A 57,671-nucleotide genomic window follows, 5' to 3' on the forward strand; every position below is an offset into this window, starting at 1 on the left:
GCCATGGCCCAAAGCAGGAAGGAGTTCAAAGCAAGGATCAGGAATGGTTATACCACCGCATCTGGCTGGAAGATCAAAAAAGGCGATACTATTCAAATTGGGAAAGGCTCCCGGGAGAACGGGTCCTTTGCGTTTATTTACAGCGCGCCGCAGGATAGCGCTATGTTATACCTCAGGTATGGGGAGTACGCATCGCCGCAACTGCTCAGATACCGGGACCGGCCATTTGGCACCGTACGTTTGCCGGCAAAACGCGCCGGCAGAATGGCCAGGGTAAAAGGGCTGATCTTTACCGGCGGCAAAAAGGACGAGTACAAGGTAATTGCCGTAGCGGGCATGAAGACCATGACCCCTTACTGGATAGAGATAGACAGTGCGTTATCAGTGGGCGAGATCATACCGCCCAAGGGTTTGGGATTATAAATGGAATCAGGCCGGCTCAGACTTTAACGGGAAGGTAACGGTGAATGTACTACCAGCCCCTTCCTCGCTTCTTACGGTAATAGTACCGTTCATGGCTTCCGTCAGGTTCTTTACGATAGCCAGCCCCAGGCCTATGCCACCCAGCTGTGACTTAAACCCGCTGGAGAGCTGGCGGTATTCCTGGAAAATAAGGGGCAGCTCCCCGGAGGAGATGCCGATACCCTGGTCTGTGACCTCTATGCCAAAATGACTGGCATCCACAAAACAGGCAACAGACACCACTGTACCTGCCGGGCTGTATTTTAAGGCGTTCATGAGCAGGTTGTAGATGATCTGCGTTAAGTATACCTTATCCGCAAAAACAACCGGCGGGAACTCCCGGGGCACCTGTTTTACGACGGAGATCTCTTTGTCCAGAAAAAGGGCGGACATGGATAACAGCACATTATCCAGCCACTTCCTGAAATCGAAATGGGTTTCCATAAGTTGGTATTTTTGCTGGTTTTCCTGCCGTACCACCTCCCGTACCCGCTCAAAGATCTCATTCAGGTTATTAGCGGCAGAAAATATCATTTGTAAAAGCTCCTGTACAAATTCCTTGTCCCCGCTTTCTATCTCCCGTTTCAGGAACGTAGCTGCTGTTACCACCCCATTCACCGGCACCCCTATCTCGTGCATGGCGGTATGAAAAATAGATTTGAGCAACTCGTAGGAAGGCTGTTCCGGCAATTCTTTCTCAGACGTACGCATGGGATAATTTTTTGATGGATGCTAACGCTCCGGCATAACCGGAAACAAGGCAATTTCATTTGCCGGGAACGAAAAGGCAATAAGGCGTTGGTACTATTTTTATACGTACAAGGCAGTAGTCTCCTTTACCAGTAAGGGTTTGCACCCCACGCCAGCGGCGCGTGGGCTATGTTAAGTTTTTTATGCAATGGATGGCAGAGGCGGGGAAGGGATCAGGCCTGCAGCTTATTGATAAGCTGTACCTTGTTAGATACATTAGTTTTTTCAAATATGTTTTGGGCGTGTTTCTTGACGGTCCGCTCCGCAATAAAGAGGTTATCGCCTATCTCTTTATAGGAATGTCCCTCACAGATCAACCTGGCAATGTCTACCTCCCGGGTGGTGAGGTTATACTGGCTGCAGTTCTGTTCAAAACCGCCGGAAGCCGCCTGTTTAAGATCCAGGTTCTCCACTTTCTGCAGGGCTTTGATGGTATTGTTCAACAGGCTTTTTTTCTGGCGGAGGGCATTATCCAGCACAGAATTGATCTTCTGGATCAGCTCCTCCATCCGGAAGGGCTTGGGTATATAATCCAGGGCCCCCAGTTTCAGGCCCTCCAGTTTATCCTTACTGGTAAATTTGGCAGAGAGAAAGATAAAGGGGATATGGTTATAGTCCGGGCTTTCTGAGATGATCCGGGCAAATTTGAACCCATCTACCTTATCCATCATCACATCTGAGATGATGAGGTCCGGGGGTACGGGATAACCTTTTACCTTTTTAAGGGCCTCGTTGCCGTTAAAGGCCACACATACATTGTACCGCTCCTGCAGCTTTTTTAACAGGTAGCTGATCATGGCCTGGTTATCCTCTACCAGCAGGATGGTTTGGCGGCGGGGATCGTAGGCGGTATCCCGGATGTTAAAGTCCGATACCTCCAGGCCGGAGGAATCGCTGATCTTATAGTCCGACACCACGGCCTCATTCCTGGCCAGCAAATGACGGGGCAGCGTTACGACCATCCGGGTGCCTTTTTTCTGCTGGGGGTTGCTCTCTATGAAGATCTGGCCGCCCAGGCCGTCCACGATCTTTTTTACCATTGGCAGGCCCAGGCCCATGCCCTGCGCGCTTTTCTTTTGTATGTTGATCTGGTAGTAGGGCTCAAAGATCTTTTTCTGCAGGCCGGGCTCAATACCAATGCCGTTATCCTGCACCATGAGCCGCAGCCGGTTACCGGCTGTCTCCAGGGATACGTTGATCTCCCCTCCTTCTTCCGTGTATTTAATAGCGTTCTCAACCAGGTTTACCACTATCCGGCTAATGGCGTCCGGGTCGGCTTTCATCAGCACATCATCCTCCACATCTTCTTTAAGGGTGAGCTTTTTTTTGCGGGAATAGTTGCGGAACAGGATCAGGTTATCTGTAAGCACCTGGCTAACGTTCATGACCTGGGCATAGTTATATACAGGCAGGCCCTTGTCATACCGCTCCAGGTCAAACAGGTTGCTGATATCATTATTCAGCTTGGACAGGTTCCGTTTAACGATCAGCAGGTCCTCGTTATACCCGTGCTTCTGGATGTATTCCTCCAGGTAATTATTCATAAGGGTGATGGGCGTTTTGGTCTCATGTACCAGGTTCACAAAGGCATTGGTCCTTTGCTCGTTGGATTTTTTAAGCTCCGCCGTTTGTTTGTTAACCTCTTTTTCCAGGTTAAGGGCGTATTGCTGCAATTGCTGGTATTCTGCCTTTGATTTCTGCACCGTTTGGCGCATAAGGGTAAAGTTCAGCAACAGGTATACCACATTATTGAATACCCCTACCACCCAATTGGGCTGCCCCAGGAATACGCCTACCACCGGCGAAGTACACCAGAATACCAGGGAGGCAAAGATCCACCATCTTTCACGTGTACGGGCCTTGTTCGTCTCCGTGCGCTGTGAGATGGCGATCATCCGACCCAGGTCTATAAGCGCATATACGGCGTAAGCGCCGGTACAGATATAGGCATATAACAGGGTATGATCCAGATTGCCAGTGATGGGGAAATAAATAGTATAAAAGACAATAAAGGGCACCACCAGGAACAGGAAACCATATTTACGGTGAAATTCCAGGCGGGGAAGACCGGTGGTCATTACACTGTAGAACGGCATGTATGCAGTAACAAGATAGCCAAAGCCCTGGTTGATGATGATCTGCAAGGTATAAGGCAGGGGGATGTTCTTATCCGGCATCTCCACCAGGTTCTCCGCCATATTATACAGGATCAGCGCGCCTACCAGGATAATATGCCACAACCTTTCCTTTTCATGGCGGCGGGCCAGGAAGGATACTAACTGGTTCCAGAAGATGACTATTTCCAGCAGGATAATACAAAAGATCACCAGGTTAAGCTGGATATGGAACAACAACATACGGTGTTTTTATAGGGGCGCTATGGCTAAGTTACGATAGTTTGGGCTTACGGCTGTTTTTCGCAGTGGAACTGCTGCGGGATGGCCTGCATCTCCTTCCATATAGGATGCCCGCTTTCCTGCGGGGATACCTGGAAGAAAATAGCGGTACGGCCTGCTGCCGCGCAGTATTTGATATCTGCTACACAATGTAATGTCATTGGGCGCTGCGCCATATAATCCAGCATATCGATGCGGCCGGCATATCGCGTGCCGCCCGCTGCGCCCGGTTGAGGGGCCAGACTAACCCGCACGGGCGTTAGTTTTTCTTTTGGGATGTTACGCCGTTCTATGTTCCGGCCTATCAGGCCTTCGTAATACGCGGTCAGGTATTTTTGCAGCGCGGCGGCATCCGGAGCGGTTTTTCCTTCTACCCACCACAGGTATACATAAGTCCAGTAATCCGCTTTTCCCAACTCGCCCCATCCGGGTGCAAAGCGGACATGTTCTACGCCTTTTAAGGATATTGCCGGCGCAAAATCCGGCGGCAGGGCAAATACTTCGGAGGTCCAATTGGGAGGGGTTGGCAGGTAGTAGGGCGGGTTCCAGGTACGTGGATCCAGGATCTCCAGTTGCTGCTTGAGCCATTGTATACATTCCGGTTCATCTACAATAGACATGGCGGTGGGAGTACGGCGGCCGTCATTACGTTTACCGGGGCGCGTAGCCGCTACAAATTCCACTTTGTCATTACCGGCCAGCAACAGGCGGTTCACCAATTCCGTGGCATCCGGGATATCGGTATCATACAGGCTATTACGTTTTTCTGTTAGCTGCCAGTTAATATCCGTATCATAATACAAGCGCAGGGCGGTATGCCGCAGGTATAACTCATTGCCGGCGGTATCTGCCAGGTTAAACGGCGTGAGCGCCTGGTACAGGGACAGGTTATTCTTTAGATCACCAATGCCCTGCCGCAACGCGTTGGAAATGAACCGGGCATCTCCGGTCATTCCGGGATCATAGCTTTTGCTGATCTGTCTTTCACACCATTGCCACATGTTTATTAGATCCAGTGAACCATCTACCGTGAATATGGCTCTCGGCCGCACTGGAAATTTTTCCGGGTGTTGATAACATAATTCTGTATACCGTAACAGCGTGCTGCCGGCATAACTATAGGCCCCTATTGCGATCTTACTGGTATCAACCTTAAAACGGTTTGTTACATGCTGCAAAATGCTGCTGATACGTTGGGTAGTAGCAGTATCCAGGTATAGTGCTCCTTTTACGGAGGCTACTATGGTCAATATTTCATTGGTGCAGGTTACCTGCGGCAGCCGGGTTTCCGGTAATATACTTTCCGGCGGGCCAAAGCTGCAGAATAGTACCAGCACGCCCCTTATCACCGGGGATTCAGGTGGAATGGCTAAGTAATAGTTGGTAGCGTCTTTTGTATCAAAAACGATCTTTTGGCTGTTCTGGGCAACAGTGCTGGGGGCCAGCAATATCAACAGGGATAATAACGGGATCAGGCGCTTCATGGAATTTTAACGGGTTATTATAATGGCAATGTAGGAAAAATACCGGGCGCAAGCTAGCAATAATTTGGCTTATATTGCCTTCAGACACGGGAAAGGCTATGTTATTATTTACAGTGGAAGGCACTTTTAATGTACCCGGTCAGGGGCTGCTCATTGCCCCCGATCTTACTACCGGCAATGAGCCTGTAGGGAAGCGGGTATTGCTCATCCGGCCGGATGGCACTTCCCTGGAAGCGCCCGTGGCAAAAATTGTTGCTGTCTGGGGAGGGCCCAACAGCAGGAGCTCCCGCCACATCATGTTAGAAAGCAGTGTTAACAGGGCCGATATCCCCATCGGCACGGAAGTATGGTTACTCTACGAGTAACTACCTTTCTGGCGCGACAATTGTGATCCAAATACAGCGAAATCTACAGATTATGACCGATACGCGTTGGTATGCATTTTCCTGTATAATTACTGTTTTGCTGCTGGCGGCCTGTACTGCCTCTAAAAAAGGCCTGTTTACAAAGAAAACAGCCCATGAAGCTTATGCCGCCCGTATTACAGACGCCGGCCTGCAACAGACAGCGCTGGGTAATGCCTGGTTTACGGCTGCGCAAAAAGCGCTGGCCCGCCCGCTCACCGTTACGCTGCCTTATAAAGAGACCGGTTATTTTGCCGCAGAAAAACCGGATGCCGCCGGCTTTATGTTCAGCGCGCGCCGCGGCGAGCGGATAGACATTGCCGTAAGCGCCCAACCCGGCGGCCGGTTCCTGTTATTTGCAGACCTCTGGCAGCTGAATACGGGTACCGGCGATCCTACCCTGCTGGGCGCTGCCGATACCACTACCTGGCAACTACGGCACGAGGTGGAAAAAGACGGCCGCTTTGTACTGCGCCTGCAACCGGAGCTGCTGCGCGGCGGCAACTATACGGTTACCATCACCACGGCCCCTACCCTCGCTTTTCCCGTACCTTCCAAAACACGCTCCCGTATTGGCAGTTTCTGGGGCGATGCCCGCGACCAGGGCGGCCGCAAACATGAAGGTATTGATATCTTTGGCACATTCCGTACGCCGGTAGTGGCAGCGGCCAATGGTTATATAAGCCGCGTAGGCCTCAATAACCTGGGCGGTAAAGTGATCTTTATGCAGCCGGAGGGTAAAGACTATACGCTGTATTACGCCCATCTGGATTCTCAGCTGGTACGCTCCGGCCAGCAGGTAATGACGGGCGATACCCTGGGGCTGATGGGTAATACCGGCAATGCAAAAAATACGCCTACGCATTTGCATTTTGGTATTTATACCACGGGTGGGGCCATGGATCCCATGCCTTTTGTAAATGTAAACCGGACCGCACCGGCGGTGATCAGCGCCGATACCGCGCTCCTGCACAATAATGTGCGAAATAAAATGGCCGTATCGTTGCGGTCATCTCCTGCCGCTAATGGTACTCTTATTACCAAACTACCGGCTAACCAGGTAATGCAGGTACTGGCCGCTACAGATAAATGGTATAAAGTGCTGTTACCGGATAACCGCGAAGGGTTTGTAGAAAGCGTTACGCTTTCCGCGGAGCCCTACCGCAGCATCACCATAAAAAATGCCAGCGCCCTGTTAGCCATACCGGACAGCATCACCGCGGTACAGACCACTATTCCGGCAGGCGCCAGTATCCGCATACTGGGCGCTTATAATGATTATGATTTTGTGCGCTTCGAAGCCTTCAATGGCTGGATTAAACGTTAGGAACCATGCAAGCGAAACACCCACTCAGTAAAAAATCGCCCAAACCCAGTAAGCTACCCTTGTTCGTTTCCATAGGACTGCTGGTTGCCCTGGCTATCTGTTATTGGCAGATACCGGGTTTCCGGCATGCTTTACAGGATGCCTGGCGTATGCTGACGAATGATAATGAAAAGGAGTTCCGCCAATGGATCTCGCAATTTGGCTTTGCCGGCCCGGTGATCCTGGTACTGGTAATGGTGGTACAGATGTTCCTGTTTGTGATCCCCAATGTGCTGGTGATGATGATCGCTATCAATGGCTACGGGCCTTTCTGGGGATCTGTGATCTCTTTTGTGGGCGTATTTGCCTCCTCTTCCACCGGTTATATGATCGGCCGTTATCTGAGCCCCTCTACGGTGAGCCGTTTTGTGAGTGAAAAGAACCAGCATAAGATCAGCTCCTTTATTAAAGACTATGGCGTGGCTGCCATTGCCATTACGCGATTATCTTCCCTCTCTAATGATTCCCTGGGTTTTGTTACCGGGCTGTTAAAGATGGATTATAAAAAGTATATACTCGCCACCATGGGCGGTATTACGCCACTCATCGTATTGCTGGCTATTTATGGTAAGAATGGTAAAATAGAAAAAGCATTGATATGGGTAGCGGCTATTTCGCTGGCGGGGCTGATCGCTTATATCATCATTGATAAAAGAAGAAAACATAAAAAAAAGCCCCTTGCCGAAGTTGGTTAATATCCTTACCATCAACGAATCCGCATCAATAAAAAATGGCTTCGGACAGTGTTGTAATACTTATTACAAACCATTCGAAGCCAGCTGAAAAGAAGATCTATATAATTATCAGGGTTGCGCGTACCAATTGCGCAGGCGTACTTCAATACCTTTATTTCCTTCGTCTACTTGTTTTTTGAACGCGGTAATATCGCTTAGGCCGCCCTGGCCACGGTAGTGGTAAGGGTATACCACTTTGGGCTTAAAGGCCAGTACTGCATTGGCCGCCTCATTTACATCCATGGTGTAAGGCAGGTTCATACATACAAAGGCTACATCAATATCTTTTAGCGAACGCATTTCCGGTATGCCCTGGGTATCGCCGGAGAGATAGATATGTTTACCGCCTACTGTTAATACGTAGCCGTTGCCCCTGCCTTTAGGGTGACGGGACTCCGGGCCCTGTGGCAGGTTATACATGGGAATGGCGTTGATAGTGATGCCTGCCTGCGTGGTATTATCGCCGTTTTTCAGCACCACTGCTTTGGCTTTATCCGCTGCGCTCATCTTATCCACTACTGCCTGCGGCGCCACTATGATGGTGCGGGCCGTTTTTACGGCTGCCAGGGTAGCGGTATCAAAATGATCGCCGTGTATGTCTGTAATGAGGATCAGGTCCGGAGCGGCCAGTCCTTTAAAAAGCGGGGCGCCGCCGGAAGGGTCGGCATAGATGGTAACGCCCTGCATGGTCAGCACCAGGCTGGCATGCTGTACGGGCTGTATAGATAACGGGCCTTTGGCGGTTTCCAGCACATCCGCCTCCGGGCGTTGTGCAACGGCATTAACAGCCGCTAAGGCAAGGCATAGAACCAGGATACTGCATTTCATACTACGGTTAGTTATGTTCGCCTAAAATTACGCAAGTTTCTGCGTACCGGCGATAAGTTTCGTATAAGCGCGCACGTAACAAACGGCTCAGGCCGTTGGGGCTGCTAGCGGGCGGGACTAACACCACCCCAATCTTCCGGCGCTACGTCTGCAATGGATTGCGAAAACGTCCAATGGTGGCCTTCCAGGTCTGCTACGGAATATTGCCGCTCACCATAGGGAAAATCTGCCGGCGCCGCCAGGATGTTAGCGCCCTGTTGTTTTACATGTTCATAATGGCCGTTTAGATCCAGCACGCGGACCATGATGGCATGCCGGTCTTTTTCTCCCCCGGCTTCCTGTCCGCTCAGGGCAATGCCCCCGCCGCCAAAAGCCAGCTGCGCCCGGTGGTTGCCTACGCGCCAGCGCTCTGTAAAGCCAAAAGTGTTGCAAAGCCAGTCGATAGCGGCTTCCACATCTTTATATGCCAGCACGGGAATGATGGTGCAATCTGGCATGGAACGGTTCGTAAACTGGTTCATACAGCATGGTTTAAGGGAAGAAAAATTACGCAAATTTTCCCCTGTTTACCTACCGTTAAACACATATGCCAGGGGCTGACCAGCATCATGATAATTTCCAGCGTATTTATTACAATATTTGTTAAATTCGGTGAGGGAATGCCCAAAGCGTTATGAACACCACAAGCGACAGGATCTGTAACTGCGCACGTTATTGAACAAGAGTCACATCAAACCGGGAATGACATCCGCACCACATTGCTGCAGAACGGACAATGCACTACTACATCCATCATTTTGCACCCACTTAGTCTACATTTCATCAACCAAATAACACACTGTATGCAAAAAACTTTGTCCACTATTCTCCTTTCCGCCATTCTTTTATTGTGTATTAAAACCGGCGTACGCGCGCAGGGCTGTGTAGCCATACGTGGCAGCGGCCCCTCCTGTATGTTATTACAGGGCGATGATGAGCACGCGGATAAATGGCTTTTTAACATGGGCGCCCGTTATTTTAAATCGTACAAACATTTTAAGGGCAGACAGGAGCAGAAGGAACGGGTAGAACTAGGCACAGAGGTGATCAATCACCAAACGGCCATAGACCTGGCCTTAACCCGTATACTGAACGAGCGCTGGAGCGTAATGATAGATGTGCCGCTGCTGGCCAATGCCCGCTCCTCCCTGTATGAGCATGGGCTGGTAAATGGGGTGAACAAGTTTAACCAGCGCTACAGTATGCACTCCTATGGGCTGGGCGATATCCGCGTGGCGGTGTACCGCTGGCTGCTGGACCCTAAAAAACATACCCGGGGCAATATACAGGCCGGTTTAGGTATTAAGTTCGCCACGGGCGATTATGATTACCAGGATTACTGGCATAATGTAGGCCCCAACGGGGCCAAAGAGCTAAGGACCGTTGACCAGTCCATACAGCTGGGCGATGGCGGCACCGGCCTTACGGCGGAACTGAACGCCTACTATCACCTGGGCAACAAACTAGGCGTATATGCCAACGGTTATTACCTGCTGAACCCACGGGAGCAGAACGGGGTAAGGACCTACCGTGAGACCCTGACGCCTGCCCTGGCCAATGAGGCCATTTGCAGCGTGCCGGATCAGTATATGTTCCGGGCCGGCGCAGGCTTTACCTCCCGGAATTTCACCACCTCCGCCGGCGTACGGCTGGAGGGTATACCGGTAAATGACCTGGTAGGCGGCAGCGGCGATTTCCGCAGACCCGGTTATGTATGGTCTGTAGAGCCGGCAGTCTCTTATGCCATCAAAAAAACAAGGTTATTTGTCGCTGTACCAGTGGCCTTTGTACGCAACAGAACGCAGAGCGTAACAGATAAGGAAAGAAGCACGCCTACCAATAAGGTGAACGGGGATGCGGCTTTTGCTGATTATGTAGTGAATGCCGGGTTTTCCGTGAAGTTTTAATCTAATGGGGATGGCCTCCATGATCTATGTGGAGGCCATGCCTTATGCCACTACTGCTTCGTTGTTATATTTGTTCCTGTAGTCTATGGGTGACAGGCCGGTGATCTTTTTAAATACGGTGCGGAAAGATTTGGTATCCGCATAACCCACCTCGTACATCACTTCATTTACGTTCTTCCTGCTGATCTCCAGCAGCTTTTTGGCGGCCTCTATTCGTACGCGCTGTATGTATTCTGCAGGCGTGTTATTGGTAGCTTTTTTAAAGCGCCGGTCAAAATGCCGGCGGCCAATAGCGAATTTATCCGCCAGCTCATCCACCGATAATTTTTCTGTGAGGTTACTCTCAATGAATTCCTGCGCTTTGCGGATGGGCTCATCCTCGTGTTTCTTTTGCCCGTTAAACATAATAAAGGGCGACTGGCTTTTGCGGTCTATCTCCAGGGCGAAGTATTTGGCTATTTTAATGGCTATTTCACGGCTGGTATATTTTTCTACGATATAGAGCAGCAGGTTCCAGTAAGAGGTAGCGCCGCCGCTGGAATAAAGGCCACGTTCCTCCGTGATGATACGCCCATCCACCAGGGTCACCTCCGGGAACATATCCCGGAACTCGTCTGCCAGCACCCAATGGCTGGAGCACTCCTTACCGTTCAGTAGACCGGTGGCCGCCAGCAGGAAGGCGCCAATGCAAAGGCTGGCTATCTCTGCGCCCTGTTGGTGTTTGGCAATGAGCCAGGGTATATACGCCTTATTGATCTCTACCGCATGCCGGGGATCGCGGCCGCCCAGGGCAGGTATAATGATCAGGTCTGTATGTTCCACCTCCCCGATCAGCGCATCCGCATGCACAGAAAAGGAGCCGTTGATCAGCTTAACTTCCGGGGTCAGGCCTACCAGCTGTACGTTAAACAAAGCCGGCTGGCCGGTAGCCTCCAGGAAATTATTCACGGTATCAAACAGATAACGCGGGTCACCGATGGCCACAAGCACGGCTTCATTGGGAATAATGATGGAAACATGTTTCATCCTGGTAAAAGTTTAAGTGTTCATTTTAGATGGACCCTGCCGCAAAAGATCACGTGGAAACAAGCGGCGCCAGGCAAAGCCCATTGAGCGATCTACACTGAGGGCCGTAAATTACGAAAAAAGTCGAAACCGGCCCGCCTGTATGTCCGGTTTGCCCTCCCTCTCTCCTGCCCGTATGGGGTACCTTTGTCTCATGCGGAAGGTAATTGTATCTATGAACATCACCCTCAATGGTTTTATGGCCAGCGCAGATGGCGCGCTGGACTGGCATTTTCCTTTCTGGGACGGGGAGATGTCTGCGTGCATATCGCAGCAGCTGGATACAGCGGATACCATCCTGCTGGGACGGCGTAGCTACCAGGTTATGGCGGACTACTGGCCCTGTGCCGCGCGCGATCCCCTGGCCAATCCCACCGACGCTTCCATTGCGCGCCGGATGAACAGCTACCGCAAGATCGTTTTCTCCAATACCCTGGAACAGGCAAGCTGGCAGAATACCCGGATCATGGGCGGGGATATAGGCAATAAAATACTGGCACTAAAACAGCAACCCGGCGCGGATATGATCATTTTTGGCAGCGGCAGCATTGTACAATCGTTCATGCGCCAGGGGCTAATAGACGAGTATATGTTATGGGTGCACCCGGTGATCCTGCAGGAAGGCATGCCTTTGTTTAAAGATATACGCTACAATACCAATCTACAGCTGCTGCAATCCAAAGCCTTTAGCACAGGCGTGGTAATACTTTACTACAAAACGAGGTTACGGGTAGTAAAAAGCAGCGTATAAATGTAGACTGAACCATTCATTGCGTTTTCCCTATTGTCGCAACTTCCGCAAATTTCCCCTTTTTATCGCCGCTCCGGTATATTTCCTTCTGTTACCCGACCGTTTCATAAAATCCACACCAGCGGTTTGTGCAGCAATGGCCACACAGAGGGGTTTACCGGCATGCATGCTTTTTGCACATACCTATTGACAACCAAATTACGGGTAACGGCTAATACAATGTTTATGAAGCAAAAAAAGACCACGCCCATACAGGAAAACCTCTACAAAAAGTGGTTCCTTGTAGCGCCTGGAGTATGGGGCATTAAAGACATAATGGTCAATGTATATCTCATCCACGCCAACGCCGGCAATCACTGGGTATTGGTGGATACCGGGCTTCCCACTGCCGCGGCTAAAATACGGCAGGTGTCTGCCCACCTTTTCTGGCCACAGACCTCCCCCTCCGCCATCATTCTTACGCACGGGCATTTTGATCATACCGGCTCGTTAAAAAAGCTGGCTGAGGAATGGGACGTGCCGGTTTATGCGCATTACCTGGAAGCGCCGTATCTCACGGGCCGCTCATCTTATCCTCCTCCGGACCCTACTGCGGGCGGCGGATTGATGACATTACTTTCCTGGTTATTTCCAAAACATCCAAAAGATCTGAATGGGCGTCTTTTATTATTGCCGGAAGATGGCAGTATTCCGGGATTACCTGACTGGCGGTATATACATACGCCGGGGCACGCACCGGGGCATATCAGTCTTTACCGTGAACGGGATGGCGTACTGCTGACGGGGGATGCAGTAGTAACTACACAGCAGGAGTCCTTATGGTCCGTTATCACACAGGCGAAGAAGCTGTGCGGTCCTCCAAGATATTTTACGTGCAATTGGCATGAGGCGCAAAGAACCGTTCAGAAACTTGCAGACCTGGAGCCATCTGTAATTGCCAGCGGCCATGGAAAGCCAATGAAGGGCAATACAATGAAAGCCGCCCTGCACCGTCTGGCTGCAAACTTCGATACGGCAGCCAGACCATCGTCTGGCAGATATGTAAAAGAAGCGGCTGTAGCTGGTGTAAACGGCGTTGAATACCTGCCTGCACCCAATACCTCCCAAAGATGGCTGAAAGTAGGAGCAGCACTGGCCTTGATAGGCATTAGCGGATTGCTATACCGGTATACGAAGAAGAAATAAATGCTACATATGGAACCGGAGAACATCCTTTGACAACACAGCTGTGGCAAATGAACAAAACAATTAATGAAGGACAGTCTGTTTAACGTTTTCATTAAATCCTTAAACAGAATTCTCAATATTCCATTCCTAAAAGGTTTAATAATTCTTTTAACGGATAAGCATTACGTGGTAGTTTTATATGGGCGGCGAGCGGCACAGGCCCTGTGTAGTAGATCTTTTTGCCGGCAAATGTGCGCGCACATGTAGTTACAAAATGCTGGAAGCCTTTATCATCCAGCGAATTGGTAATACCTGTTACAATATAGTCAGGGTTTGTAATGCTGGTAACACGCTCCAGGTTATCCTGCGGAACAGCTTGTCCAAGGTAAATGGTTTTATAACCTCTTGCGCGAAAGGCGTAATTGTAAAACAACAAAGCCAGTTCATGCAGTTCCGGTTCTGGAAGGAATAACAGCACGGTGGGCGCATCCCTGGCAGGTACTACCTGTAACATCTCTGTAGCCAGGATCAACTTTTGCCGTACAATATTGGAAATAAAATGTTCCTGTGCGGGATTGATCGTTGCTGTTTGCCACATTACTCCTATGCGCTCAAAGAAAGGGAAGATCACATGGGCTACCGCCTTCTCAAAACCCATATTGATCACTACTGTCAGAAAGGTTTTATTGAACTGCGCCTCATTCAGTTCTATCATACTTAACAACAAACTTTCCTGGAAACCATCCTCCACTGGTTTTACCATCGTAAGCTCTGATAAACGGTTGATGATCTCATTGGGCGTCATCTCACTAACGGCAGAAATGCGGTAACCGTTCTTTAGCAGCAGGCTGATGTTGAGGATGTGGCGCAATTCTTCACCGGAGTAATAGCGGATGTTGGTGCCAGTCCTTTCAGGGCGAAGCACGCCATAACGTTTTTCCCACGTACGGATGGTATGGGCCTTGATGCCGGATAGCTTTTCAAGGTCCTTGATGGAATATTTGCCTACAGGATGAATAGTCATACGTTCTTTAAGCAGGTTTTTCTGCGTGTTTATCGGGCATGTATACGCAGGTGAAGTATATTTCAAAAATAATTTTATTTATTGAAACAACTGGCCTCAACAATCTGTTTATAGTATTACAGGGACTTCCAGCGTATAGTCCTGAACTTGTGCAGGTTATCTTTCTTTTTTCAGCTTTGTTCAATTTTTTTATTTAAACATTAAACACTATTTTTGAATCAGTTAATTCCATGTCCATGAAAAATTACTAAGAGCGAGCCCTTGGAATAACGACACCATATTACCATCAAAGCAATACGCAACCTACGAGAGATAAGCATACACTTTTAATTAAATGACCATAGTAAACCATGTAGTATGAAAGTATAAGTACTAGCAGCATTATTAGTACATACCATTTGCGGCCCGTGGTTCAGGGTATATGCAGCAGCTATTTTTCATAAGATCATTATATCCGGCGCTAATAAGCCGGGCAAAGATATTTATGCCTTCCTAAACGGGCGGTAGACATTGTGTATCCTATGAATACCTGTTGTTTAATGGGCATACTCCACAGTTCGATGGGCAGGGACAAGAGCATAGATTAAACGGGGAGGTCATCGGGCCACCCTTGTTCCCTGCTACTTTTAAAAGGGTTGATGCAACCCAACGAAACATCCCCATACACTTTGGTGCATGGGGATGTTCATTTAAGTGTATCCTGTTAATAGTTGCCTACCTGTACATTGTGTATCTACAAGATGTTTTCTGTTATATATTTTGCGGTCATTTCTCCGGCGGGCATACCTGCATCAGCATCACTGCGCTGCTGGCTTCATAAGACTGAATATTCCCTGTTGGGCAGGGTACCTTATAATTCCGGTAGGTAAGACCGCGCGTTGCATCGCGGTTGCCCCAGGCAGTATTAATATTCCTGCGGATCCAGGGCAGGTATTGCGGCTGGTTGGCATCTTGCACCAGCATCAGCATATACTGACCAAAGATAGCCTTTAATACGCCCTGCTCATTCCAGTCGCCCTCTGCTGGCAGGATGCCGTTGGCGTCACTCATGCTCTGCTGCGTGTAGTCTGCCGCCAGCTTTGCCTGCTCCAGGTAAGCGGGCTCATTTGTTTCCTTGTATAATAACACCGCTGCGCCAATAAAAGTACCCTGGTTATATGTGTAGTCAGACCAGCCTTTGTTGCCTTTGATATTGTTGTCTGCTACCCGGCCCTTAGCAGGATCAAAGAGATTATTCAACGACCAGCTGTATACATCCTTTGCTTTTTGCAGATAGGTCTTATCCCCGGTGATCTTATACAGCAGCATAGCGGCTATTACCGTGGGAAAATTGATGCAGGAATTTTTACCGCTGTGGTTAAAGTCCCAGAACATACCGCCCGCTACAGGATCGTAAGACTCGTCCCATACCCTTTTGAAACCAGCTTTTGAAAGATCCAGATACTGTGTTTCATTCGTGAGCTGGTAAGCCCTGGCCAGTGAAATGATCCACCACATCATATCATCATAAATGAACCATACCACTTTGTTGTTCCAGTTATACTGGTCATAGCGGCGATAGCCACCGTTAAAGATATCTTTGATCAACTGCAGCTGTGCAGGATCTTTGGTGCACTTGTAAGCGTTCATGGCCATATCCCAGTAAATGGCCTGTGTCCAGATGGCGCCAATGGATCTCTTTTCCGTTGTGGCGTAGTACAGCTGGTCTGCCGGGCTGTAGAAATACGTATTAAACGTATTGAAAGCGGCCGTGGCATCCTTATCTGTAAACGATACAACGGGTAATGGCGCGGGACCAGCCGGCCCGCCACGGCCGTTACTTTTGCCGCAGGCGGTGTATAATACCAGGTTCAGGGCCATCAAAAAGGATAGTCTGTTCATCTGCTGTTATTTATTCATGTTAGATACAATACTGCTTACCATCCCGGGTTCTGCACCAGTTCCTTATCGTTATTGATATCATCCGATGGGATAGGGAAAAGATAATGTCTTTTATTGAACACGCGGGTTTCAAAAGCCACTACTTTTAAAAAGTCCGGCAGGTCTGCGCTTATGTTTAAACCATACATAGGGCCATTCTCCGTTTGCTCTGCTATTTTCCAGCGGCGCACATCAAAAAAGCGGTTGTTTTCAAAGGCCAGCTCTACCCGGCGCTCCTTGCGGATGGCCTCCCGCATAGCGGCCTGTCCGGCGGGCACGGGCAATGTAGCGGAGCCGTATAAGGGAATGCCAGCCCGTTCGCGGATCAGGTTCAGGTATTTTAATACGTCTGCACTGCCTGGCGCGGCTTCGTTCAGACACTCCGCATAACTCAGGTAGACCTCTGCCAGACGCACCAATATCAGCGAGCGGTTGTTTATATCCCATGCGCCCAGACCCATAGCCTTACGCGCTACATAACCGGTAGGTGTATAATCGCCGCCGCCCGTTTGTTTGCCGGAATTGCCGGTGTTATATAAACGGGTGGTGATCTCACCGTAAGAGGTATTGAGCCAGGTACTGCCATCATAGGTAATGTTTACATAAAACCGCGGCTCCCGGTGCGTCCATTGGTTGTAAATGTTCTTGGTATGGGTATCATAGGGCGCCTGGAAATCCGAGAAGCCGCTGCTTACATAACCAGACTGCGGATCGTCTATGCTTCTGCCATTCTCCATAAAAAAGGCGTTCACCATATTCTGTGTAGCCCCCAGGCCGCCACTGCCGCGTACATCCCGCGAGCTGGCCCCGTTATGGTAAGGCGTTAACTCGTACTGGCGCGAGCCCAGCGAGTTACCGGGACGGGCCAGGATCACTTCCTTATTCCAGTCTGTGAGTATCACATCACGGCAGGAAAGATAAGGGTCAAACTCGCCGGCGGCGTTGTTCTTTTTAAACAGGTCATAAGTACCGGGTACAAACTGATCGATGAAGGCCTTATAAGCGTCTGCTGCTGTTTTCCATTTATTGGCGTCGTAGGTTTGATTGATCAGCTGTTTACCATCCAGGTTCTTCAATGCTGCCAGGTCTGCATTGCCGTTAAACAGGGGGCTGGCGCCATACATCAGGGCATTGGCACGGAAAGCCAGCGCAATCCCTTTGGTAATACGGCCATAATCCTGGTCATTGGCGGGTATTACGGGCAGGTTTTGCGCGGCCGTTGCCAGCTCGTCTGCAATATAGGACACGCATTCATCTATGGAATTACGCGGTATCTGCAGGCTGGTGTCCACAGGGGCCGGACGTTCCCCCATCACTACCACGGGGCCGTAGATACGCATCAGGTAAAAATAATACATGGCGCGTAAGGCCCTGGCCTCTGCTTTGTATTGCGTGATGAGGTTAGGTGTAAGGTCTGTGATCTGGTCCGCATTCTCTATAAATACGCCGGCAGCGCGGATGCCTTTGTAAAAATTGGTCCAGTAATCCCGTACAAATCCGGAGTTGGCGTCCCAGTTGCCAATGTTCACATCGTTGGATTGCACAAAGCCCCATACATAATCCGCCTCGTCACAACCACCGGTCCACAAACCACGGTTCTCATTATCGCCGGGGTTGCGTTGCCCAAATTCATCGGGTATGCGGGCGTATACATTGTTCAGGAATTTCTGCGCCGTGTTCCAGGTGCGGAAGGTTTCTTCTATGGTCAGACGGTCATCCGGTACCTGATCCAGGTATTTTTTACAGGAGGCCAATAGCACCAGGGCCAGGCATGCGTATATCAGTTGACGAAAAAAGTTCTTCATACGTAATTAAAATTTTAAGTTCACACCCATAGATATTGTGCGTACGTTGGGATAAGAAGACCCGTTATTGGTATTCAGCTCCGGATCCCAGAGCTTAAACTTGCTGAACGTAAGCAGGTTAATGCCTTGCAGGTAAATGGAGGAATTGCGGATACCCAGCCTGCGCAGGAAATTAGCCGGTAGGTTATAGGCGATCTGCGCAGATTTAAGGCGCATAAAACTTACATCCTTTACCCACCAGGAGCTGGCTTGTGTATTGTTCTTATTTTCTGCTTCGCCATATGCCAAACGTGGGTAGAAGGCATTGGGATTGGGATTCTCTGGCGTCCAGCGGTCTACGGCTATTGCATAGGCATTCGTGAGGCCACCGCCGCCGTTAAAGGGAATGATGGCAGAACCAGACAGCAACCGGTCCGCATCTGACAGTCCCTGGAATAGCACCCCTATGTTAAAGCCTTTATATCCTATATTAAACCCAAAGCCGTATACAATGGCGGGTACATCTCCACGGCCAATCTTTGTCACATCGTAAGCATTGATGAGGCCATCACCGTTCAGGTCTTTATACTTGATATCACCGGGTTTTACCATGGAGCGGTCGCCGGGCACAGCGCTTTTGGCTATTTCGTCATCACTCTGGAACAGGCCTTCTGCTACATATCCATAACGGGCCAGTATGTTGTTACCGCGGTGATCCATCCATGGAAACGCCTGCGGCGGACGGTCGTCTTCTATCAGCTTGTCTTTGTTATAGGTGATATTGCCCCGCAGGGAAATGTCCACCTGCCCTATTTTAGCAAAGTACTCCAGCGACGCGTCAATGCCTTTGTTGTCCACTATACCCAGGTTGCCATACTGCTGGTTCTGCAAACCCATAAAGTTCACGTTGGAGGCCCGCTGCAGGAAGATGCCTTTGCGGTGTTCCTTAAACAGGTCTACAATAATGGATAAGCGGTCGTTGAGCGTGTGCAGCTCCACGCCCAGGTCCTGTTTGTTGGAGACGGACCAGCGTACATCCGTAGCGTAACGGTTGATGCTGATACCGCCTTTATTCCCCGGCTGTTTACCAAAAGAATATCCCAGGTCGTTATCATTGAGCTTGGTGATGTACAGGAACCTTTCATTGGTACTGCCTAAACCGGTATTACCATTGGAGTAACGGAATTTGAGGAAGCTGATCACCGGTTTTATGCCCTCGAAGAATTTTTCGTTGGATACCAGCCAGCCTATGCCCACCGCAGGGAAAAAGCCAAAGCGGTTACCGGGCGCAAACAGTTCAGAACCGTTATAACCAAAATTAAATTCCGCGAAATAGCGGTCGTCAAAAGAATAGGCGGCTTTACCGGCATAACCCAGGTAACGCTCCGGTATGGAGTTGATGAAATCACCGGCCAGCGTATTTGTTTTATCGCTGGAGTAGAACAGCCCTAAGCCGGTTACACGGTGTTTGCCAAAAGCCCGGTCATAGTTGATGGCCGCTTCCGTATAGAACTGACGGGTGGTCTGCCGCTGATCATCTGCTTTATCAAAACTCAGGTACTCATCCCCCGTAAATGTTTTTACCAGGTTAAGACTGCCATCCGGCTTATAGGGGTTAGTCTGATCCGGGAACCAGGTATCTTCCCGTTTGGAGCGGATAATATAGTTCTGGTTATAGGTATCAAAGGCAAACATTGCGGTAGCGCTGAGGCCCTGCGCAATAAAATCCAGCGCCTGTGTAGCCCGGAGGTTGGAATACAGCTGGTTCTTAAACTCATTGCGGTAGCCACGCCGGGTAAGGTCCGCATAAGGATTGCGGAAGCCGCCGTTGGCAGACTGTCCCGGCACCAGCCCGCCGGGGTACATGATGGGATAAGCCACGGGGGCGGCATCCATAGCGCTCTGGAAAATATCGCCACTGTTGATACCGGGATAGTTGCCGTTGGAGAAATAACCCTGTAAACCTACATCCAGGCGGGTGGTTTTGGTAAGCCGCAGGTTCAGGTTACTGGTAAAGTTATAGCGATTGTATTTTAAGGAGGAGTTGTACCGTGCCAGCTCATCTGTTTTCAGGAAACCTGTCTCGTTAAAATAACCCAGGGAGACATAGTACTGCGCATTCTCCACGCCGCCGCTGGCATTGAGGTTAGCGCTGCGGGTATGGCCAAATTTATTGAATACGGCATCCATCCAGTTCACATCCGGATACAGTAAGGGATCTGCGCCGGATCTTGTTTTATCTATATACTCCTGCGAGTATTTTGCATTCTGGTTACGGGTGGTAAGCGCTTCGTTGGCGAGGTCCATATAGGTGATGCCATCCAGCATCTCCGGACGTTTAGTAAAGGTGTTCACGCCTTCGTTGTAGTCGAAGTAGATCTGCGGTTTACCTATCTTACCGGTCTTTGTTTTGAGCAGTATAACGCCATTAGCGCCACGCACACCGTATACGGCGGTACCGGCAGCATCCTTTAGGATGGTAAAGGATTCAATGTCTTCCGGCGAAATGTTGTTGATAGAACGTTCCACGCCATCTACCAGGATCAGCGGCGTGGCTTTGTTGCCGTCTCCAAAGGTGGAGATACCGCGGATCCAGATATCGGCGCCGCTTTTGCCCGGCTCGCCGGAGCGCTGCACGCCTACAACGCCCGCTATACGGCCGGCCAGCATGGTAGAGATGTCTGCCGCCGGCTGCTTGAATTCCGTTGCTTTAATAGTGGATTGCGCACCTACCAGGCTTACCTTACGCTGGGTGCCAAAACCAACCACCGCTACCTCGTTCAGGGCACGGCTGCCAATCTTTAACTGTACATTAATGCTGGTTTGATTGCCAACTGTTACCTCTGCGGTTTCGTAGCCAATAAAACTAAATGCCAGCACTGCCTGCGGCGATTGTACGATCAGCTTAAAGCGGCCGTTATTGTCTGTGGAGGTCATGGTACTAACGCCTCTTACCGCTACGCTTACGCCGGGCATGGGCTGCCCTTTCTCATCCGTTACGATACCTGCTACTACGATATCCGCGCGTTTCCCGGCAGTCAGGGCGCCAGGCGTTGTTACCGGCGCACGGCTGATGACCACAATGTTGTTGACTTCCTTAAATACCAGGAATTTGTCTTTGAGCAATTCCTGCAGTACCCTGTCCAGTCTTTCTTTGGAAAAACGCCGCTCTGCAATGGGATAAGCGAGCAGCAGCTGTTTGTCATACGCAAAAGTGACTTTGGTTAATTCCTGCAGTTGTTTGATAGCGGATTCCAGGGAACCGCTTTTTAAGGTGATGGTGACCGTGGTGGCTGTCAGCACCTGCCCGGGCCCCGCATATGCAGGAAAAAAGGACATGGTTAACAGCAGAACAAAGGCCAGCGTTCCTTTCCGGAGCTTTGTGTGCATTGTTTTCATACGTGAATTTGTCTTTTAGTGGTCGTATGAAACCTTGACGGTTTCATACATGCCTTACGTGAAGGGAGGATATTTAAATTTTGGTTTTATGTACGTGGATCATTCGTATAACAGCACCTGGTTGCCGTTGCGTTTTATCTTTAGCTGGTGGATGGCAGCCAGTACTTCTATAGCGGCAGCAGGCGGCATATCCAGCTGCAGTTCTGTGGTATACCTGTTTTTTGTGACGGGCGCCTGCGTGGTGATGATCTTTATGCCGAAGTTCTTTTCCACCAGCACGCTCATCTCCTCAAAGGATACATCGTTCAGCAGCAACTTACCCTGGGTCCAGGCTATCTGGTCTGTGGCCAGGGTTTGTATGCTGGTATGGCCGTCCTGTTTATCGTACACCAGTTCCCTGCCTTTTTCGAGCAGGCTGGCGCCTGTTTTACCGGCCACGCTTACTTTACCTGCCACAACCGCCACGCTTAGCTTATGGATGCCGGTATAGGCGCTTATATTAAAAGCGGTGCCTAAAACAGTAGTGGTGAGGGGACCGCTTTCCACAACAAACGGGCGGCGGGTATCGGGCGCCACTTCAAAGAACACTTCCCCGTCTACCAGTTGCAGCCTTCTTTCCCGGTCCCAGTCCTTTGAGAGCAGCAGGGTGGAGCCGGCGTTGAGCGTAAGCGAAGTACCATCCTGCAGGCGAATGGTGCGGCGCTCCCCGTTAGCGGTATGATAGGCGGTATATTCTCTGGCTTGCGGGCCCCGGAGCAGGAAATAGGCCATACCGGCCCCCAGCAGCATCAATACGGCCGCGGCGGCCCTTACCCATGGCCGGCGATAGAAAACCCTGGTTACCCTGATCTCCGGTTGGATCATGCGCCAGATCTCTGCGTGCAGCTGGCGCTCTTCCTGTGCCGGCAACTCCGCGGGCACAGCGGCGTCAAAGGACGCGTACCAATCGTCTATAGCCCTGGTCTCCTGTGCAGCAACCTGTCCTAAGAGGTAGCGTTTCAATAGCTGTTTGATCTTGCCTGTTTCCAAATGGTATGCGTTTTTATTTTCCTTATATCAAAAACCATTGTTTGGTACCAGCCGGTACCCGGATTTTTTTAAAAAAAGTTTTGCGGAGGGAAAATGCCGGTCTGCAACAGCCAGGGACAAAGAGGACAACCACCCGGCCGGCGCCAGTGGAAAAGATGGGTTAGGGTAAATTTGCGGGCTACCTGTTGTGCATACAGTACAGGCAGAATAATACAAGGGCCCAGGCTCCCGGCGTTTGGGACTGCAGGGAGGCGCGGAGCCGTTTCAACGCTTCTGTCAACTGGTTCTTCACCGTTTGTTCGGAAAGCTGCAGTTGCTGCGCTATCTCAGTAATAGAATAATCTTCTTCGCGGCTCATCCGGAAGATCTGCTGCATACGGGCGGGCAATTTGCTGACCGCTGTCTCTATCCGTTGTTGCAGTTCCTTGGTTTCCAGCTCGTTTGAATATACTTTGTCAAGGATATCGAAAAAGGAAGGATCCCTGATCTCTGCACTGTTAAAGGCATAATGGCTGATGACCCGGTATTTGATGGCGGCAAACAGGTATCCTCCTATATCTGCGCCAGCTTTCAGCTCAATATGCTGTCTCCTGCGCCAGAAGGTGATCATCACCTCCTGCACCATATCCTTGGCATCATCCTTATCTACGCGTTGGCAGGCCTTTATATAAAGCGCTTTCCAGTATTTATCATATAATACCTTAAAAGCGGCCGTATCATCCCCTTTTACGGCCCGCAGCAACTCGTCATCACTCATCAGGTTTTCTTGCATAATGATCGGGATCAAACGTACCTGACAAAAATAATATTCTGCGTTTATTGCAGGGCATAAAAAAAGCGGCCGTTGACAGGCGGCCCTTTTATGTGGGTAAAATAATTAATACGAATAACTGATATATACCCGGATATTTTAGGGGAACATTATCTTTGCCTCCTGTTAATACATCTATATGAAAAAAAGGCTACTCTCCTGTTCCCTGCTATTAGTGTTATTTTCCGGCTTGTTTACGGGTTGTGAAACTGCGCAGCAGATCATGAACAACCTGCCGGCCGCTACCAGCGGCGGCCTTAGCTCCGCACAAATTGTGGCGGGCTTAAAAGAAGCGCTCACCATCGGTACCCAGAACAGCACCAACCGGCTGTCTGCCGTTAATGGCTTCTTTGCCAATGCTGCCCTGAAAATACTGATGCCGCCTGAGGCGCAGAAAGTAGAATCCACCCTGCGCAGCGTAGGTTTAGGCAGCGTGGTGGATAAAGCTATCCAATCCATGAACCGTGGCGCAGAGGAAGCCGCTAAATCCGCAGCGCCTATTTTTGTGAATGCCATCAAATCCATGAGCATTACAGACGCCGTAGGCATTTTAAAAGGCGGTGATTTTGCCGCTACCAATTATTTTAAACAAAAAACTACCAGTGCGCTGACCACGGCTTTCCGTCCGGCAATCGAGAGCGCGCTGAAGAAAGTGGATGCTACCAAGTACTGGGCAGATGTGTTCACTGTATACAACAAGTTCTCTAAAACGCCTGTGAATACAGACCTTACCGGTTATGTGACCGATAAAGCGGTAGCAGGTATTTTCCAGGAGGTATCACTGGAAGAGCAGAAGATCCGTAAGGACCCGGCCGCCCGTGTAACCGACCTGTTGAAGACCGTGTTTGGCAACAAACAAGGGACTACAGTTGGACAATAAGTAAAAAAATTAAAAGGGAAAAGGCTGTCTCAAATGTTATGAGACAGCCTTTTCTTTCACAGCTCAGCGTAAAAGCGTTGTTGACGCTTCAGGTTATTCTGGTTAATGCGTTTAACGCCTGCATGGCTTTGTCTGTCGCGGCTTCCGGCACAAAGATGTGATCGTGGTAAAAGGCTGCTACTATGTTGCAGCTGATGCCTTCATCCGCCAGGGCTTTTGATACAGCGGCGGTTAACCCTACTGCTTCCAGGGAGGAGTGCACCGTTAAGGTGATCCAGGCCGCTATAAAGGAATAGGCCAACCCCTGGGCGTCTGCCAGGCTTTTGCGCACGATCACCGTCATGCCTTCTTTTTCCCGGAAAAGGCAGATCAGATCCCTGGTCTCCAGCTCCGTATCGTGACCAATGGTACAGAACACGTACTCACCCTTGTTCAGTACAGGCTGCATAGTGCGGAGCAAGGTGGCCAGGTTGGTTTCTCCTGTCATAACGGTACATTTTAATGAATACGATCGTTTCACTAAAATTACCGAAAAGTATTACCATTTACCACCGTGGTGGCCATGGCCGTTATCGTCTTTCTTATCCGCCACCAGTTTCCATATCTGACCGGTATTGCCGGAAGGGCCAGCCATACTGGATACTGCCAGGTACAATTCACCATCCCAATCCTGTCCAAAACCTTTCAGATAATGCTGCAGGTTATCAGGGTAGCTCTTTAATGTGAGCTCTTCAAAATCCCAGAGGCCGCTTCCACCACCCGGTGTGGCCATAAACAATTCTGCATCTGCCATATTTTCTGAGCGGGCAAAGGAACCAAAGATATATTTTCCGCCTAGCCAGGGGATATCATGACCGCGGTATACGTTACCGCCTATGATGGTAACTGCCCTTCCGCCCTTGGGATTTTCTGCATTGTTCAGTTCAATTACCGGGTCTATAAGCATATTGCCAAATGTATCTTTTACGGGGCATCCGGCCAGTTCCATTTCATTATCGGCTGCATTAAAGCAATGCGTGCCTTCTTTTACATTCCATCCATAGTTGCCTCCTTTTTTAACTACATCAATTTCTTCATACAGTACTTGTCCTGCATCGCCCAGGTATAACCAGTGTGCGCCGCCCATATCAAAGGAGAAGCGATAGGGATTGCGGAATCCGTATGCATATATTTCATCTTTACCCTGCTTGCCTACAAATGGGTTGTCGCCCGGAATGGCATAGGGGTTTCCGTGGTTCACATCAATACGCAATACATTGCCAAACAGGTTGGAATCTATATCCTGTCCGTTACCACCGGCATTTGTCTTATACCAATCCATCACATGGCCCGGCGCAACATCGTCTGCGCCTCCGCCATCACCTATGGAAATGTACAGGTAGCCGTCCCAGCCAAATGCAAGGGTGCCGCCGTTATGGTTAGACTGCGGATCATCGAGCTGCAGTATCACTTTCTCTGTGCTCATATCGGCCTTGTTGGGATTACTTGCATCCACTTTAAATTCTGCGATACGGCTCAGGTTGTTCCATGCACCACCTCCCTGTGGGCCACCAGCGCGCGGGGGGAGCGTGTAGTAAATGTAAAACTTACCGTTATGCCGGTAGTCAGGATGAAAGGCCAGACCCAATAGTCCGCGTTCATCATAATTACCATCCAATGCAACCATCTTGCCGCTTACATCGAGGAAAGGCGTTGACAACTTATTGCCATTGTCATCTACGATCCAAATCTTTCCTACCTGGTCAATGATAAATAAGCGTTTGCTGTTGTCTGGCGCTGTGACCACTCCAAGCGGGGATACAAGGTTATCGGCAATAAGTTTTGCATCTACCGTTTTAGAGGGCCTGTCATCATGTTTTTTACAGGCAGGTAAAACAATCAAAACAGCCAAGAATATTGTCATTAAAGGGCCGGCAAAACTGCGTAGCAGCCCGCAGTTGGCATTAGTGGAATTGATCTTCATAAAGAATTGATTTTAGATTGTTAAAAAATCATCAATTGATTAAGATCATAATAGGTAGTGAGGAAATTACATGTGATCTTCTTACCGCAGTACAGCTCGTTGATTATGCTCCTGGTTTCTTAGCTGGTCAAGAAAAGATATGGTGTCAGCATACAACTATAATACGCCAAAAAGTGCGCGATGGTTGCGCAAATCCGATAAAATATTTTTTCATAGTACAGGCTGGTACGCAATACCACCCTGAGATTGGCGCGATCACCACCCCTTTGGTGGCGGCAATGGCCGTAAATTTGTAACAGTTAATTCATCACCAAAAACATTATACTATGTTAGGTCAAGCAAAAGCATTCAGCAGTTTTTCCACGAATGATATCCAACAGACCAAGGCGTTCTACGAAAAGCTGGGACTGAATGTAAAAGTAGAAGACATGATGGGCGAGATGCTGATCATGCAACTGAATGGTGGGGGCACCGTACTCATCTACCCTAAGCCAAATCATGAACCGGCCAGTTTCACTGTCCTGAATTTCCCCGTACAGGATGTGGAAAAAGCAGTGGACGAGCTCACGGCTAAAGGGATCAAGTTTGAACAGTATAAAGATCTTAACACGGATGAGAAGGGTATCTCTCACCAGGATGACTTTGCAGTGGCATGGTTTAAGGATCCCGCCGGCAATATCCTGTCTGTTGTAAAAGACAAATAATTTATGCCTGTATATCCTGATGAAAAAAATAACCCGGTTATGATACAGCCGGGTTATTTTTTGAATTAATGCCTGTTTATCAGGTATCCAAAAAGCCCATGTCTTTCACCATCCGGTCCCGCTGTAAAGAATAATTGTTTGGGATCAGCCATCGGCACATTGTTCTCCAGCGCCCACAAACCGGGTATGCTGATCGTACGCCAACCGCTTTTTAATGGTCCCAGGAAAATACCCTGGAGGCTATACATGTTAATATGACCATCTCCAAAATTGCCGATGAGGATCACATCTTTTACCGGACAGAAGCCAGGCGCCGCTACTGCCATCCCCCAGGGAGAGTTTAATGCCCCCCTGGTGGCAAAACGTTTTACAAAAGCGCCATTGGGCCTATAGACATCTACATATCCATTACCCATACCTGGTTCATCATCTTCTTTTTCCGGTAATTGCTGTTTAGCGTAGGTTACATATAGGTATCCGCCTATATTCCTGATATTAAAAGGCGCATAACCGGCGGGGATACCCGGATCGTGGAAGGGTTTACCCGTCACGTATTTAAAATCCTTATCAAACACATCGATCTTAGCTCCTCTGAAATCGGTGGCATAGAGGTAATTCTTTCCGCCATCCTGCGCCAGCGCCAGGCCTTTGTACACCGCATGCCAGGGCGATCTGTCTGCTACAAGGGTAGCCGTGTTACCACCGCCCCAGGCAGCCAGGGTACCTTCTTCCGTGGCAAAAATAAAGCGGCTGGGCGTGGCCGTTTTGTCCTGCCAGATAGCAAAATCCGTGGTATTATTAAATACCTGGCCGGTGGGCGATCCGCCGGTGGAATCTGTGGGGGTAGGGATCTTTACCGGCGGCCTTACATCGGCCCCGTTCCTGTCATAGATGGTGCTTACGCCGGTTTCTGCAGCGGAGATCCATAACGGACCAGAGGGCGCCACGGCAATACCCCAGGCATTCACCAGGTTGGAGTCTAGCCTGGCAGCGCCAAAACCAGCTACATCCGCCACCAGGTTCACCTGTTCGTAATCATTGGGAAGAAAATGTTGTTCGATCTTTTTGCAGCCCGTACCTAATAACAGGCACAGCCCCATCACACCGGCTTTTAACAGCGGTGGATCGTTGAATAACGTTGGCTTCATTTTTCCGGGTTTTAAAGGGTACTACAATAACAATAGCTGTTGTTTCATATTCCGGTGGAAATCATGATCATGGGTGATCCAATTGGAGTTAAATCCTTAATAAACAAGTTGCATTCACGATAGCAGATCCGGGGCATGAGATCAGGAATTCCAATAAAAGCTGGCAATCAAGTAAAGTAAGTACGGCGCGGATGATAAAAGCGTTGCCAATGGTTACACTTTTATTTAAACCATATCGGCCCCGGCAATAGATCAACAGGGTTGCCCTTATGCAGCCTCAGGGGGAAATATGGCAGCTTCCCCCCTTTTGTACTGTGCGATGGGGGTGCAGTATTGTTCCTTTGCTGTGCTATCTAAAGCCTCTGCATATGAAACATTTACTGATCGTTACCGCGCTATTGTTTTCCGCGCTCACCAGCTGCACCAAGGATAACAGCCCTGTTGAAAAGGCCTACCGTTACAACGGTGTTATGAAAATAGACGAACGGAACAGGACCTACCTGCTTAACCTGCCGCCTGCTTACTATGATAATGACACTACCCATTTCCCACTGGTTGTGGGCATACATGGCACTGGCGGCAGCGCCGCGCAGTTTGAACGCGATTATCATTTTACAGACAAAGCCAATGCGTCAGGCTTTATTGCTTTATACCCTGATGGCATACCCAGTCATGGGCCGCTGGGCGTACGCACCTGGAATGCCGGCGCCTGCTGCGGCCCGGCGCTGGATGAGCAGGTGGATGATGTAACCTTTATCCGCACGCTGATCGATAAGATCCAGACTGATTTTAAGGTAGACCCCAAAAGGATCTATATCGCCGGCATGTCCAATGGCGCTATGTTAACCTACCGGCTGGCCTGTGAGCTGTCTGATAAGATCGCGGCAGTGGCAGCCGTGAGCGGCCCGCTGTTGACAGTGCAGCCTTGCCAGCCGGTGAGGCCCGTGCCTATCCTGCATATCCATTCTGCCCTGGACGCTAAAGTGCCTTACCTGGGCGGCGTGGGTATGGGTGGTTACTACTTTCCACCGGCAGATTCCGGGCTGCAGGTATGGGCCGGTTACAATGCCTGTACCACAAAACAGCTACTAACAGATAACGGGAAGTACAAGCTTACCCAATGGTCCGGCTGTAAGAATGAGGTGTTAATGCAGCTGTATGTTACGGCAGACGGCGGCCACTCCTGGCCGGGTGGAGATAAGCCACGCGAGAAGGCGGACCCGCCGTCCACAGCCATTAATGCCAATGATGTGATATGGGACTTCTTCCGCCAGTATACGTTACCATAGCCTCTTTCCCCTTGCTGTATAACAAAGCCCCAAACAGGCCATGAGTTGGCTCATTAAAGAAAAGGCCGCATTGATGCGGCCTTTCAATGAGAAGAAGTGTATGAGTGTTATACTAGAATATATTGAACTTCACCCCTACTTGTCCGGTAGTACCGGTGTACAGGGATGAATAGGTATACTGCGGCTGATACATAAACGAGCGCTGCGCCTGGTTCAGCAGGTTATTGGCATTCGCGAACAATACCACTTTCTTGGTCAGGAAGAAGTTCACGTTAGCATCCATATAAAATACCTTATCGTAGTAAATATCTCCTTTGTGATCCGGTAAGCTACCAGTCACTGTAGAGAAAGAAGAAGTATAGTTAAAGGATACGCGCGCGCTGAAGCGGTGTACTTCGTAAGCCAGTGACAGGTTCACGATATCATCCGCAGTGCCGGGCAGTTCCGGTTCTCCTTTTTTGGTAAAGATCCAGTTATGCGTATAGTTGGCATAGAGGCTCAGGTGGTTGAACGGCTGGGGCAGGAAAGACAGGTCATGCTGGAAAGCGATCTCCATACCAACCAGGTCTGCTGCGCCTGCGTTCACAGGCTTGGTCCTTGCCATTATATCGTCATTCTTCTTTAAAGGATCGTAGTAACGTTTGTAGTCGGCAATGGTAGCGGCATCTGCGGTGCCGGATGCAGCCAGCTCCTCTGGGCTAAGCACATATTGCTCTACTTGTGAGAAACGCACATCATCCTTACGGGTAACGGTATAATCCGTGATGTGTTTGTAATATATGCCGCCGGAGATCAGACCTGTACCACCGGTATAGTATTCGCCCAACAGGTCCAGGTTGTTGGAAAGCGTAGGCTTCAGATCCGGGTTACCTTCTGATACTGTTTTATCCTTGATGCTTACGTTCATCTTAGGCGCAATGCTTACATACGGCGGACGGGAGATAGTGCGCGTATAGGCAAAGCGGCCTACGATCTTTTTAGTAGGGTTCCATTTGATGTGGAAAGCGGGCATAAAGTCCAGGAAATGAGAATTGGAAACTGTCTTCTCTGCGATGGCATCCAGCCTCTTATTGTAGTTAAACCCTTCATAGTGCAGGGTGCTGTACTCTGCGCGCAAACCGCCTATCAAGGACCATTTATCGCCCAGGTTCTGGGTGCTCATGATATAACCAGCGGTAATCCCTTCTTTACCGGAGTAGTTGCCGGCCAGCGCATCGCGCTTATCATCCAGTTTCAGGAACTGGTCTGTGCTGCCGTTATAGTTCATATTGTTGTGCGATACCCATTCCGTAGTAACAGTGTTCCCTACTTCATATTGGGAATGCGGGAACAGGTCCTTGCTCACGTTCTCCATGTGCGTACCAAAGCTTTGCCAGAAGCGCTGCCAGTCAATATAGTCCGTTGGATCTACCGCTTCGCCGTTGGCTACTTTCTGGTCATACTCCGCTTTACGTAAAGGATCAAATCCAGGATACCAGGATACCTGGTTCAGGATTGTGCTTTCTTTGGTCATGCCACGGTACTTACCGCCAAACTTAATGGTATTGCCATATTTACCTTCTGTGATAGGGATGCTCACATCTACCTGGCCCAGGTACTGGCGGGTATAGGAACGTTTGTCTGCGCCGCTGTAACCATCCATATACCAGGTATCCACGGTATCGCTATTGCTGGTGGGCCGGCCTTTCAGGTTTTCCAGTACATTGTCTATACCGGTACCGCCAATGGCTTTAATAAACCGGGGATCCGTATAATCCATCTGCGCCAGCTTCTCGTTCTCGCTCTCCAGCTCCAGGCTGCGGGAGTTGGGGTTATCGCCTCTGTTCTTCATGTAGGAGCCTTTCCACTCTATTTTTACTTTACCCAGGATGTGCTGGCCTTCCAGGCCAAAGTTGATGATCTTCTGCGCTATCTCTGCCCCGTTTCTTTTATTCACGCCGCCATTGATGTGGCGCTCCAGCTCCGGGTTATAGATGGGGTGCATATGGTCATTGGTACGGTCTACATAATATTCGCCGGTGTTATCGTCGATCATATCGCCGTTATCGTCTTCCACATCGTCACCTTTAGGCGTACCTCTTTCATAACCGGGCGCGCGTTTCCAATTGGTGGGATAGTCTGCGCCGATATCGTCCACTTTAAGGGTGTATTCCTGCCTCCAGTCGCGGTAGTTGTTATAGATACCGGTAAAGGTGATGATATGTTTTTCGTTGAACTTATAGTCTACACCCAGGGTGTAGCTCTGGCGGATCCTTTCCATCAGGATCTGCTCCATGTTCAGATACTTGGGCATAAAGTAGGTATTGCCATCCACCCATTTGGTATCGCCCCAGTCGCTGCCGTGCATGTTGGAGCCCAGGTACTGGCGGTAGTAGGAAGCGGAAGCCATTACGCCCAGTTTCTTGTCCTTACCAAAACGGTCGCCATACACGATGTTGCCGTTGTAGGCTGGTTTCTGGATCATGAAGGAGTAACCGGTACCGGCCGTAACAGATAGCAGGCGGGTATAAGGCGCTTTACGGGTAATGAGGTTCACCACGCCGCCAATGGCGTCGCCATCCATATCCGGCGTGATGGCTTTGGTCACCTCCACGGTCTGCACCATGTCAGAAGGAATGGCGTTGATGCCCACAGAGCGGTTATCGCCCGTGCCGGACATGTTAGTACCGTTGATGTTGATGGTGCTTTTAGAGGGGTCTGTACCGCGTACGCTGATGAGGGAAGCCTCGCCCTGGTCTACCTGCACGTAGATACCGGGCACCCTTTTTAATGCGTCGCCGATGTTGGGGTCCGGGAAGCGGCCTATCTGGTCTGCGGAGATCACGTTCACGATCCGGTTGGAGTTCTTCTGCTGATTCATAGCTTTCAGGGTGGCGCTATTGGTACCACCTATGACGATGGTTTGCAGATCATGGCCCTGACCCGCCTGCAGGATGATATCCAGTTTTACGGGCTTGCCGTCCTTTACCACAACAGTAGTGTCAAAAGGTTTAAAACCGATATAGGACACGGATACCTGGTGTGTGCCATAAGGAACGTTCAACAGCTGGTAGCTACCAATAGGGTCTGATACCGTATTCCTGGACAGCGCCTTGATCACGATGCTGGCGCCGGGCAGGTTTAGTTTGTTCTGGTCGATGACCCTTCCTGAGATCAGCCCTTGCGAAAAGACTGACAGGGGAACTGCTGCAAATAGGCAAAGCAGTAGTGCAGATGTAAAGATTCTTTTCATGGTTCGCATATGGGTTGATTGAATTTTTTGACAATACGGCATAGGTGTCCCCTTGCAGCCAGCCCCTGTTAATTTTTTGGACCGGCCGTTAGTTCTTTTTAAGCTGCATAGCGGTAAGGCCTACACGCTATGCAGCTGTTCTTATTAAGTTGATAGGGATGATGTTACTTACTTGCTCACTGTTACTTCGAATGTATCCTTCAGGCAGCTATATGGGTCTGTTACCTCATATACTGTTTTACCTGCTTTGGCGGTTACCTGAATGCTCCTGTCTGTTGCACTGCTCTTGTTCCATTTATAGTTGCCTTCAAAGGAAGCGGTGAGCGTTACGGTCTCCCCTTTCTTTGCTCTGATGACATTATGTTTGTTTACGTCCTTCATCATTACAAAATGATCCCTGATCTGGCCATCTGCACAGATCCATTTCAGTTCCAGGCGGTTGCCGTTCACTTCCAGCATGGAAGCGCCCCCTATCTCAAAGTTGGAATAGTAGAAGGCGTCATGCGGGTAAGTAGGCTGGCTGCGGCCGGAGGCGCCTGCGGAGCCGGTTACCACGTATACGGTACCCTGGTTGTTTTCGTCTTTGATATAAGGGCAGGAATTAGCGCTGCCATCATATAAGGCGGTAGAGTGGTTCAATACGTGTTTTGCAGAGTCGAAGGTATTTTCCATACCATAGTGCCCCTTCATCAGGCGGGAGCGCTCGTACAGGTGGCTATGACCGCAAAGGATCAGGTCTACGCCGTAACGCTCCAGGATCTGGATAAAGTTTTCGCGGATCTTTACCAGGTCGCCTTCATGGTCAGAGTTATGGGAGCCCATGGTATAGGGAGGATGGTGCCAGTAGGCGATCACCCAACCACGTTTCTGGTTCTTAAAAGCTTCCAGGTCTTTCTTGATCCATTGTACCTGCGCGCCTGCTGTATCGTACATGCGGGTGGCCTGGTCTTCCTTACCGTAAGAGTCCAGTGACAGGAAGTGGATGTTACCTATATCAAAGGAATAAAACGCCTGTGTATGGGAAGGCACGCCGCCAGCTTCTCCTTCCGTAGGCATGGAGAAGTTCTTGTAATAGGCAATATCGTGCGTGGTTTGCGCGGTAGCTTTAAACTGATAGAGGTCGTTATAGTCGTGGTTACCGGGTGAAGGATACAAGGGATATTTCTTCAGCAGGTTATCCTTGTAGATGTTGAAGAATTTCTCCTGAAATTCCGGATCCTGGCCATAGGTGTAGGCATTATCCCCCAACAGTATCCATGCATCCATGGGTTTATCCGCCACATATTTTTCCACCTGGTCCCTTACATCGCGCTGGCGGGTAGAGTTGTTACCGCAGTCGCCAAACACGCCAATACGGTAAGCGCCTTCCGTACCGGGTTCCGGCAGGGTAACGAAGAAGTTGTCCGGGCCGCTCTGCAGGGTATCCGCAAAGCCGCCGCCTATGGAGTAATAATATTTGGTATGGGGAGAAAGGCCGGTCAGTTTTACCATGTGCTCAAAGGTACGGATGGGCTCTTCCGCCTTTTTGTCCAGGTTCTCTACTGTTGTACCGTAGGTAACTACGCTACGGGTAATGGTGTTCGTTCTCCAGCGGATGATAATGCTGTTGCTGGTAGCTACCTGCAGATAAGGGCCGCGGATCAGGGAAGCATTTACGGTGGGTTTGCTTCGTTCCTGCGCCGTTACATCCACAGTTGCCAGCATTGTGATACAGATCCATGCCAGTAATGATAGTCTCTTCATTTCAGATGATCGTTGTTTTAATTTTTATATGGTTCGTAATGTTTGAGCATGTTATCGGGCAGCTTATCTTCCAGGCCATGCAGGAAGCTCACGATATCCGCCACTTCACCTGTTGTAAGCTGTAAGGGCGCGGCGGCCAGTGTTTGCTGCGGTACAGGTAGTCCCAGTCCCCGGCCGCCGCCTTTGTTATAGAACTCCACCACGTTTTCCAGGCTGCGGAATGCCCCGTTATGCATATAGGGGCCCGTGGCGGAAACATTGCGTACGGTGGGCGTTTTAAAAGCCTGCTCGTAATACTCAATAGGGAATATGTTAAAGCGCCCGTTGTCTGTGTCTGCCACCGGTTTATTCAGATCATCTGTACCGGGGGTACCTAATACTTCCAATTCTGTTATGGTATATAGTGGCGGTATCAGGCCATTGAACAGGGGCGCAAAGTGGCAGGTACCGCATTGCGCTTTGCCCATAAAAAGGTTAAAGCCCCTTTGTTGCGCGCTGCTCAATGCCAGCGTATCCCCGTTAATATAATCATCAAAAGGCGCGCTGCGCGGATTTAAGGTGCGCACAAATGCGGCTATGGCAGCGGCTATATGGTTGGCCGTGATCAGACTGTCTGGCCCCGGCGTGAATGCTTTACCGAATAAACGGCGGTACTGCTCATTCCCCTGCAGCTGCTGTATGCTGTTGTGGTAGTTCCCATTCATTTCCATGGGATTGCTCACCACCTGCTGCACCTGCTCTTCGAGGCTCCTGGCCCTGCCGTCCCAAAACTGCGCGTACTGGTAAGCGGCGTACAGGAGCGACGGCGCATTCCGTTTTACATGCGAGTGACCGTCAAAGGCCATACTCATGGGCAGTGCATCTGTAAAATGTTTTTCCGGCTGATGGCAAGTGGCGCAGCTGATTTTATTATTACCGGATAATGCCGTTTCATAAAAAAGGACACGGCCCAGCGCAATAAGGTCCTGGTTCAGGGCAGCACTGTCCGCCGGGAATACTTCCAGGTTGATAGCATCTTTGCTGAACAGGTGATCCGCTTTATAATTCAATACTCCCTGTGTAGTGTTCTGCTCCAGCTGCATTTCCCGTATCAGCGCGCCCAGGTTCCGTTGCAGCGGTAATGCATAGCGGGAGAAAAAATGTAACCTGTCAAACGAATCAAAATCCCGGGCCTGCTGTAAAAACTGCAGGCTGCCATCCATATAAAAAGCCACACTGTCCGCATGCCGTGCATGTAATTGTAAAAAAGGCGCCAGCAACACCTTTATACCGTTCAATGCGGTGTAGGACTCCTTCACACCGGATTTGAGCAAGGGCGCGTCAAAGCCGGTAATCCCCAGGGTATACACCCGTATCAGTCCCAGCCGCATGCTTTCCATGAGCTGTTTATCATCTGCCGTAAAACCAAACAATAATGATTGCAGGTCCTGTGCGGAGGAGTTGATAGCCGCAGCCTGCTCCAGCAATTCTTTCCGCTGCGCCTCCACATCCTGTTCAAATAACAGGCTTTCTATCACCTGCAGGCCAATAGGCGTCATAAACTCCATATATGGCTCTTCTATCTCATACTTAGGCGGACCATTATATATTAATGCCGAACTTTTAAAGAAGTATTCCAGGAAAAACTCAATTTTTTTGTATTGCAGGCGGGCCTGTGTTAATGCCTCCCTTGCCTGCGCAATGGTGGCCGGTTCATTGTTCCGGATGGCCGCTACCGCTGCCTGTAGTTGATCTGTGGCTGCACCAAAATCCCTGGCCCCTGCTTTATAATATGCTATGGCCGGCGTTACCCCCACTGCAGACCGGGACGGGTAACCGGTGCTACCTACCACCATGAGGCAGGCGCTTACCACGATGACAACCGTTACGATCCTTTTTATATGCAATCTTTTTCCAGTGGTATACATAATAGTATAGTGGCTGTATTTTTTCGCTGGCGATACAAAAATGCATCGCGTACCTCAGCTTTAACAATTAAGGGCGTTACCAAATGTAAACAACCTGTTCAAAAGCGTATACAAACCGGTAACATTATCCATCTAACTAATTGATTGTCAAATAAAATAACCTTGCCAGAATGGCCGTTAACAAACTATTACGGCAATGTTATCCCTACATGAACAACTATAATGAATGGATGAATGCAGAGAGGCTTTCCCCCTGCTGCAGGTTCAGTTTTTTCTTAAGGCGGTATCGCACCACCCGCAGGCTATCCTGGGAGATACCCAGCAGGGAGGCAATATCATTCGGGCTCAGGTTCATCTTCAGCAATGCCACCATGCGCATATCATTAGGCGTTAATGTGTCTGAATATTTTTTAATATTATCAAAGAAAGCCTGGTGCACCTGCTCAAAGGTATTACGGAACTCTTCCCAGTGCTGGTCCTGGTCAAAATTGCGGCTGATCTGCAGCTGCAGCTGTTTCAACTGTTTCTTCTGATCCCGGCGCTCATCCTTCAGCATTTCATTGAGCTTATCGTGCAGCTCTTCCAGGAGCTGGTTCTTCTGGATCACGTGCAGTGTATAGGAGCTTAGCTCCTTAGAGCGTACATCCAATGCCTGTTTCAGGTTGAGCTCCTGTAACCGCTTATTTTCCAATTCCGCCTCCATAAGGGCCGTTTGGGTCTGATAGATGCGCCGCTCCTGCTCATTAATGCGCTGGGCATTCCGGATCTTAAGGCGCTGCCGGCTGATAATGACCATACCCAGGGCAAAAAGCAACAGGCTTACCACTACAATACCCACCGTGATGATACGGGCTGTGTTGCGGTTATGCCTTATCTCATCATTCTTTTTTTCAATATCATACATGGTCTGTAACAGTGCCATTTGTTGCACATTCTCACGGCTGTAGATGCGGGAGGCGATCTTGTTGCGCAACATCACATAATGATAGGCGCTGTCATTTTCCCCCAGCAGGTTATGCATCTTGGCAATATCCAGGTAAGCGTCGCAAACCTGGGGCTGTTCTCCGGCGGCCAATGCGATGGTCAATGCCTTATGCGTTTGAACCAGCCCTTCGCGGTAATGTTTGGTCTTGCGCAGCAGGTCGCCCAGGTTATTATATATCTCGATACATGCCACAGAATCGTGCAGCTGCAGGTTCAGGGCCAGGGATCTGTCAAAATAGTAACGGGCGGAGTCTACCTGGTCCAGGTCCTCGAACACGCTGCCAATGTTTTCGTAGATCTTGGCCATCCCCTCCCGGTTGGCCGCCTGCTCGTATAAGGCCAGGGCCTGGTGCTGAAAAAAGAAGGAGCTATCGCGCATCTTCTGTTTTTCATAGAGGTAACCGATCTTGCCATTGGTAACGGCCATACCGGATCTATCGCCCAGGGCCGTATAGATGGCCAGGGCTTCATTGAGCTGTTGCCGCGCCAGCCAGGGCTGGCGGATATAGAAGTAAATAAGGCCAATATCGTTCAGGTTTTCTGCCAGCAAGGCCTTATGCCCGCCGGCGCGGGCCAACTGCGCCGCCTGCAGGTAGTAATCCAATCCCTGCGGGTAATGGCCCATATGGTAACAGATGCGGCCCATTTGCCGCAAAGAGAGGGCAGCAGTAGCCCCGTCCCCGTTTTTGATTGCCCTGTTCAGCTGGTCCTTTAATGCAATAAAAGAGGAATCCGGCACCTGGGGCAACCGCAACTCCTTCAACTCCCGCCGGAGCAGCATTAAACTCTCGCCTTCCTGCGCATACAGGCTGATTGATGCCCACTGTAACAGTATACTGATCAGCAAAAGTTTAGTAAATGACATAACAAGGTATAATAGCGCAAAGAAAACGTGTTTAATGTTATGCTATTATTAAGTCTTTTTTGGGGGAAATTGGGTAGGTTGGATATAACAGTGAAATTGATGCGTTACATTTTAATGAAAAACAGTATAGATGCTGTAATTAAGTTTTACTGACGTCTTTTTAGGTCTGGGATAAATCACATTTACCATCTCACTTCAAAAGAAGGATAGTCATTTCCTCCCCAGATCCATTCAAACACCACAGTAAAAAGAAGCCCCAGCACATATGCAAGTATATCACTCCAGGAGAAGCTGGTACCGATAACAATATTTGCCACGCGTGAATGTGACAAGCCTAGCAGCTTTACCACGTTAAAATATTGCAAGGTTTCCACCGTACAGGCGAACAATAGCACTCCCAATACTATAGCCAGTGTACGCGCCCGCATAAAGCTGCACACAAAACAATAGACCAATATCACTACGAGAAAATCCCCTACATAGGGCCGGATAAATCTGTCATGCAGGAACAGGGCAATAAGTACTTCTATAATAAATAAAATAAGGGTAAGGACAGCGTAACGCCAGTTAAAGCGGAATTTCATTTTCATAGCAACAAAATAATAATATCAGAGATTTTCCTGGCCCCATTTCATGATAGCCATGGTGACGGCAGAAAGGGAGCGGCCTTTTTCCGTAAGCGCATACTCTACACGGGGCGGTACTTCCGGGTATACGGCGCGGATTAGGATGCCGTCTTCCTCCAGCTCCCGCAACTGGCGGGTAAGCATATGTTTACTGATCCCCGGCAGGCATGCAGACAGTTTGCCAAAGCGATTTACCCCTTCTGATACCAGGTACAGGATCAACGGCTTCCATTTCCCGCCAATGATGCCCAGGGTACGGGCCACGGGGCAAACAGCCGGATCATATGTATCTGGCGTGATGTGGATATCTTTTTTCTTCATAAGCAAAAAAACTGGGCGGCTATTACGCTCATAATCAATAATAGTCATAAAAATGGTACTTACTCCTTTGCAACTGACTACTTGATTGATAGCTTCCATAAAGATAACCTTTGCAAAAAAAGATGGATCATTTAAAATCGTTGCGGCTGTTAAGCTTTTCCTCCATTGGTATGATGGCATTAACCTCCCTGCACCATGCCTATGGCGCGGTGGTATATCATACGCCCTGGCGCCTGCATGTGTTATTCGTAAGCGTACCGGTGATCGTGCTGCTGGCTATATTGGATATTACGATGCGGCGCCATGGGGTGGGGCGCTGGCAGCTAAGGACATATCTGTTGCTGCTAATACTTTTCCCGTTGTTGTCCATTGGGGTGTACGAGGGCGCGTATAATCATGCGGCGAAAGACTTGCTTTATCTACTGCATTTGCCTGCGGCTACATTTGACAAACTGTTTCCATCCTCTATGTATGAAAAACCCAATGATGTCTTTTTTGAGCTAACAGGCGTGCTACAGGCAATAATATTGTGGCCATTGGTAAAAAGCCTGGTGCGGCTGCTGCGTGAACTGCGTAGTTTGGCAGCGCTATGATTTATACCGCGCCACCGGCAGCACCACAATAAACTCTGACCCTATCCCTTCAATGCTATGCGCGGTGATAAGCCCATTATGTTTCTCTACGATCTTACGGGCAATGGCCAGGCCAATGCCTGTACCGGCATACATGTCCCTGGAGTTTAAGCGGCCAAAAAGCGAGAAGATATTGGCCATATATTTTTCATCGAAGCCTATGCCGTTGTCTTTTATAGAGATCCTGCAAAACGGGCCATCAAACTGCTCATGGGCGTCTATACTGCGGGCATTGATGCGGCGGGAGCTGACAACAATATGGGGCTGTACATGGTCTCTTGTGAACTTGATGGCATTGCTGATGATATTCTGGAACAGCTGCCTTATCTGCCCTTTATTGGCTTCAATGGCAGGCAGTTCTTCAAAGACGAGCTTTACCTGTTTCTCCTGGATGATGAGCTCATAATCCTCCGTCAGTTCCTGCAACAGCCGCTGCAGGTCTATCTGCTCATATTTGAGCTGGTCTGATGACAGCATGGAATAGTTGAGCACATCATTGATCAGCTGTTTCATGCGCTCGGAGGAGGCGATGATCTTATCCAGGTACATGCGGGCATCTTCCGGCAGGTTGGTAGTTTTGTTGCGGAGCAGGCTGGAGAACATCTGTATCTTACGCAAGGGCTCCTGCAGATCATGTGAGGCTACAGAAGCAAACTGCTGCAGGTCATGATTGCTGAGCTCCAGCGCATAATTGATCTTTTCCAGCTGGTCGTTCTGCTGTTTCAGCTTACGCTGTGTTTCTTTTTCGCCGGTAAGATCTGTGACGATGATACTGAGGGAGAAACCTTCATCCAGTTCCAGGGTAGTGAGGGACAATTGTACCGTGAGGCCACCGTCGCGGTTAACAAGCTTTACCTCTCCTTTGCAGTCTTCTGTCCAGCCTTTTTGCTGTAATATCCCGAACTGGTCTTTATACCCTTTGGCGATGAACTGGGCAAAGGCCAGTCCTATCACTTTGGATAGCGGTACGCCTACCATGCGCGCAAACTGGGAATTACTATACAGGATAGTGCCTTCCCGGTTGATGGTAACAGCGCCTTCCGTCATCTTTTCTATAAATACGCGGTAGGTCTGGTCTGCGCTGCGCAGCGTATATAGCTCATGGCCATTCTCGCTTTGTACGATCAGCGCATCTACCTGGCCGGTGCGGATGGCTTCTATCGTATCGTTGGCCTCCTCCAGTTCTGCCCGCAGCTGGCTGATCTCCTGCTGCAATTCTTCATATGACGCTTTTCCTGTTTCCATAGCTAAAAAGTGATTCCTAATCCTTTAAGTACTTTCTGCATGTCAGACATATCGCCTATCAGCCTTTTCTCCGGAAGCGGCTGTTTTATGATGAGTAAGGGCATTGCCACGATCTGTTCCTCTTTTGCCAGCTGCCGTTGCTGATATACATCTATTACTTCCAGCGCATACCTGTCCTTTATATATGTTTCGCATATACTTTTGAGGTTAGCTACTGCCCTGGCAGAGTTGGGCGATGCCCCTGTAATGAATAAACGAAGCACATATTCCGTACTTCCATTGTTATCTTTACCCTTCATGCCCGTTAATGATTTAAGGGTTGTATGTCCAATCCTACCAGCACTTTTGATTCATTGGAAAGGTCCCCGATGATCTTGCGCATGGGAGCCGGTATTTTCCGTACCAGGGTGGGAATGGCCAGTATCTGGTCGCCTTCCGCCAGTTGCGGATGTTCCAGCAGGTCTATCACCTCAATTACATACTGCCCTTGCAGGTGTTCTTCACAGTACTTCCGAAGGTTATGCAATGCTGTCATTGATTTAGGTGTATTCCCGGCAACATACAGCCGCAGCTGCCATTTTTTTTCCTTTGTACTCATTGGTCACCGGTTTATGCGTGATGTGTATACCGCGCTGCAGGACTATGAATGCCTGTTCCTGGCCAGCCGGCTTCGATTGTCTTTCTGTATCTCGCTCTTCAGGTCTTCTTCTGTATATGTCCGGTTCAGCTCTTCCTGCATCGATTCAAACTCTTCACGCAAGCCGGCTATCTTGGCTTCCAGTACCCGGCGTCTTCTTTCCACTACCATCTCTTTCCTGGAGGCAGCCTGTGCCCTTAGCACCTTCTCTGTTTCTTCCTGCAATTGTTGCGCCACCCTTGCGGACCCGGTAAGTATACCCTCCGGGCCCATATATACGTCCACCAGCTCCAGACCTTTATCTGTGATGACAAATTCCCGTACCTGGTTGGAATGTTTCATGCCGCGGGATTTCATAATGTACATGCCCCTATTGCGCTCCCCGTTAGTCTCCATATCCTTCAGGAGCAGCCAGGTATCCACCAGCGAAGAAATGCTCTGGTCCAGCTCCCGGTCCGGGGTATTGAGGGCCGTCATCAGCACGGTGATGCCTTCGTTCTGGAAAAAGTCCATTAACCTGGTCAGCATAGATTTCACCTCGCTCACCGTACCTACCGTGGTCAGATTGCTTACGGGGTCAATGATAACCGTAGAAGGTTTACGCGTTTTTACCATTTTATGGATGGTGACCAGGTGCATCTCCAACCCATACAGGGTTGGCCGGGAGGCATGGATATGCAGCAGCCCACTTTTTACATGCGGCTCCAGGTCAATGCCTATGGAGCGCATATTACGTATGATCTGCGGGGGCGATTCTTCAAAGGCAAAATAGATACAGCTTTCACCCCGGCTACAGGCTTCGTTGGCAAAACAGGCCGCAATACTGGTTTTACCGGTACCGGAGGTACCTGACACCAGTATGCTGCTGCCTTTAAAGAAGCCGTTGCCACCCAGCATCTTATCCAGGGAGGGAATACCGGAAGGCACCCGTTCCTGTGCCACAGTGTTCTCCAGCTTTAAAGAGGTAACGGGTAATACGGCCAAACCTTCCTCGTCTATGAGAAAAGGGTATTCGTTAGTGCCGTGTACAGATCCCCGGTATTTGACTATACGGAGCAGACGGGTGGCTATCTTATCCGTTACCCGCTGGTCCAACAGAATCACGCAGTCGGAGACATATTCCTCCAGGCCTTCCCGCGTAAGGGTGTCAACGCCTTTTTCCGCGGTAACGATGGCGGTGACCTGCTTTTCCTTCAGCCACTGAAACAATCTTTTCAGCTCCGCGCGTAAAATAAAACGATCCTGCAGGCCGGAGAAAAGGCTTTCTACTGTATCCAACACTACGCGTTTAGCACCAATGGTGTCAATGGCGTGGCCCAGGCGGATGAACAGCCCTTCCAGATCATATTCTCCCGTTTCCTGGATCTCGTCGCGGTCCACATGCACATGATCTATCTTCAGCAAACCGGCGGACTGCAATCCCTGCAGGTCAAAGCCTAATGACGCCACATTGGTGGTCAGTTCTTCCGTTTTTTCCTCAAAGGTCACAAACACGCCGGGTTCATTAAACTCGGTGATACCACGTACTATAAATTCGGTGGAAAGCAATGTTTTACCACTTCCCGGCCCCCCGCAAACCAGCGTAGGCCTGCCAGCAGGTATACCGCCACCGGTAATTTCATCCAGCCCTGAAATACCTGTCTGCACCTTTTTGAGCACCCGCTCCTGTAGTACTACGTCGTTGTTTATCTGGTGTGCCATAACCTTATAATTTTAAAATTGCTCATATGCAAAACCTATGCTTGTGTCTGCAAAGTCCGGGCCTGCTGTATCATCTCTTTATATACATCCTGAGATGCAGGCAGTAAGCTAATATCCTGCTCTCCTTTGATCTACAGCAGTTATACAGGCGTTGCCTAAAATGACAACTACCCTATATTTATCGTATAGCCGAGGGAAGGAATTGTGGAAATTCCTACACAATTTGAAGAGGGCAGTGCGACGGAGTCAACAATAAAAAAAGCTGCCAGCTTTTAGCCGTTAACGGTTAATGACCGGAGCGGAAAATAACACATGATCCGCTAGCGTGTACACATCACCGCCAATTGCTAAAAGCTAACAGCAAAACCTAACTGCTCTCTGTTACTGGTTGAACCTGAATTTTTCTGTAGCGCCTATGCTGGTACTGTTACAGGTCATGGCCTGTGTACCGTTGCCGCTGGAAACATAACGGCCATTGTTACCCCTGAGGGAGATGGTGCCGTCTGCATTCGACACCCAGTCAAACTGTTCCCAGGGACCAATGGCAGGGCGGTTGCAGTTCATGGGCTGCGTACCGTTCTCGCTGCATACGTACTGGTTCTGGTTAATAAGGGCTATTTTGCCACTGCCAGCATTCACTACGGTAAACTGCTCCCAGCCCTGGGCTACGGGGCGGTTGCAGTTCATAGGCTGCGTACCATTCTCACTGCACACATACTGGTTATTGGAGCCTTTGAGGGTAATGGTTTGCCCGATAGGCGCACCAGGGCCGTTACCCCCACCGGGAAAGGGCACTGTAGGGCGGGTAGCCGTCAGTCCAATCTGGCCTTTGAGCATCCTGGCGCCATCGCCGGTCAGGCGCAGGTAATAGTCTGCGGAGCAGGCCACACCATCTTCATCCAACGCCCAGAAACCGGAACCCGCCGGTACCCAGGCGGCGCTTTCCGCCGTTTTGGCGATCTGGTTGCCTTCATTATACTCATCAAACATGGAAATGTAGATGCCCTGAGCACCCAGTCTCACCATATTATAGAACTGCCGCCACATAAAATCGCCGTGTGCGCGTTGGCGGTCCTGCAGATCACCGGGCAGTACACAGGGCTGGTAGTCAATGCCATTCTGGTTGCAGAAGGCCTGGTCTCCTACGTTCACATTATTGTAAAAATTGTCTGATCCATTGGCGTCTCCAATGCGGCCCACCATCCAGGGTGACAGCATATTAAATGCTTTGTACACATCCAGGAAACCGGTACGGGAGTCTGCACCTGCCGGAGCGGTACGCCACCAGGTAGGTACGCCGCCAATTACATAACAGCCCTGTCCTTTGAACCAGTTGATCACGTCGAGGCAGGCGGATGAGGAGAAGTTGTGATTGTTGTCGTTAAAGCCAAAGCCCCAGATACATACTACAGGTTTACCGTTCTGGTAAGCGTAGGCGGATGAGGAGGTGTAGGCCTTCATCTTGTTGGTCCAGTCTGTCTTGATCTCTGACTGCATGTTATTCCAGCCGCTTACATCATACATGATGTAGAATTTGCGGCCATAGGTTTCCGCGGCCGTTTTTACCTTGGCGGTAATGGCGTCGCGCACGGGACCTTCCCCGCCGGTGGGATTAAAACGCTGCAATGCGGCACAGTCAATGCCGTACTGCTGCATCCACTGAAACTGCACGTTCACAGACTGGTCTGTGAAAGATGAGAACAGCCTTGCCTGTTGCCCGTTACCCAGGTTGGCGAAACTGGTGGCAAAAGTGGTGGTGTAGTCCCTTACATCCGGCCATGATTTCATGCCCTTGTTGGTAGGGGAAGGCGATTGTCCCCAATCCTGGGTCCAGTGCCACCAGGCGTTAATAGGCGAGCCATCGCCTATGCAGGCAAACCAGCCCTGGTAGCCTACGGTCACTTTTCCTACTACATCGCCTACGGGGGAGGCCAGTGGTGTGGCGCCCAGCTTAGCAGAACGGGCTTCGTCCGTCAGCTGGTCCGACATGTTCTTGGTGCATGCGGCCAGCAGTGCGAAGGTTGCGAATAATAATACATACTTTCCCTGGGTCCATAGGTAATTACCGGTGCGTTGCTTGCTGAATCTTTTGATCGTGCTTGTCCAATGCTTTACAAACGTGGAATTGGGCCGGGTACAGGCGGCCACCTGTTCAGATGTGCTCTTTTTCATTGTGTAGGGTTTTTGGATTTAATGAATAAAGAATATGGTTTTCATCAATGAAATTCAGCTTTGTAAAACGCGGAATGGATCCTGTTAATTGCGCTTAGGCATTTCCTGGCTCAACGGCTTTTCCTTACGCAGCATCTTAGCCGCTTCGCCGGTAAGCCACAGGTAAAGGTCTGAGGGTTTACCATCCATATCTATAAAGGATACATTCTTTGCCACCGGCGGGTTGTCAGACACTTTAAAGATGGCGGTGCCTTCGTTCACCTCATCAAACATAGCTACATAGATCATAGAAGCGCCTGCGCCAATGGCGGTAGATAACTGCTGCCAGTAGAAACGGCCTCCCTGGCGCGGAATGGAGCCTATGGGTTTTATATCATCCGGGAATTCGTGCATGCTCAGGTTATGCCAGCTAAAGCCCGGACAAACACAGGGCACATATTCGATCTTATTTTGCCGGCACCATTCCATATCATTTACGATCTGATCGCGGTAACGGTCCATATCATTATGCAGCAATGGTGAGAACCGCTGCACCATCCAGGGCATTACAATATCTGCGCGTTTAATGATGGTATGGAGGTAAGGATCGTGGATACAATCTGCATTCAGCTCGCGCCATGCGGTAGGCACACCCAGCATAACGGTGCAGTGCCCATATACAGGATCGTTCTGCAGGAAATCTATCAATCGCTCCAGGCCTATATTACGGATATCATAGGGCCTGTCCGGGAAGCCAATTCCCCAGATACATACGATCGGTTTGCCGTTCTCATGCAAATAAGTATTGGCGCCGGATTGGCGGGTTACCTTCAGTGTATCTACCAGGTATTTCCAGTCCTGTATAATGGCGGAGCAGTCTTCTCCTTTGCCCCGTAGGCCAGAGAGATCATACATCACGGCAATGGCCCTTTTGTATTTGGAGGCAGCTTCCAATGCATTGGATAAGATGATGGAAGATTCTTTTTTGCCGCTGCCTTCGCGGGTACTATTAAAGAAGCGCTGCATAAATACGCCGTCTACACCGTATTGCTGCATCCATTTAAAATGCAGGTCCACCGTGCTTTTATCCAATGAGCTAAAGAAGCGGGCTTTTGAACCATCCTTTAATACAAAAGGCGTTTCGTAGGTCTTTTCATACTCGCTTACATCCGGCCAGGCATCTATGCTGCTACGTGTATCATCCCCATAGGCATAGCGCCGGGCAGCAGAACCATCGCCTGCCGCCCGGAACCAACCCTGGTAGCCTGCCATTACCAGCCCTTTATAGCTGGGGTATAATGTCTGGGCGCTATGCCTTTCCTGAGCCGATAGCGTGGAAGTGTAAATAAAAAAAGAGAGCAGTAATATGATATATCGCATGAGTGATTGTTAAAGGGTAGGTACTAACTATTAGCTATTGCCTGTTAGGTAGTTGTAAACAGGCAATAGCTAACAGCTTTTTATTAATATCCGTCGTTTTGCTCCCATTGCGGGTTACGCAGCATTTCCTGCAGCGGGATGGGGGCCAGGTAACGCTGTTCCAGCGCGGCCGGATTGTTTTTTATCGCATCCGGGATGGGCGCTTCCTCAGCACTGCGCGTTGCCAGTATTTGCGGCAGCAGGTGCAGGCGCACAATATCATACCAGCGTATACCAAACTCACCTGCAAACTCATACGCGCGTTCCTTTACCACAGAATCGCGGAAGGCGGTGAGTGTTAGCCCCTGTGCCAGATCCGGCAGGCCAGCACGGCGGCGTACCTGGTTAACAGCGGCATAACCTTCTGCGGTAGGCGCATTGGCCGCCATGGCAGATGCTTCCGCATAATTCAGCAGCACCATGGGATACCGTATAATATCCAATGATTTATTGGTACTAGGCCCTGCGGAGATGATGGAGGTAGGCGTTTCCACGATACCATCGCCTACACCCGCCCGGAATTTCTTATAAAAAGGATGGTGTGATAAGGTGGCGTTGGAATTCCAGGGCACCAGGTTATAATTATTGGTGGTACCCACCCTTATCTTCAGCGTATCGTAGAAAGTGGCTTCTGTTCTCGCACATACGGGTGCGTTGAGGAAGAAATTGATCTCCGGGTAAAAATCGTTCCAGCCTGCAGGGCCAGACAGCGGCACTTCGTCCTGCGGCATACAGGAAGAGCCATACAAACGCTGCGGCAGATTGCCCGCCACGTTGAATTGTAAGGCAAACACTGACTCCGTGTTGTTATTGGTGGTAAACACCTTTGCATAATCCGGCACCAGTGAGTATTTACCGGATTTAATAACAGCATCTGACTGTGCGGCAGCCAATGCGTAGTTAGCGGTTTGCTGCAGCGGATAACCGGCCATTGTTAAGTACACCTCTGCCAGTAATGACTGTGCAGACAGTTTATTGGCCCTGCCCGGCGCGCCGGGGAAATTATCAGGCAGATAATCAGCAGCTGTTTTCAGGTCACTTACGATCTGCTCATAGATCTTATCCACCGGGTCGCGCTGCGGCCTCGCGTCTACATCCAGCGGCGCATTGATCAGCGGCAAAGGGCCAAAGGTCCTTACCAGCATGTAATAGCCAAACGCCCTTAAAAAATAGGCCTGGCCGGCATATTGGTTCTTTACTTCATCTGTGGCATTTACCTGCTGATAGTTAGCCAGCACGTTATTGGCCTGGTAGATAGCGGTCCAGGGGCCCTGCCATGCGTTTGACAGGCGGTTGTCCGGCACATCGGGCGTGGCGTTCAGCTGGTCAAAAACAAGGAAACCCTGTTTGTTGGAAAAACTCACCGTGCCCAGGTCATCAGACCCAAAACAAGGCGTAACCGCGCTGATGTTCGCATAGGCCGCATCCACTGAATATTGCAGGTAGATAGCCGCCACGGCGGCATCCAGGTCAGACACAGATTTAAAATAGGTACCTGGCGTGAGGTTCCCCTTTGGATCTTCCGTCAGCTTCTGACAACCGGTGAATACAACGGCCAGCAGCAAAACGAATGGAAGGATATATCTTACTCGTATCATGTGATTTGTTTGAAAGTATAAAGCTTGTTATCAGAATCCGGCACGCAGGCCAAAGGTGTAAGTACGCGGGTTAGGTATCACCCCCATTTCCAGGCCCTGCGTAATAGCATTGGTGGCATTGGATATTTCGGGATCATAACCCGGATAGCTGGTCACCACAAAAAGGTTCTGCCCGCTCACATACACTTCCAGGTTGCGCAGCTTTATCTTGCTCAGGAGATGGTCAGGTATATGGTAGGTAAGCGACAGGTTCTTTAGCTTCATATAGCTGGCATCATATACAAAACGGCTGCTGTTGTTGTATTTAGCTGTAGTAGCGCTAAAGGCGGGAACATCTGTTTCCCTTTCCGGCGTCCACATATCCAGGGCCTCTTTGGTGGTGGCATTGCGCGCATCACCCACGCCGCCCCACATATAGGCCAGCGTTTGTGAGAAGATCTGGTAGCCGGTAGCGCCCTGCAACATTACGCTAAGGGTAAAGTTGCCGTAGTTGATATCGTTGATAAACCCAAATGTAAACTTAGGCGTACCGTTTCCGATGATCATCTGGTCTGCGGCGTCATACTTCTTATCATTATTTACATCCACATATTTGGCGTCGCCGGGCTTCATGCCGTATTGTGCTGCTTCGGCGGCGTCCTTGCTCTTCCAGGTACCCAGGAACTGGTAACCGTAAAAAGAGCCCAGGGGCTGGCCTACACGCAGAATGGAGAGATTGGTCTGCGGGGAGCCAATATTGTTTACGAGGATATTATCCAGCCCGCCCAGTTCTGTGATCTTATTCCTGTTCACGGAGGCGATCAGGTTACTGGTCCATTTAAACTTGCCACCCGTTACCGGCGTGCCACCCAGTGCAAACTCTATACCCCTGTTCTCTACACTGCCAATGTTACGGGCGTAGCTAAGACCGCTGTTATAAAATGGCGTTTGGTAATTATACAGCAGGTCCTTGATCTTTTTGTAGTAAGCATCCACTGCAAAGGTGAGCCGTCCCTGCAGGAAGGCTGCGTCCAAACCGGCATCATATTGTTCTGTACGTTCCCATTTAAGCGATTTGGAAACAGGGCCACCAAAAGGTGTGGTGGTAGATGGCGTAGCGCCATCAAAATAATAAGGTTGCCCGGTACTGATCTGCTGGATAGTAGCATAGGGCGCTACGGCCTGGTTGCCGGTTACGCCATAGCTGGCGCGCAGCTTAAGATCAGAGAAGAGCTTATTATCCTTCATGAAACCCTCGTTTGCTATGTTCCAGCCTAAGGCCAGCGAGGGGAAAGTGCTGTACTTGGTAAGGAGGTGCGAGGAACCATCCACGCGGATAGCGGCGGTAAGCAGGTATTTATTCTTATAGGCATAGTTCACCCTGCCCATATAAGACTGCAACGCATCTGCCCAGTAGCCGGAGGTAGCAAACTGCGTTTTGCCCAGGCCTACATTATAATACCCTAATGAATAGCTGGCCAGGTTTACCCCTTGCGCATTATTGGTGATATTACGCTGGTTCTGCTGCTCATACAGCGCTGTAACCGTAAGGGAGTGATCGCCAAAATCGTTCTTATATGTGAGGAAGTTACTGTTCTGATAGGCGCGGAAACGGGTGCTGCCGCTGGTGGCATTATCCCTGTTGGCCATACCCAGGCTGGTTTCTTTGCCAAACAGTTGCTGGCTCAGGATCCATCTTACCTCATAGGTATTATTGGAAGTAAAGGTCAGGTTCTTTAAAATGCGCCAGGTAAATACGCCGGTACCCGCCAGATTAGTGGCGCTATTGTCTACCGCCTGGTTCATGGCCTGGGCTACCGGGTTGATCTGGATGGATCCAAATTGCGCGGAAAGGATGTAGTTACCGTTGGCATCCTTAACCGGGGAGGTTGGGTCCCATTCCGTAGCCTGGGTAAAGGGATCTATCAGATCACCCGGGTACTGGATATTACGGTCCTGCGGGAATACCGCGTTTACGTTCATCTTCAGGTCCATCTTGTCATTCAGCTTCACATCCACATTGCTCCTTAAAGTGGTGCGTTTATAGTACTGGTTCTTGATAAGACCCGGTTGGTCCAGGTGGTTAAAGGAGAACAGGTATTTTACCCCCTTGTTACCGCCAGATACGCTCAACTGGTAGTTCTGGATCCAGGGTTGCTGCTGCAACTCCTTTTGCCAGTCTGTACCGCCGCCGCCCGTACGCAGCCCTTCCAGCTCCTGGTCATTAAAAGCGGGGCTGCCGCCGTTGGCCAGGTTCTGTTTGTTAACGGTGCGGGCAAAGTCATAAGCGTTCATTATATCCAGCTGCTTTGGCACGCTCGCCTTGCTGAACCAGGTACTGAAATCCACATGGGTCTTTCCTTCCTTACCGCCTTTAGTGGAGATAAGCACCACGCCGTTGGAACCGCGGGAGCCATAGATGGCGGTGGCGGAAGCATCCTTCAGGATCTCTATGTTTTCGATATCATTGGGGTTCACAGATTCGATGCTGCCGCCAATGTAACCGTCGATCACATACAGCGGCTCATTGGAGCCGGTGATGGAGTTCACCCCGCGGATACGCACACTGAGCCCTTTACCCGGTTGCCCGCTGCTGCTGGCCACCTGCACGCCGGAGGTGGTACCCTGCAAGGCCTGTTCTACCCTTACCAGGGGGCGTTTAGCGATCTCTTCTGACTTAACGGTGCTGGTAGCGCCGGTCACATCGCGCTTGCGTTGGGTACCATAACCCACCACCACGATGTCATTGAGCGCGCGGGTACCCTGTTCCAGGCGTACGGATACCGTGGGACCGCTAACCGGCACCTCCTGCTCCGTATATCCTATATAGGATACGATTAAAACCGGGGCTGCCTGCTCCCCTACATTGATCTGGAAATTGCCTGTAGCATCCGTAACGGCGGAAACGTTGCTGGCTTTTACCCGGACCGTGGCGCCGGGCAATGGCTGGTTATTCTCGTCTGTTACCGTGCCCTTTATCATTCGTTGCTGGGCATGTACATCCAGAAAACCAAATGCGATGATAAGTATCAGTACTAATCTCTGCATAACGTGCTGATTGGTTGTTTAGATGGATTAATAACCCTGCAAGTAAGGAGAGGGTCACTAACGGGGGCCTTAATAACGGGCTAACAGACTATTAATTTGCAAATGATTTTTAATAAGGGTACTAATAACACCTTATTAATAGCGTATAATAAATTGGTTATTAATTATTTATTGGTTAGTCCGGCATAAAGCAGGCAGGCAGGATATTTTGCACACCTGTCTGTTTCGTATGGTCAAACAGGTAGTGATCCATGACCAGGTAATCCAAACCGGTACGCATAAATGCCAGGAAGGCATCTTCCGCGGTGCAAACGATCGGCTCTCCCCTCATGTTAAAAGAGGTATTGATCAACAGGCCGCAACCGGTTAGCTGCTTAAACTGATGGATCAATTGCCAGAAGACCGGGTGCGTATCCTTATGCACTGTTTGCAGGCGGGCAGAATAATCCACATGCGTAACGGCGGGTACCACGGAGCGTTGCTGCCGCAAGCGCTCATACAGCGGCATGCCTTCATGAAAGGTTGGCTGGGTGATGCACATGGATGGTAAGAGCGCTGTTACAAATAACATATAAGGAGAGGGCGCCCGCCGCTGAAAGTACAGCTGCGCATCTTCTTCCAGTACGGCCGGCGCAAAGGGGCGGAAGCCTTCCCGCAGTTTTACTTTGAGATTGATGCGCTGCTGCATTTCCGGGTTGCGCGGATCTGCCAGTATGCTGCGGTTGCCCAATGCACGGGGGCCGAACTCCATACGGCCATGGCACCAGCCAACAATGTTGCCTGCCGCCAGTAATTCACCTACGCGGGCGGTTAAACAGTGGGCATCCGCTATATAGGTTGCCGTAGCGTTATAACTTTGTATCACCGCTTCCACTGCCGTGCGGGTAATTGCCGGCCCCAGTAGGGCGCCTTTCATTGCGTCTTGTCCGGGCATAACCTTCCGGTCTGCCTGCAGCGCGATATGTAAAGCCGCCAGGGCAGCCCCAAGAGCGCCACCGGCATCGCCTGCTGCCGGCTGTATCCAGATATCTTCAAAGACCCCGTCCAATGCGATCTTTGTATTGGCCACACAATTCAGCGCCACCCCGCCTGCCATCACCAGGCGTTTGCTGCCGGTGATACGTTGCGCGGTGCGGGCCATCATCACCACAATGGTTTCTGTTACCTGCTGTATGGCCAGGGCCAGGTTCATATGGGACTGGCTGATCTCCCCTTCCGGTTTACGGGGCGGCAGGCCAAAGAGCCGTTCCCACAAACGGTTGTTCGTCATGGTAAGGCCGGTGGCAAAATTGAAATAGCGCATATTCAGCAGGATGGAACCATCTTCCCGCAGATCCACCAGCTCCGTTAGTATCTTATCCTTAAATATGGCAGTTTCCCTATCATTAACAGGGCCATAAGGCGCAAGGCCCATCAGCTTGTATTCCCCACTGTTTACCTTAAAACCCAGGTAATGCGTAAAGGCGGAGTATAATAACCCCACGGAGTGCGGAAAACGCAGCTCCTGTAGGATCTTAATGTTATTGCCTTCTCCATGGCAGATAGTAGTAGTGGCCCACTCTCCCACCCCGTCAATGGTGAGGATGGCTGCTTCCCGGAACGGCGAGGGATAAAAGGCGCTGGCCGCATGAGACAGGTGATGTTCCGGGAAATACACCGGCACATTGGCGCCGCCCCCCAGCTTACGAAGGTGTTTACGCAACAGCCTTTTAATAAACAGCTTTTCCCGGAGCCAGGCGGGTATGGCCGTAAAGAAGCTGCGAAGGCCCGCTGGTGCAAAAGCATGATAGGTTTCCAGCAGGCGCTCGAACTTAAGCAGGGGCTTATCATAAAAGGCCACGGCTGTAAGCTGCTCATAACGTAGGCCGGCTTCTTCCAGCACATATTGTATGGCATTAATGGGAAAAGCGGCATCGTGTTTAATCCGGGTGAAACGCTCCTCCTGCGCGGCGGCTACCACTTCCCCATTGATGATAAGCGCCGCAGCGCTATCATGATAATATGCAGATATACCCAGTATGCAATGCTCCAAGACGTATTAGAATAAGGTGTAAATAAAAGGCGCCAGGGCCGGCACGCTGGTCAGTACCACCAGCACCGTCAACAGCAGCAGCATGACGATGAGCGGAAGCATCCAGAACTTTTTTCGCGTGCGTAGAAAGAGAAATAGCTCTTTGAAAAAATCCATAAATGATAATTAAAAGGTGTGCAGGAGATCTTCCCGGGTAAAAGTATGATCGCGCGGCTGCATAACGCTGCCGCGGCCTTTTTTGAATTGCCGTAACTGTAGCGGGTCTTTGCGGGCCAGGCGGCGGCAGCAGGCCACAGGTACTACTACCAGGCAAAACACGATGCCCAGGATGATACGGCTGTTAACAGCGCCCAGGAGCTCTCCGAATTTTACCCAGGCTGTATAAAGTTTTTTTATCAACGGTTGATGTGTTTTAGGTTTGTTGTCAGGCCTCATTGTTGTTTTTCTTGAATGTTTTCCAACAGTAATAAGGCGGCTTTGTTCCCTGGCTCCGTCTTTAATATTTTCTGCAGATAAGTAGCCGCTCCGTCATTATTTCCCATCTGTATATATTTATTTACTACCGGGCGCATGATTTCCTCCGTAGCCGGCCTGCTGCCGGCGGTCTGCTCCAGGCGGATCACTTCCTGCGCCAGCTGTTTTACCGGCGCCAGGTTCATGCCTTTGTCATTATGTAGTATGGCATAATCCAGATAAGGCAGGGCGGCATCCGGGCGGTCCATTTTCAGGTACAGCACAAACAGCGTACGGGCTGTTTCAAAGGTTGGCGACAAAGCAAAAGTTTTCCGGAAATAGAACACGGCATTGTCAAGATCGTTCATCTGCCCGTAAAGGTTGGCTGCCTTATCGTACAAAGAGGTCTCCTGCGGGAACTCCAATAGCAGGGTTTCCACTACCCTGCAGGCCTTCGCCCATTCCTTACGGCCGGTGTAATAGGTATATAATGTATCCATTACCTGCGGCCAGGAAGTTTGCTGAAAGGCCAGGCCGGCGGCCAGGCGTTGTTCTTCGGTAGCTATTTGTAAGGTATCCGGTGTTTGGCGGAACGGCCAGCTCTTTTTCAACATATAGATACGATAAGCGCCCGCCAGCGAATCCACAGCCGTTACGGGCATGGTTTGCCGCAGCCGGGTAAAATCCATGGCATCCGCGGTATCCGCCGGCAGGATATGCGCCTGTTGCAAGGCTTTATAAAACACATCAGACAATATGGCGTAGCCCTCCAGGTTAGGATGCACATGTTCCAGTAATAACTCATTCCCAATGATATGCCCCGGCGAAGCCTGTTCAAATGCTGCCTTTGCATCTACGAGGTGCGCATGTTGGTACTGGCTGCATAGTTTGGCCAGTATCCCGTTAAAGACTGCCGGCGCACGGAAACGCAGCTGGTCCAGGTCTTTGGCCGTGACGAGCTCCTTGCTGGCGGTTGTGCTGTCTTTTAGCGACAGGCGGCCTATATAATAATGAGTGGCGGCGTGCGTGTGGCATAACTTATCCGCGGCGGTAAACCCCGCCAGCGCGCTGGCCGAATCGCCGGTTTGCAGGGCCTGCAAGGCGGTGTTATAACTGCGCTCAAAGCGGCGGCGTACGCTGCTGTCTGCCGGCAGCTCGCTGGTAAAGGGCGGCAGATCCTTTTCATTATCCACCAGGGTGCTCACAAATACCGGTATCTGGCGTTTATCCAGGTAATTTAATACGGCGTTCATGTTTGTGGTGAACTGTGTTACTCCCCGTTGATACAGCGTGGAATTAAATGGTATTTGTTGATTGGCGACCATCAGCTCCATTCTAGCTTTGCCATTGCCAGCCTCCGCAGGTACGGCTGCCCGCACTATCTTTTCGTAGGTGCTGGTGAACAGCTGCATCAGGCGGAAATTTCGCAGGGCCAGCACCAGGTTCACCAGCCCTGTATTGCCGGCTATCCGTTCCGTACTGCCTACCCCCAGGCTGCCATAGTATTCGTTATGCCCGGCATAGATCAGCACTGCATCCGGCTGATAAGCAGCCACCTCTTTTGCAAAGCCCAGTACCGTGAAGGAGTTGACTGCTGTGAGGGACAGGTTGATGACCTCAAAATCCTTATCCGGGTAATTACGCATGAGGCGGTATTGCAACCAGCGGTGAAAAGCGCCGTTATGGAAATAGGGATAGCCAATGGTGGTAGACTCTCCCAGGACGAAAATGCGGCAGGTACCGGCCGGTTTCTCTTTCCGGAATAGTTCTGTATTGCCGGTAGTGGCAATACGCTGGTTCAGGAAGTATTTTTTGGAGGCCTGGGGGTTGAGCACCAGGTAGCGGTTATCTGCCGGGTAGGTGATAAACAACCGCAGGTCATGGCCGTACTGGAAGGCGCGCAGCAGCAGCTCCACGATCACGAGGAGGAATATGGGGATGCAGATACTGATAATCTTAAATAACCACAGCCTTTTGGATTTGCTCATAGGCTGCAATATAGGAGCGGGGTATTAACAGGGGCATTAATAATACACTAATAGGGGGATATTTAACTAAACACCTCCTGAAAACTCCCCTGAAAATCTTCCCCGTACATATGATAATACTCCTTCGCAAACTTATTGAACAGCGCCTTTGCCATGGAATGACGCCCCAACTGTCCCAGGCTTTTACATTTTAACCGCAAAGCTTCCTCATTTACGGGATCAAAGATGAAGATGCCGTTGGCGATCTCTATCAGAAAATCTGGGTCGTCCTGGAACTGCAACGCCGCCGCTGACAGCACCGATAACGCCATACCGGATATTTCCGATTGCATATCCTCCAGCCAGGGATAGGCGGTATCCGCCAGTAATGAACCGCGTTGGATGATCTGCAGCAACTCCTGCATCTCTTCTTTGCTATGTTTACCAGCAGGCTTGCATAAATGCAGGAAAGCCTCCAGGTCGATGCAAATATCGTCTTTTGTATAGTGCAGGCTCCAGCGGTCCGCCTCTTTTACGAAGTTGCAGGGCCCCAGTTTGTCCAGGATGGCTTTTAGCTTCACCATGTTCACAGAGCGGTTGTTCTGCGCTTCCTTACTGGACTTATCCCGCCACAGGGTGGTATACAGCTTTTCTGCGGAGATGCCTTTGCCAGACCATAATGTATGTGTAGTAATGATCAGGAAAAGCTCTTTTAACAAGGGGGTAAAACAACGTGTTATATCCTGGCCATCCTTATCATATACTTCGAACTGGCCAAACAGGCAAACCCTGGCGGGTGCATACTCCGGCGGAATGGGAACACTCAGGGGAGCAGGCGTTTCGCGGTCTAAGACCGGTATAGGCATAACCGGGCTTTCTAACGCAGCGGCCTGCCGCTGTAATTGCTTCCGCCGCCAGGTGATGTAAGCCAATAATACCAGGCCCGGGGCGGCCAGCAAAGCAACATAATACCACCAGGGCAAGCCCCTATGCGGGGGCGTAGCCGGCAGCAGCTGATTAGGCGGAAAGGCAATGGTGTATATTTTTACTTCTGCATGCTGGTCCTTATCCGTGTAGATGGTAATACCAGCCAGCTGTTTGCTATTGGCGCAGTAATACAGGTCTGCAAAAGATTGTACGTCATGATAACGGTACGGGAAGGTATTCCCCAACAGCTGGTACTCCGGTTTTTCCAGCGAGCCGCGTACCAGCTGCAGCGAGGAATTAAACTGGCCATTAGGGTATACCAACGCGTAATATACTTTCTCCGTTTCATCTATTACCATACTGTTGGCAAAACAGAATTGACGGTCTGGCGCCGCCAGGCGGTACAGTGTTTTAAAGCTCCGGTCCTTTACGCTAAACCGCAACAGGTCATAATAATATTTAGGGTTCACCACCTGGTCGCCGGTGCTGCTGCCGTAGCCGCCCATGATGTAGGCGGTATCTCCCCTTTTGTTGGTCCCCAGGGCTGCCAGGTAACGGGGCGAAAAACGATCGCCCTGCACGGGCAGCAGGGTGTCCCATTCCCTGCCGGGCATATGATAACGTTGTACGCGGTTCTTGTATTCCAGCTGCCCGTAGCCGCCCATGATGTACATGGAACTATCATAGGCAGATATAAATTTATTGGCATGCCAGAACTCTGTTAAAGGCCCCGGCGTAAAACCCGCGCTCCATTGTTGCGTAAGCGTATCAAAGGTGTTTACTTTCCGTTGATCAATATAAAAGTTATACAGCCGGTGCAGGAAAGGATCATAAATGGATTGATTGCCGGGCAGCAAGGTATCGTGTTTGGCCGCCAGGGCTATGCCGCTGAGCGACATC

46 protein-coding genes (2 of these 46 cut by a window edge) are annotated in these 57,671 nt (G+C 50.1%); 12 read left to right on the forward strand and 34 right to left on the reverse strand.

Translation table 11 applies throughout. From position 1 onward, the window contains the following. Nucleotides 1–423, forward strand: partial view of a hypothetical protein gene (locus F0L74_RS13850; protein WP_149838444.1) — the 3' portion only. It extends 45 nt beyond the left edge of the window; the window shows 423 of its 468 coding nt (coding positions 46–468); its start codon lies beyond the left edge, outside the window; it ends in the stop codon at nucleotides 421–423. A 6-nt stretch (nucleotides 424–429) separates the two neighbouring features. Here F0L74_RS13850 and F0L74_RS13855 read toward each other — a convergent pair whose 3' ends face one another. From F0L74_RS13855 to F0L74_RS13865, 3 genes are all read right to left on the reverse strand, one after another. Further along, on the reverse strand, nucleotides 430–1,173 hold the full coding sequence (locus F0L74_RS13855) for a sensor histidine kinase (protein WP_149838445.1): 744 nt from the start codon (nucleotides 1,171–1,173) through the stop codon (nucleotides 430–432). Nucleotides 1,174–1,385: 212 nt separating this feature from the next. Beyond that, the gene (locus F0L74_RS13860; protein WP_149838446.1) at nucleotides 1,386–3,569 is read right to left on the reverse strand and encodes an ATP-binding protein; all 2,184 of its coding nucleotides are present in this window, start codon (nucleotides 3,567–3,569) and stop codon (nucleotides 1,386–1,388) included. Between the two features lie 47 nt (nucleotides 3,570–3,616). After that, nucleotides 3,617–5,092 carry a hypothetical protein gene (locus F0L74_RS13865; RefSeq protein WP_149838447.1) on the reverse strand — a complete coding sequence of 492 codons (1,476 nt, stop codon included), beginning with the start codon at nucleotides 5,090–5,092 and terminating at the stop codon, nucleotides 3,617–3,619. Between the two features lie 98 nt (nucleotides 5,093–5,190). Between F0L74_RS13865 and F0L74_RS13870 the strand changes: the two genes are divergently transcribed. Genes F0L74_RS13870 through F0L74_RS13880 form a run of 3 tightly spaced genes read left to right on the forward strand, consistent with a single transcriptional unit; the run spans nucleotide 5,191 to nucleotide 7,557 of the window. Continuing rightward, nucleotides 5,191–5,457, forward strand: coding sequence for a hypothetical protein (locus F0L74_RS13870; RefSeq protein WP_149838448.1), 267 nt, complete (start codon nucleotides 5,191–5,193; stop codon nucleotides 5,455–5,457). 52 nt (nucleotides 5,458–5,509) lie between these two features. Next, the gene (locus F0L74_RS13875; RefSeq protein ID WP_149838449.1) at nucleotides 5,510–6,823 is read left to right on the forward strand and encodes a M23 family metallopeptidase; all 1,314 of its coding nucleotides are present in this window, start codon (nucleotides 5,510–5,512) and stop codon (nucleotides 6,821–6,823) included. A gap of 5 nt (nucleotides 6,824–6,828) precedes the next feature. Then, nucleotides 6,829–7,557, forward strand: coding sequence for a TVP38/TMEM64 family protein (locus tag F0L74_RS13880; protein ID WP_149838450.1), 729 nt, complete (start codon nucleotides 6,829–6,831; stop codon nucleotides 7,555–7,557). Between the two features lie 108 nt (nucleotides 7,558–7,665). Here the strand turns inward: F0L74_RS13880 and F0L74_RS13885 are convergent, their stop codons facing one another. Continuing rightward, a complete protein-coding gene (locus F0L74_RS13885) occupies nucleotides 7,666–8,424 on the reverse strand; it encodes an MBL fold metallo-hydrolase (protein ID WP_149838451.1) in 759 nt (252 codons plus the stop codon). Between the two features lie 104 nt (nucleotides 8,425–8,528). Next, nucleotides 8,529–8,945, reverse strand: a complete 417-nt coding sequence (locus F0L74_RS13890) for a VOC family protein (RefSeq protein WP_149838452.1) — start codon at nucleotides 8,943–8,945, stop codon at nucleotides 8,529–8,531. Between the two features lie 321 nt (nucleotides 8,946–9,266). Between F0L74_RS13890 and F0L74_RS13895 the strand changes: the two genes are divergently transcribed. Continuing rightward, on the forward strand, nucleotides 9,267–10,370 hold the full coding sequence (locus F0L74_RS13895) for a hypothetical protein (RefSeq protein ID WP_149838453.1): 1,104 nt from the start codon (nucleotides 9,267–9,269) through the stop codon (nucleotides 10,368–10,370). A gap of 42 nt (nucleotides 10,371–10,412) precedes the next feature. Here F0L74_RS13895 and F0L74_RS13900 read toward each other — a convergent pair whose 3' ends face one another. Continuing rightward, a complete protein-coding gene (locus F0L74_RS13900; RefSeq protein WP_149838454.1) occupies nucleotides 10,413–11,396 on the reverse strand; it encodes a GlxA family transcriptional regulator in 984 nt (327 codons plus the stop codon). Between the two features lie 142 nt (nucleotides 11,397–11,538). On the opposite strand from F0L74_RS13900, the gene F0L74_RS13905 reads away from it, so the two are divergent. After that, nucleotides 11,539–12,186 carry a dihydrofolate reductase family protein gene (locus tag F0L74_RS13905; protein WP_246197702.1) on the forward strand — a complete coding sequence of 216 codons (648 nt, stop codon included), beginning with the start codon at nucleotides 11,539–11,541 and terminating at the stop codon, nucleotides 12,184–12,186. 225 nt (nucleotides 12,187–12,411) lie between these two features. Then, on the forward strand, nucleotides 12,412–13,371 hold the full coding sequence (locus F0L74_RS13910) for an MBL fold metallo-hydrolase (protein WP_149838455.1): 960 nt from the start codon (nucleotides 12,412–12,414) through the stop codon (nucleotides 13,369–13,371). A 115-nt stretch (nucleotides 13,372–13,486) separates the two neighbouring features. Here F0L74_RS13910 and F0L74_RS13915 read toward each other — a convergent pair whose 3' ends face one another. The 6 genes from F0L74_RS13915 to F0L74_RS13940 all read right to left on the reverse strand — a co-directional run bounded on the left by F0L74_RS13915 (nucleotide 13,487) and on the right by F0L74_RS13940 (nucleotide 23,281). Next, a complete protein-coding gene (locus F0L74_RS13915) occupies nucleotides 13,487–14,377 on the reverse strand; it encodes a MerR family transcriptional regulator (protein WP_149838456.1) in 891 nt (296 codons plus the stop codon). A gap of 765 nt (nucleotides 14,378–15,142) precedes the next feature. Further along, nucleotides 15,143–16,258, reverse strand: coding sequence for a glycoside hydrolase family 76 protein (locus F0L74_RS13920; RefSeq protein WP_149838457.1), 1,116 nt, complete (start codon nucleotides 16,256–16,258; stop codon nucleotides 15,143–15,145). A gap of 35 nt (nucleotides 16,259–16,293) precedes the next feature. Further along, entirely contained in the window at nucleotides 16,294–18,102 is a 1,809-nt protein-coding gene (locus F0L74_RS13925) for a RagB/SusD family nutrient uptake outer membrane protein (RefSeq protein WP_149838458.1), read from the reverse strand. 6 nt (nucleotides 18,103–18,108) lie between these two features. Next, nucleotides 18,109–21,471: a SusC/RagA family TonB-linked outer membrane protein gene (locus F0L74_RS13930; RefSeq protein ID WP_246197703.1), complete on the reverse strand. Its 3,363-nt coding sequence runs from the start codon at nucleotides 21,469–21,471 to the stop codon at nucleotides 18,109–18,111. 108 nt (nucleotides 21,472–21,579) lie between these two features. Next, nucleotides 21,580–22,509 (reverse strand): FecR family protein, encoded by a 930-nt coding sequence (locus tag F0L74_RS13935; RefSeq protein ID WP_149838460.1) that lies wholly within the window; start codon nucleotides 22,507–22,509, stop codon nucleotides 21,580–21,582. 178 nt (nucleotides 22,510–22,687) lie between these two features. After that, nucleotides 22,688–23,281: an RNA polymerase sigma factor gene (locus F0L74_RS13940; protein WP_149838461.1), complete on the reverse strand. Its 594-nt coding sequence runs from the start codon at nucleotides 23,279–23,281 to the stop codon at nucleotides 22,688–22,690. 178 nt (nucleotides 23,282–23,459) lie between these two features. Here F0L74_RS13940 and F0L74_RS13945 point away from each other — a divergent pair, with 178 nt between their 5' ends. After that, the gene (locus tag F0L74_RS13945) at nucleotides 23,460–24,200 is read left to right on the forward strand and encodes a DUF4197 domain-containing protein (protein WP_149838462.1); all 741 of its coding nucleotides are present in this window, start codon (nucleotides 23,460–23,462) and stop codon (nucleotides 24,198–24,200) included. Nucleotides 24,201–24,288: 88 nt separating this feature from the next. On the opposite strand, the gene F0L74_RS13950 is transcribed toward F0L74_RS13945, so the two are convergent. Both F0L74_RS13950 and F0L74_RS13955 read right to left on the reverse strand, forming a co-directional pair. Further along, nucleotides 24,289–24,687: an ACT domain-containing protein gene (locus F0L74_RS13950; RefSeq protein WP_149838463.1), complete on the reverse strand. Its 399-nt coding sequence runs from the start codon at nucleotides 24,685–24,687 to the stop codon at nucleotides 24,289–24,291. 51 nt (nucleotides 24,688–24,738) lie between these two features. Beyond that, nucleotides 24,739–26,163 carry a PQQ-dependent sugar dehydrogenase gene (locus F0L74_RS13955; RefSeq protein WP_149838464.1) on the reverse strand — a complete coding sequence of 475 codons (1,425 nt, stop codon included), beginning with the start codon at nucleotides 26,161–26,163 and terminating at the stop codon, nucleotides 24,739–24,741. 35 nt (nucleotides 26,164–26,198) lie between these two features. Between F0L74_RS13955 and F0L74_RS13960 the strand changes: the two genes are divergently transcribed. Continuing rightward, nucleotides 26,199–26,459 (forward strand): hypothetical protein, encoded by a 261-nt coding sequence (locus F0L74_RS13960; RefSeq protein WP_149838465.1) that lies wholly within the window; start codon nucleotides 26,199–26,201, stop codon nucleotides 26,457–26,459. A gap of 30 nt (nucleotides 26,460–26,489) precedes the next feature. After that, on the forward strand, nucleotides 26,490–26,867 hold the full coding sequence (locus F0L74_RS13965; protein WP_149838466.1) for a VOC family protein: 378 nt from the start codon (nucleotides 26,490–26,492) through the stop codon (nucleotides 26,865–26,867). A gap of 65 nt (nucleotides 26,868–26,932) precedes the next feature. On the opposite strand, the gene F0L74_RS13970 is transcribed toward F0L74_RS13965, so the two are convergent. Continuing rightward, complete coding sequence (locus F0L74_RS13970) at nucleotides 26,933–28,015, reverse strand: TIGR03118 family protein (RefSeq protein ID WP_149838467.1); 1,083 nt, start codon at nucleotides 28,013–28,015, stop codon at nucleotides 26,933–26,935. 368 nt (nucleotides 28,016–28,383) lie between these two features. Here F0L74_RS13970 and F0L74_RS13975 point away from each other — a divergent pair, with 368 nt between their 5' ends. Beyond that, nucleotides 28,384–29,304, forward strand: a complete 921-nt coding sequence (locus tag F0L74_RS13975) for an extracellular catalytic domain type 1 short-chain-length polyhydroxyalkanoate depolymerase (RefSeq protein WP_188315997.1) — start codon at nucleotides 28,384–28,386, stop codon at nucleotides 29,302–29,304. 112 nt (nucleotides 29,305–29,416) lie between these two features. Here the strand turns inward: F0L74_RS13975 and F0L74_RS13980 are convergent, their stop codons facing one another. From F0L74_RS13980 to F0L74_RS14005, 6 genes are all read right to left on the reverse strand, one after another. Further along, complete coding sequence (locus F0L74_RS13980; protein WP_188315998.1) at nucleotides 29,417–32,536, reverse strand: TonB-dependent receptor; 3,120 nt, start codon at nucleotides 32,534–32,536, stop codon at nucleotides 29,417–29,419. Nucleotides 32,537–32,704: 168 nt separating this feature from the next. After that, nucleotides 32,705–34,279, reverse strand: a complete 1,575-nt coding sequence (locus F0L74_RS13985; protein WP_246197704.1) for a purple acid phosphatase family protein — start codon at nucleotides 34,277–34,279, stop codon at nucleotides 32,705–32,707. A 17-nt stretch (nucleotides 34,280–34,296) separates the two neighbouring features. Further along, complete coding sequence (locus F0L74_RS13990) at nucleotides 34,297–36,186, reverse strand: cytochrome c peroxidase (RefSeq protein ID WP_213086961.1); 1,890 nt, start codon at nucleotides 36,184–36,186, stop codon at nucleotides 34,297–34,299. Between the two features lie 217 nt (nucleotides 36,187–36,403). Then, on the reverse strand, nucleotides 36,404–38,035 hold the full coding sequence (locus F0L74_RS13995; RefSeq protein WP_149838470.1) for a tetratricopeptide repeat protein: 1,632 nt from the start codon (nucleotides 38,033–38,035) through the stop codon (nucleotides 36,404–36,406). 182 nt (nucleotides 38,036–38,217) lie between these two features. Next, nucleotides 38,218–38,625 (reverse strand): ribosomal maturation YjgA family protein, encoded by a 408-nt coding sequence (locus F0L74_RS14000; protein WP_246197705.1) that lies wholly within the window; start codon nucleotides 38,623–38,625, stop codon nucleotides 38,218–38,220. A gap of 18 nt (nucleotides 38,626–38,643) precedes the next feature. Beyond that, nucleotides 38,644–38,982: a winged helix-turn-helix transcriptional regulator gene (locus F0L74_RS14005; RefSeq protein WP_149838471.1), complete on the reverse strand. Its 339-nt coding sequence runs from the start codon at nucleotides 38,980–38,982 to the stop codon at nucleotides 38,644–38,646. A 122-nt stretch (nucleotides 38,983–39,104) separates the two neighbouring features. On the opposite strand from F0L74_RS14005, the gene F0L74_RS14010 reads away from it, so the two are divergent. Further along, the gene (locus F0L74_RS14010) at nucleotides 39,105–39,575 is read left to right on the forward strand and encodes a hypothetical protein (RefSeq protein WP_149838472.1); all 471 of its coding nucleotides are present in this window, start codon (nucleotides 39,105–39,107) and stop codon (nucleotides 39,573–39,575) included. On the opposite strand, the gene F0L74_RS14015 is transcribed toward F0L74_RS14010, so the two are convergent. The 13 genes from F0L74_RS14015 to F0L74_RS14070 form a co-directional block, all read right to left on the reverse strand. Next, nucleotides 39,570–40,859, reverse strand: coding sequence for a sensor histidine kinase (locus F0L74_RS14015; RefSeq protein WP_149838473.1), 1,290 nt, complete (start codon nucleotides 40,857–40,859; stop codon nucleotides 39,570–39,572). The genes F0L74_RS14010 and F0L74_RS14015 overlap by 6 nt on opposite strands. Before the next feature lie 2 nt (nucleotides 40,860–40,861). Beyond that, nucleotides 40,862–41,158, reverse strand: coding sequence for a circadian clock KaiB family protein (locus F0L74_RS14020; RefSeq protein WP_149838474.1), 297 nt, complete (start codon nucleotides 41,156–41,158; stop codon nucleotides 40,862–40,864). 5 nt (nucleotides 41,159–41,163) lie between these two features. Beyond that, complete coding sequence (kaiB, locus tag F0L74_RS14025; protein ID WP_149838475.1) at nucleotides 41,164–41,457, reverse strand: circadian clock protein KaiB; 294 nt, start codon at nucleotides 41,455–41,457, stop codon at nucleotides 41,164–41,166. Nucleotides 41,458–41,499: 42 nt separating this feature from the next. Further along, complete coding sequence (gene kaiC, locus F0L74_RS14030) at nucleotides 41,500–43,197, reverse strand: circadian clock protein KaiC (protein WP_149838476.1); 1,698 nt, start codon at nucleotides 43,195–43,197, stop codon at nucleotides 41,500–41,502. A gap of 381 nt (nucleotides 43,198–43,578) precedes the next feature. Continuing rightward, complete coding sequence (locus F0L74_RS14035) at nucleotides 43,579–45,369, reverse strand: lectin (protein WP_246197706.1); 1,791 nt, start codon at nucleotides 45,367–45,369, stop codon at nucleotides 43,579–43,581. An 84-nt stretch (nucleotides 45,370–45,453) separates the two neighbouring features. Beyond that, entirely contained in the window at nucleotides 45,454–46,728 is a 1,275-nt protein-coding gene (locus F0L74_RS14040) for a glycoside hydrolase family 99 protein (protein WP_149838477.1), read from the reverse strand. An 83-nt stretch (nucleotides 46,729–46,811) separates the two neighbouring features. After that, nucleotides 46,812–48,365, reverse strand: coding sequence for a RagB/SusD family nutrient uptake outer membrane protein (locus tag F0L74_RS14045; RefSeq protein WP_149838478.1), 1,554 nt, complete (start codon nucleotides 48,363–48,365; stop codon nucleotides 46,812–46,814). Nucleotides 48,366–48,395: 30 nt separating this feature from the next. Then, nucleotides 48,396–51,392 carry a SusC/RagA family TonB-linked outer membrane protein gene (locus F0L74_RS14050; RefSeq protein WP_149838479.1) on the reverse strand — a complete coding sequence of 999 codons (2,997 nt, stop codon included), beginning with the start codon at nucleotides 51,390–51,392 and terminating at the stop codon, nucleotides 48,396–48,398. 175 nt (nucleotides 51,393–51,567) lie between these two features. After that, on the reverse strand, nucleotides 51,568–53,424 hold the full coding sequence (locus F0L74_RS14055) for a carbamoyltransferase family protein (protein ID WP_149838480.1): 1,857 nt from the start codon (nucleotides 53,422–53,424) through the stop codon (nucleotides 51,568–51,570). Between the two features lie 6 nt (nucleotides 53,425–53,430). Next, on the reverse strand, nucleotides 53,431–53,580 hold the full coding sequence (locus F0L74_RS34030; RefSeq protein ID WP_262714234.1) for a DUF5989 family protein: 150 nt from the start codon (nucleotides 53,578–53,580) through the stop codon (nucleotides 53,431–53,433). Between the two features lie 9 nt (nucleotides 53,581–53,589). Next, nucleotides 53,590–53,823 carry an SxtJ family membrane protein gene (locus F0L74_RS14060; protein WP_149838481.1) on the reverse strand — a complete coding sequence of 78 codons (234 nt, stop codon included), beginning with the start codon at nucleotides 53,821–53,823 and terminating at the stop codon, nucleotides 53,590–53,592. Between the two features lie 32 nt (nucleotides 53,824–53,855). Further along, nucleotides 53,856–55,865, reverse strand: coding sequence for an SGNH/GDSL hydrolase family protein (locus tag F0L74_RS14065; protein WP_149838482.1), 2,010 nt, complete (start codon nucleotides 55,863–55,865; stop codon nucleotides 53,856–53,858). Nucleotides 55,866–55,927: 62 nt separating this feature from the next. Next, nucleotides 55,928–57,671: the 3' portion of a bacterial transcriptional activator domain-containing protein gene (locus F0L74_RS14070; protein WP_188315999.1), read on the reverse strand. The gene runs 692 nt beyond the window's last position; 1,744 of the gene's 2,436 nt are visible here — the last part of the coding sequence; its start codon lies off the right edge, out of view; it ends in the stop codon at nucleotides 55,928–55,930.

It is taken from the genome of Chitinophaga agrisoli (assembly GCF_008386695.1).
GTDB lineage: Bacteria > Bacteroidota > Bacteroidia > Chitinophagales > Chitinophagaceae > Chitinophaga > Chitinophaga agrisoli.

What these genes read in the sequence shown, in the direction of transcription:
- F0L74_RS13975 (WP_188315997.1), top strand. Translation starts at nt 28,384, where the DNA reads ATGAAACATTTACTGATCGTTACCGCGCTATTGTTTTCCGCGCTCACC.
- F0L74_RS13940 (WP_149838461.1), bottom strand. Translation starts at nt 23,281, where the DNA reads ATGCAAGAAAACCTGATGAGTGATGACGAGTTGCTGCGGGCCGTAAAA.
- F0L74_RS13970 (WP_149838467.1), bottom strand. Translation starts at nt 28,015, where the DNA reads ATGAAGCCAACGTTATTCAACGATCCACCGCTGTTAAAAGCCGGTGTG.
- F0L74_RS13945 (WP_149838462.1), top strand. Translation starts at nt 23,460, where the DNA reads ATGAAAAAAAGGCTACTCTCCTGTTCCCTGCTATTAGTGTTATTTTCC.
- F0L74_RS13965 (WP_149838466.1), top strand. Translation starts at nt 26,490, where the DNA reads ATGTTAGGTCAAGCAAAAGCATTCAGCAGTTTTTCCACGAATGATATC.
- F0L74_RS13990 (WP_213086961.1), bottom strand. Translation starts at nt 36,186, where the DNA reads ATGTATACCACTGGAAAAAGATTGCATATAAAAAGGATCGTAACGGTT.
- F0L74_RS13980 (WP_188315998.1), bottom strand. Translation starts at nt 32,536, where the DNA reads ATGAAAAGAATCTTTACATCTGCACTACTGCTTTGCCTATTTGCAGCA.
- F0L74_RS13920 (WP_149838457.1), bottom strand. Translation starts at nt 16,258, where the DNA reads ATGAACAGACTATCCTTTTTGATGGCCCTGAACCTGGTATTATACACC.
- F0L74_RS13875 (WP_149838449.1), top strand. Translation starts at nt 5,510, where the DNA reads ATGACCGATACGCGTTGGTATGCATTTTCCTGTATAATTACTGTTTTG.
- F0L74_RS13985 (WP_246197704.1), bottom strand. Translation starts at nt 34,279, where the DNA reads ATGAAGAGACTATCATTACTGGCATGGATCTGTATCACAATGCTGGCA.
- F0L74_RS13930 (WP_246197703.1), bottom strand. Translation starts at nt 21,471, where the DNA reads ATGCACACAAAGCTCCGGAAAGGAACGCTGGCCTTTGTTCTGCTGTTA.
- F0L74_RS13855 (WP_149838445.1), bottom strand. Translation starts at nt 1,173, where the DNA reads ATGCGTACGTCTGAGAAAGAATTGCCGGAACAGCCTTCCTACGAGTTG.
- F0L74_RS13900 (WP_149838454.1), bottom strand. Translation starts at nt 11,396, where the DNA reads ATGAAACATGTTTCCATCATTATTCCCAATGAAGCCGTGCTTGTGGCC.
- kaiB (WP_149838475.1), bottom strand. Translation starts at nt 41,457, where the DNA reads ATGAGTACAAAGGAAAAAAAATGGCAGCTGCGGCTGTATGTTGCCGGG.
- F0L74_RS13890 (WP_149838452.1), bottom strand. Translation starts at nt 8,945, where the DNA reads ATGAACCAGTTTACGAACCGTTCCATGCCAGATTGCACCATCATTCCC.
- F0L74_RS13995 (WP_149838470.1), bottom strand. Translation starts at nt 38,035, where the DNA reads ATGTCATTTACTAAACTTTTGCTGATCAGTATACTGTTACAGTGGGCA.
- F0L74_RS13860 (WP_149838446.1), bottom strand. Translation starts at nt 3,569, where the DNA reads ATGTTGTTGTTCCATATCCAGCTTAACCTGGTGATCTTTTGTATTATC.
- F0L74_RS14045 (WP_149838478.1), bottom strand. Translation starts at nt 48,365, where the DNA reads ATGATACGAGTAAGATATATCCTTCCATTCGTTTTGCTGCTGGCCGTT.
- F0L74_RS14015 (WP_149838473.1), bottom strand. Translation starts at nt 40,859, where the DNA reads ATGGAAACAGGAAAAGCGTCATATGAAGAATTGCAGCAGGAGATCAGC.
- F0L74_RS14000 (WP_246197705.1), bottom strand. Translation starts at nt 38,625, where the DNA reads ATGAAAATGAAATTCCGCTTTAACTGGCGTTACGCTGTCCTTACCCTT.
- F0L74_RS13865 (WP_149838447.1), bottom strand. Translation starts at nt 5,092, where the DNA reads ATGAAGCGCCTGATCCCGTTATTATCCCTGTTGATATTGCTGGCCCCC.
- kaiC (WP_149838476.1), bottom strand. Translation starts at nt 43,197, where the DNA reads ATGGCACACCAGATAAACAACGACGTAGTACTACAGGAGCGGGTGCTC.
- F0L74_RS13955 (WP_149838464.1), bottom strand. Translation starts at nt 26,163, where the DNA reads ATGAAGATCAATTCCACTAATGCCAACTGCGGGCTGCTACGCAGTTTT.
- F0L74_RS14020 (WP_149838474.1), bottom strand. Translation starts at nt 41,158, where the DNA reads ATGAAGGGTAAAGATAACAATGGAAGTACGGAATATGTGCTTCGTTTA.
- F0L74_RS14040 (WP_149838477.1), bottom strand. Translation starts at nt 46,728, where the DNA reads ATGCGATATATCATATTACTGCTCTCTTTTTTTATTTACACTTCCACG.
- F0L74_RS14050 (WP_149838479.1), bottom strand. Translation starts at nt 51,392, where the DNA reads ATGCAGAGATTAGTACTGATACTTATCATCGCATTTGGTTTTCTGGAT.
- F0L74_RS14035 (WP_246197706.1), bottom strand. Translation starts at nt 45,369, where the DNA reads ATGAAAAAGAGCACATCTGAACAGGTGGCCGCCTGTACCCGGCCCAAT.
- F0L74_RS14010 (WP_149838472.1), top strand. Translation starts at nt 39,105, where the DNA reads ATGGATCATTTAAAATCGTTGCGGCTGTTAAGCTTTTCCTCCATTGGT.
- F0L74_RS14005 (WP_149838471.1), bottom strand. Translation starts at nt 38,982, where the DNA reads ATGAAGAAAAAAGATATCCACATCACGCCAGATACATATGATCCGGCT.
- F0L74_RS13905 (WP_246197702.1), top strand. Translation starts at nt 11,539, where the DNA reads ATGTCCGGTTTGCCCTCCCTCTCTCCTGCCCGTATGGGGTACCTTTGT.
- F0L74_RS13885 (WP_149838451.1), bottom strand. Translation starts at nt 8,424, where the DNA reads ATGAAATGCAGTATCCTGGTTCTATGCCTTGCCTTAGCGGCTGTTAAT.
- F0L74_RS14065 (WP_149838482.1), bottom strand. Translation starts at nt 55,865, where the DNA reads ATGAGCAAATCCAAAAGGCTGTGGTTATTTAAGATTATCAGTATCTGC.
- F0L74_RS13880 (WP_149838450.1), top strand. Translation starts at nt 6,829, where the DNA reads ATGCAAGCGAAACACCCACTCAGTAAAAAATCGCCCAAACCCAGTAAG.
- F0L74_RS34030 (WP_262714234.1), bottom strand. Translation starts at nt 53,580, where the DNA reads ATGGATTTTTTCAAAGAGCTATTTCTCTTTCTACGCACGCGAAAAAAG.
- F0L74_RS13925 (WP_149838458.1), bottom strand. Translation starts at nt 18,102, where the DNA reads ATGAAGAACTTTTTTCGTCAACTGATATACGCATGCCTGGCCCTGGTG.
- F0L74_RS13950 (WP_149838463.1), bottom strand. Translation starts at nt 24,687, where the DNA reads ATGACAGGAGAAACCAACCTGGCCACCTTGCTCCGCACTATGCAGCCT.
- F0L74_RS13870 (WP_149838448.1), top strand. Translation starts at nt 5,191, where the DNA reads ATGTTATTATTTACAGTGGAAGGCACTTTTAATGTACCCGGTCAGGGG.
- F0L74_RS13895 (WP_149838453.1), top strand. Translation starts at nt 9,267, where the DNA reads ATGCAAAAAACTTTGTCCACTATTCTCCTTTCCGCCATTCTTTTATTG.
- F0L74_RS13915 (WP_149838456.1), bottom strand. Translation starts at nt 14,377, where the DNA reads ATGACTATTCATCCTGTAGGCAAATATTCCATCAAGGACCTTGAAAAG.
- F0L74_RS13910 (WP_149838455.1), top strand. Translation starts at nt 12,412, where the DNA reads ATGAAGCAAAAAAAGACCACGCCCATACAGGAAAACCTCTACAAAAAG.